Raw genomic sequence first — 57,671 nt, 5'->3', positions numbered from 1 at the left:
ACATTTTGCTTGAAGGTTTGTTATCAAGCAAAATGATTTTATTATTTATAACTACGAGTTTTAAGCTCGATATATTTGTAATTTAATTCCTCTTTGTGTAAAACCTCAGTGTTGATATCATCACCTTTATATTCCCAAGCGGCAACATAAGTATAATTTTCATCATCACGCATTGCTTCACCTTCTTCTGTTTGGTACTCCTCACGGAAGTGACCACCACAAGACTCATTACGGTTAAGAGCGTCAATTGCCATTAACTGTCCTAATTCTAAGAAGTCAGCTACACGTCCAGCTTTCTCTAACTCAGTGTTCATTTCGTTAGCATCACCAGGAACTTTTACATCACGGTAGAATTCTTCACGTAAAGCAGCAATTTCAGCAATCGCTTCTTTTAAACCTTGAGCATTACGAGCCATACCTACTTTGTTCCACATAATATTTCCTAAACGTTTGTGGAAACTATCTACAGTTTTAGTTCCTTTATTGCTTAAGAAATGTTGAATTTGGTCTTTAACAGCCTTTTCAGCTTCATCAAATTCTGGCGTATTTGTAGGAATTTTACCTGTACGAATATCTGCTGATAAATAATCTGCAATTGTATAAGGTAATACGAAATAACCATCTGCTAAACCTTGCATTAATGCAGAAGCTCCTAAACGGTTAGCTCCGTGATCAGAGAAGTTAGCTTCTCCTACTACGAAACATCCAGGAATTGTTGATTGTAAGTTGTAGTCAACCCAAACACCACCCATTGTGTAGTGAATTGCTGGATAGATACGCATTGGATTTTCGTATGGATTCTCATCTGTAATTTTCCAATACATTTGGAATAAGTTTCCATATTTCTCTTCAATCCATTTTTTACCTAATTTCTCGATTTCAGCATCTGATGGATTTTGATCTCCGTTTGCGAAAGCAACCTCACGACCTTTTTTCTTGATCTCATCTGTAAAATCTAAATAAACTCCTTCTCCAGTTTCATTTGCTTCAATACCATAACCAGCATCACAACGCTCTTTTGCAGCACGAGATGCAACGTCACGAGGAACTAAGTTACCAAATGCAGGATAACGTCTTTCTAAGTAGTAATCTCTGTCTTCTTCTTTGATATCAACTGCTTTTTTCTTACCAGCACGGATTGCTTCAGCATCTTCTTTCTTTTTAGGAACCCAGATACGACCAGAGTTACGTAAAGATTCAGACATTAAAGTCAATTTAGATTGATTTGTTCCGTGGATTGGAATACAAGTTGGGTGAATTTGTACATAACAAGGGTTAGCAAAATAAGCACCTTTTTTGTGAATTTTCCATGCTGAAGTTACGTTAGAACCCATTGCATTAGAAGATAAGAAATATACGTTTCCGTAACCACCAGTAGCAATAACTACTGCGTGAGCAGAATGTCTTTCGATTTCACCTGTAATTAAATTACGAGCGATAATACCACGAGCTTTACCATCTACAAGAACAATATCTAACATTTCGTGACGGTTGTACATTTGGATGTGCCCTAAGTGGATTTGCTGATTCATTGCTGAATAAGCTCCTAATAATAATTGTTGCCCTGTTTGACCTTTCGCATAGAAAGTACGAGATACTTGTACCCCACCAAAAGAACGATTATCTAATAACCCACCGTAATCACGTGCAAAAGGAACCCCTTGCATTACACATTGGTCGATAATATTACCAGAAACCTCCGCTAAACGATAAACGTTAGACTCACGAGCGCGGTAATCACCACCTTTGATTGTATCGTAAAATAAACGATAGATAGAGTCGTTATCTCCTTTATAATTTTTAGCAGCATTAATACCCCCTTGTGCAGCAATAGAGTGAGCACGACGAGGTGAATCTTGGTAACAGAAAGCTTTTACTTTATATCCTAACTCTGCTAAAGTAGCAGCTGCAGAACCACCAGCTAAACCAGTACCTACAACAATAACATCAATTTTATCACGGTTATTTGGAGCCACTAAGTTTAGGTGTGCTTTGTGTTCGCTCCATTGTTGTGCGATATCTCCTTCTGGAGATTTTGAATCTAATATACTCATTTCTTGATATTATTTAATTATTTAACAAAAAAATGGTAAACAGCGATGAAAATGAAACCTGCTGGAATTAAAATTGAATACCATTTCCCGAAAGCAACAATTACTGGAGTGTATTTGTTGTGTCTTGCACCAATAGATTGGAATGCTGATGCAAATCCATGTTGTAAGTGTAATGATAAAAATACAAATGCAACAATGTAAATTACTAATCTTACAAAACTTAAAGCACCTTCTAATGTGAAAACGTGGTTTAAGTGATCCATAAAGTAATTTCCTTGAGCAAACTCAGGATTTGGAACAATGTAGTGATCAGTAATTGTAGGAACCCAAAAGTCATACAAGTGTAATAATAAGAAAATTAAAATTACAGATCCAGAAACTAACATGTTTCTTGACATCCAAGAAGCATTTGCAGCACCATTATACTTTTGGTAAGCAACTGGTCCACGCGCTTTCTTGTTTTGCGCTTCTAATACAAACCCCATTACAAAGTGGTATACAACACCAATTAATAAAATAGGCTGCATTAAATATTGGATAAAAGGGTTATCACTCATGAAAGCCGAAACTTCATTGAACCCATTCGGATTAATAACAGATAATGCATTAATCACGAAATGTTGTAACAAGAACACGATCAAAAATAACGCTGAAAGCGCCATCGCGAACTTCTTACCAATCGACGATTTTAGTAATGATTCATTTGCCATAAAGCAATTCGTTTAATTTTTTAGATATTTCCACAAATTTAATCATCCCATTGCTCTAATCACAATGAATTATATCATTTCGTTAACAGATTTCAATAGTTTAGAATCATTCTTAGTTAATTAAGACATTTTTAACAATTTTTCTAAATTTTTATTGCTTAATAAATAATTAATTTCTATACTTGCAGTAGAAAAGTAGAACAACTTTTCATAGGTTTAAGTTAGTTAGGTTAATCCTCTTATATTTCTATAAGAGGATTTTTTATTTTTTTAGTTGTAACATTATTCTTTTTTTTACTACAAATAAAGAGCAACAGAATAATAGTTTGAATAATAAAGCAAAAATATTTACCGAATTAGTCGAGAAAAATCAGGGAATTATCCATAAGGTTTGTCGTATTTACACAGACGACAAGGATTCTCATGACGATTTATTTCAGGAAATTGTATTGCAATTATGGCGTTCTTACGATTCCTTCAAGGGAGATTCAAAATTTAGTACGTGGATGTATCGTGTTAGCTTAAACACAGCAATTACATTAATCAGAAAAAAAACAAAATCCAGTGAAACTGATTTTAATGAAGCTCAATTTTTAAACTTAAAATCAGACGACAAAGACGAATTTTTAGAAGAGCGTATCACACTTTTATACGCGGCAATTAGATTATTAAACGACGTAGAACGTGCATTGGTACTGCTATTTTTGGAAGACTTACCTTACAAAGACATTGCCGAAACTTTAGGAATTTCGGAAGTAAATGCACGAGTAAAGATGAACAGAGTGAAGATAAAATTAAAAGAAATAATGTCTAAAATGGAACAATAATGGAGTTAGATGACTTAAAATCAATTTGGGGTTCCATAAAGGAAGAAGAAAAGTTTGATCAAAATCAAATTTTTCAAATGTTGAAGAAAAAATCATCAACAACAATAAAATGGTTATTTATATTCACTTTTTTCGAATTTATCCTTTTTCTTGTCTACAATTTATATGTTTTAATTTCAGGAAAAAATTTTTTTAATAACGAAGTCAAAACATTAGTCGAAGAAAAAACAATTAACAATTACGAGATCGCTTCGGTTTTTAGTATTGTGATTACGTTTGGATTTTTGGTGATGGCTTATCGTTATTTAAAAAAAATAGATCTTAATCAATCTGTGGTCGATTTGATGAAAAACATTATTTCATTTCGTCGATTGGTGAACTTGTTTATTCTTTTCACCGTTTTAAGTTTAATTGTTTCTTCTGCCCCATTCTATTACGAATTAGGCCAATCTATTTATTTGGCAAAACACGCTCATGATATACAGCCAATTGTGAATAATGCTGCTGTTTATGGTTGGATTGCAATAATAACTGCTGTTGCTTTTATTGTGATTATAGGAACGGTTTATTATGGGATTATTTATTTTTTATTTTTAAGAAAACTTCAACAAAACATGAAAGAGTTGAAAGAAATGAAATAAAATCTTATTTTTGTAAACTGAATGAAAAAATTTATCCAATATCTTATGCTAACGATTTCACTGTTTATGACAGTGTATCAGTCTGCGCATATATTGGATCATGCTCTAAATAAAGAGCACAAAGAGCTGAAAGACAAATTCTCTAACGTACACGATCATAGCTGTACAATTTGCCATTTCAATCAACATTTTATAGAAAATGATTCAGAAATTGAGTTATTTGAATGGTCACAATCATTTATCCAAAAAGATAAAACACTTTACACAACTCGTGTAAAACAAGCTGTATTACTTACTCAAAAAAGTCTTCGAGCACCGCCCTACGCAATTTAATTTCAGAAAAAACCACCTTATTTTTTTAACGTTATTAAATTATTGTATTTATGTCAATCAACATAAAATGTAGTATTGCGGCTACATTATTGTGCGGAACTGTGTTTGCACAAAACATTTTCGAAGGTCAAATTATAGATAAAAATCAAAAACCAATTCCTTTCGCAACTGTATACTTCAACAACGAAGAATATCACACAAATGCCGAAGGAAAATTTAGAATTGAGAATTTAAACAAAGGAAATTATCAAGTTCAAATTGATGAGCAAGGTTACGAACCTTTTTCTCAAAATATTACGTTTGATTCTCAACAAAAATTTGTTTTTACACTTACTTTTCACAAAGCATATAATTTAGATGAAGTTACTGTTTTAGGGCATCATCACGATTTTTCAACAGCTAATGTAGAGCGTGTCGATCAATCTTATATTCAAGAAAACTATGCAGGATCATTAGCCAAATCACTTGAAAATATTGCAGGTGTTAATGCTTCTGGAATTGGATCATCAGCTTCAAAACCAATTATTCGTGGACTTGGTTTCAATCGATTAATTGTTGCTGAAAATGGTGTAAAACAAGAAGGACAACAATGGGGAGCCGATCATGGTTTGGAGATTGATGCGCTAAATGTTGAAGATGTCGAAGTGATAAAAGGGCCTGCGGCTTTGGAGTACGGAAATGAAGCTATTGCTGGAGTTATCAAGATTAACAATAACAATTTACCAGCGAAACATTCACTTTCTGGAGAAGCAAAAACTTTATATCAATCAATAAATGATAATTACGGAATTGGATTTAATTTGAAATCTCGTAACGATCATTTTTTCTATAAAATAAAAGGTTCTTATTCTGATTATGCAGACTACAGAACGACTACCGATCGCATTTATTACCTGAATCGCTATTTACCAATTTACAATAAACGTGTAAAAAATACGGCTGGACAAGATTTGAATGCTGAAATACAAACAGGTTATATTGGTGAGAAATTTCGTTCAATTTTAACGGTTTCTAACGTTAATCAGAAAATCGGTTTCTTTCCTGGTTCACACGGAATTCCTTCTGTAGATAGACTTCAAGATGATGGAAATTATAGAAATATCGAATTTCCTTATCAAAAAGTGAATCATTTTAAAGTAATTTCCGAAAATGAATTTCGTTTAAATTCAAAAGACGTTTTAAAATTTTTAGCAAGTTATCAAAACAATCGTCGACAAGAAGTTAGTTCATTTCACACACATTATGCAAATCAACCAGTTCCAACAAAAAATCCTGATTTAGAATTAGATTTTAATTTATCAACGTATGATTCTCAATTAAAATTTGAACATAATCATAGCAAAAATTTCAAAACAATAATTGGCGCACAAGCGCAATTACAAGCCAATAATATTGCCGGTTACAATTATTTATTACCAAAATATGACCGAAATATTTTTAGCGGATTTTTGATTGAAGAATTCAAAAAAGGAAATCGTTGGAAAGTAACTGCTGGTTTACGTTACGATTATTCGACGTTCAAATCGGAAGGTTATTTTGATGAATTTCTTTACAATTATTTGATTGAAAAAGGTAATTCTGAAGGCATTGCAGATTATTATGCAAATCGTAGCAAATCAATCGATCGTAGTTTCAGTAATTTAAACGGAATGATTGGTGCAACTTTTCAACCAAATGATTTATGGGATTTCAACTTGAATGTTGGAACAAATTTCCGTTTACCAACCGCTATAGAATTGGGTTCTAACGGAATTCATCACGGTAGTTTTAGACATGAACGAGGTGACGAAAATCTTGATATAGAAAAAGGAATTGCTGTAGATTTCAAATCTGTTTTTCACAAAAATGATTGGAATATTTCGCTAAGTCCGTATTTATATTATTTCAGCAATTATATTTTCTTAAAACCTTCGGGACAATTTTCGATTCTTCCTCATGGTGGACAAATTTATCAATATACACAAAGCAAAGCTTTGTTGACTGGTTTTGAATTTGAAGTTCGTAAGAAAATCAACGAAAATTTTGATGCAAATCTTGTGTACGAATATTTATACAATCGACAAATTACGGAAAATAAAAAATTCGGAAATTATCTTCCTTTCACTCCTGCAAATAATTTATTTGGACAAATTAATTATAAAATCAATCAAAATATTGCATTTTTAGAAGGTTTGAGCTTTTTTGCAAATGGAAAATATACATTTGAGCAAGATAAAATTGCACAAAATGAAGATATCACTCCAAGTTATTTCTTGGTTGGAATTGGAGGAAAAACGAAACTTAAATTCAATAATTTTAGTGCAAATTTAAGTGTTCAGGTTTCTAATTTATTCAATAAAAACTATTACAATCACACCAGTTTTTATCGTGCATTGCAATTACCAGAACAAGCTCGAAACATACAAATTATGTTAGGAATTCCGTTCGGAAAATAGTTGATACATGAAAAAGAAACATCCTATTTTTGGACTTTTCTTTAGTATTATTCTTTTTTCGATTCCAACTTTTAATCAATTACATTTTTCTTTAATCGATCATTCACAAGATTTTTCGAATCAAAAGAAAGAAATTATTCATCATCAATGTAATCATTTCACCTATTACTCTGTCTTTATTGACACGCATGATGAACCAAAAATAGAATCAAAACCGAACGAAGAATTTTACAGTAAAGAAAGTTTTGAACAAGTAGAAAAAATTAAACATTCTACAATTGAATATCATTTTACACGAGGTCCGCCTCAGGATTTTGTTTATTAATAAATCAACCAAAATCTTAAAAAAATAATATTCAATTCAAAAAAAATAAAACAATGAAAAATTCAATTTTAAACTATTCATTTATAACATTATCAGCATTATTCATTACATCTTGTTCATCAGATGATTCTTCATTAGATACAACAAAACCTGAAATTAATTTGATTGCACCTAAAGACCACGATGAATTTCATTTAGGCGAAACCATCTCAATTGATGCTATTTTGAAAGACAATGTAGAATTGGGAACGGTAAAAATTGAAATTCATTCCGCAGAAGATGGTCATCAACACAGAACAGCAAATGTTAATTGGACGTATGATGCAGAAGAAGCTATTCCAGCAGGAAAAACTGAGCACACATTAAGTCATAAAGTAAATATTCCTACAGAAGGAATTACGGAAGGACATTATCACTTAGGATTATTCTTAATTGATCGCGCTGGAAATCAAACGCAATCTTTTATCGAAATCGTTGTAGGTGAAGATTACGACCATGATCACTAAAAAAAAAATTTGAAAACGTCCGAAATTTCGGGCGTTTTTTTATGTGCATTGTTAAAAGAATACTATTTTAGCACTCTTCAATTATATCAAAACAAAAAAATGATTGCAATAGCAGATAGTGGTTCTACTAAAACGGATTGGGTAATTTTAGATAGCGACCTTAATGAAGTTTTTAGAACAAGTACAATTGGATTTAATCCGTATTTTGTAACAGCAGAAGATATTACGACTGAATTACAAAAAAATGAAGATTTTGCACCTGTTGCAAATGATTTCGCAAAAATCTTTTTTTATGGTGCTGGAACTTCCAGCGAAACAATGCATGCTGTTGTTAAAGAAGGTTTACAAAACTTCTTTACAAATGCTGAATTTGTAATAGACCATGATTTATTAGCCGCTTGTTATGCCACTTACATGGGAAAACCTGCAATGGTCTGTATCTTAGGAACAGGTTCTAACTCTTGTTATTTCGATGGAACAACAATGCGTGAAGAAACAAAATCTTTAGCTTATATCTTAGGAGACGAAGGTTCTGGAAATGACTTAGGAAAACGTGTATTACGCGCTTTTTATACAAAAAAAATGCCTCCACATTTAGCAAAAGCTTTTGATGATTATTATAAATTATCTGTAGATGAGTTAAATAAAAATGTGTACCAAAATAAATTTGCAAATACATATTTAGCTTCTTTCAATAAATTTGTTGTTGAACATAAAAATGATCCATTTATTCAGAAAATTATTTATGATGCGATGTCTTCTTTTATCGAATATCAAATTATGCCTTACGAAGAAGCTCGTCATTCTGAATTAAATTTTATTGGTTCAATTGCTCATATTTACGAAGATGTTATTCGTTCAGTTGCGGCAGAATATCACTTAACAGTTGGTCATATTATTAGAAAACCAATTGATAATGTTGTTGATTATCACAAAAAATATTTGATTAAATAAGCATGGCAGCTCAACCAAAAATAGCGGTAATTTCTTACAATACTCCTCATCGCAAAACACAAGATGTTTTGCACGGATTAAAAGCTAAAGGTTATCAAAATGTAAAAATATTTGCTTTGCCTTTTGTACAAAGAGAAAATCCGTTCAAACCAATTTATCAACATCGTCCAAGTAAAGCGATTCAAGTAAATTTAGATGATTACTGTAATAATTTTGGTTATAATTTCGATTTGACAACTGCTGAAACGTTGAATAATCAATTAAACGATTATAAAGCTGAATATGTAATTATTGCAGGTGCGGGATTATTACCAGATGAGTTGGTTGACAATCATAAAATTATCAATACACACCCAGGTTTTTTACCTTTGACAAGAGGTTTAGATTCATTAAAATGGGCAATCACAAAAGGAGTCGAAATTGGTGTTACAACTCATTTTGTAGACACAGAAGCCGATGCTGGCTTTTTGATTGAACAACAATATGTTCCTGTTTACGGGAATGATACGTTTCATTCTTTGGCTAATCGTCAATATGAAACAGAAATTGAAATGTTAGTTAATTCGATTGAATTAATACCAACACTTTCAGAATTCAAATCACTTTCATCAAATGAATTTGAAGCGACGCGCAGAATGCCAAAAGCTATTGAAGAAAATTTGATGCAAGCATTTGACACTTACAAAGAAAAATATAAAAGGGATTAAAAATTTTTTAGAAAAAAATTAAAAAGCTAACCGAATTGGTTAGCTTTTTTGTTGAATCTATTTTTTAATTTGATTTTACTATCTTTAATAAAATAATTAAGATGAACAAAGAAAAACCTTTGAGCGAATTAACATTAGAAGAATTAAATGAAAAAAGAAAAAAAGTTAATAAACTTAATCTTAGCATTCAAATTCCTTTATTACTCATTGCAATCGTTTTATTAATTCTGAAGATGACAAACAAATATGATATCAATGTAACATTCGTTATTTTATTATCATGTTCTGTAACTTTTATTCCTCTTATAACAGGTTTAGCGAAAATAAATGCAGAAATCAATACCAGAAAAAAAGCGAATCAATGAGTTTCTTTTCTCTTTTTCCTAAGATGTAAAATTCCTTTGATTGGATTATAAATCATAATAAAAACCATCATTACAATTCCGAAATAAAATAAGGTTCTAAAAATTTGAATATCTGCGATCAACAAAGCTTGATTATACAATTGAGATTTTAGATTGCTTGCTGTCAAACTGATAGACTCATTTACTAAATGAGTTGTATCGTGTTTATTGAATAGATTATTCCATTGTTCTTGAAAAATTGTATTGGTAATATCTAAATTTTTCGTCATCAAAAATTGATGTTTAGTCGTCAAGAAAAGAATTGCATTTTGCATAATCGAAAAACTAATTGTTGACGACCAATAACGCATTGCAACTGCTGCTTGCATGGTATTCATAGAAAAATTAGCATGTACAGAACATACCATATATTGCAAAATTGGCGCAAACAACATTCCTTGTCCCATTCCTTCCATCAACAATGGCGGAATAACTGCATTCGGACGAGTATCTGGAACCAAAATGTAACTAAACCACAACATAGCAAACGTTAAACAAAAAAAACCTCCAAAAAACACATACTTATATTGCGTTTGAAATTGTGTTATGATGTAATAAGCAAACAATGCTCCAATATAAATTCCGGCACAATTATAATATTGTATTTGCAAAACAAACTCCCAATTCCATTTCCAAACAACATTCATCACTTGATAAATGTTACTCATACTCGATTTGAAAATATAAAATGTAAAAAACAACAACATACCTACAATAACTCTTTCGGAACGAAGAATCTCGAAATGGAAAATTGGTTTTTTAGACGTTAATTGTTGCAAAATAAATAAGCCTGAGAAAATAAACATTGCAGCAAACGCAATAACGATATAAAGCGATTCGAACCAATAATATCTTTTACCATAAATCAATAAAAAAGCTCCTGCTATTAATGACATCATCATCAAAAAATAACCCGCCAAATTTAACTGATACAATGGTTTTTTGGGATACAATCTACCATGACTAAAGAGAAAAACATAAATCAATAACGATAAAACATGAAAAAAGATGACAGTATAAATCACCATATTGAAATTATAATTTTCGATGGCAAATTTTACAATAGAGGTTGTATATTTATCAGCCGTCATCATAAATCCATACAAAAACGTATTTCCTAATAATCGTCCATATTCGCCTTTTATACGCGACATAATTAGCGGAACAATAATACATCCTTCGAGATAAGATGTTGTTCCTTGTATCACACGAAGTAAATAAATCAATTGCGTATTTGTTGTCAACGAAATTATTAACATTAATATAATATTGATAATAGTCATAAACAATAAATAAGAGCGAATATTAAAGAACTGAAAAAGCCGTTCGTTAATAAAAAGTCCACAAACAATTGTGGCGTAAGCCAAAGAAAAAATGAATTGTAAATCGTCTACATCAACATCTAGAAATGAAGCTGTAAATGTACTATTCATATTGAAAAGTGAGAGAATCATCACATGCGGAATCAACGCGGCAATGAGAATTGGAAGCACCAATTTTTCTGGTATCCATTTCTTGAAAATGGGATGTTGATTGTGCATTGAGTTATTTATTCAATTTTACAATCAAGTTCAAAACATTCATTCGAAAGTTTGTCTAATTAAAAATATTTTATTGATTTCGTGATTATCTTACCTAAAAAGTAAAAAAAGGAAGCTGCCTGAGAAAAGTCAAAAGGCTAAAATGTGATTCTGAATAATAAATCGTTAAAATACGATGATTCATTTTATAAAAATATAACAAATTTAAAATCAATAAAATACAACTAACATTTATTAAAACAATTAATCATTTTTCGTTTGATTTATTTTGATGGCAAAAGTAAGTGCTAGCGCATAAAAACAAGTTGATTATTTGAGAATAAAATTTGTTCATTTAAGCCATTTATAAATTTAAAAAACTTTAAAATATGACCTTTCTACAGGATAATTTTGATAAAATATTCATTTTAAAAAATTTGTCATAAAAAAAAACGTACTTGATTCTATTAAATCAAATACGCCAATTAAATAAAAAAGTAATATATAAAAATTATTTTAACGATGTAAAAGTCTATTTTTTATCGGTTGATAAAGAATTACAAAAATCGCAGCGATAATTCCCACAACAAACAATGTTCGGAAAATCTCTATATTACTAACCAACAAAGCTTGGTTATACAATTTTGCTTTTAAAGCTGCGGCAGTAATACTTTCTGCTTCGTTTGGAAGATGACTCGCAATATTTTTATTGAACAAACTATTCCATTGTTGTTGGAAAATCGGACTCGTTTTGTCTAAATTTTTGGTCATCAAAAATTGATGTTTAGTCGTCAAGTATAAAATTGCATTTTGCATCAGCGAAAAACCAATTGTTGTCGTCCAAAAACGAATCGCCGTACCTGCTTGCGCCGCACTACCAGTAATAGAAGGATGTACAGAACCTGTAATATACAACACTAATGGCGTAAAAATAACACCTTGCGCAATTCCTTCTAATATCAGCGTTGGCGCTACTGCCTCGACTTTTGTATCTGGATAAAACAAGTAACTAAACCACAACATGCTCATGGCTAAAAGTACAAATCCAAGAAAAAATATTTTTCTAAAATCAACTTTATTTTTAACCATGAAAAATGAAAATACAATACCAATGATGGAACCTGCTACATTAAAATATTGAATCTGCAACACATATTCCCATTGCCATTTCCAAACTGTTGACATGACTTGGTAAATATTGCTCATCCCAGCACGCAAAGTATAGAAAACAAAAAACATTAATATTCCTAAAATGACACGTTCTGATCTGAAAATCTCAAAATGAAACAAAGGTCGTTTGGCTGTTTTTTGATGCAATAAAAATAAGCCACTAAAAACGAGTGTTGATGCAAATGCTGTGATAATAATTGGCGATTCGAACCAATAATATTTTTTCCCATAAATCAAGAAAAACGCGCCAGAAATTAGGGAAATAATCATCAAGAAAATTCCTCCTAAATTTAATTGATACAATGGTTTTTTAGGAAACATTCTGTTGTGATTAAAGAAAAATACATAAATAATTAATGCTACAACATGAAAACTCATAATCGTATACACCATCATATTGTGGTTATAATTCTCAATCGCAAACTTCACGATAGAAGTCGTAAATTTATCACCTGTTAACATTACGCCATACAAAAACGAATAAGCAATCAATTTTGAATGTTCACTTTTAATATTCGACATAATGATTGGCAACAAAATACAACCTTCGAAAAGCGATAAAGGTCCTTGAATAAAACGCAGAATCAAAATCAATTCTGTATTTGTCGTTAATGTCATTCCAAACAATACCAAAATGTTAAGCATGGTCATTGTTAGCAAATAACTTCTGATATTGAAAAAGTGAAAAAATCGAACGTGAATAAATAAGCCACAAACAATAGTGGCATACGCCATCGAAAAAAGGAACTGCAAATCGTCGACCTCCAAATCCAAAAATGATGCTGTAAACGTACTATTCATGTTGAATATAGTCAAAATCATCAAGTGTGGAAATAGCGCAAGGATAAAAATTGGCACAACCAATTTTTGCGGAACCCATTTATTAAATATTGAATTTTGTTGTGACATTTATTTAATTTACTTTTTCTGCGGAAACATTTACATTCATTCCGGTACGTAATTTTTCGTTGTTTTTAGACTCTTTCAGAATTATTTTTACAGGAAAACGTTGTTCAATTTTCACGAAGTTTCCTGTAGCATTATCAGGTTTAATCAAAGCAAACTCAGACCCAGAAGCTGGCGAAAGTGATTCAATTTTTCCTTCAAACTCAATGTATTTGTAGGCATCAGCTTTTATAATAACTGGTTGATCCAAATCGATTTCTCCAATTTGCGTTTCTTTAAAATTTGCAACAATCCATTTCTCTTTCGAAACTACTTGCACCAAGGCCTGCCCTTCTTTTATTAACTGACCTTCTTGTATATTTTTTGTTCCAACCCAACCATCGTAAGGTGCTACAACATAGGTATATGAGAGAATAAGTTTAGCATCGTTCAATTGGGCTTTTCGTTGTAAAATTTGAGTTTTTGCAGGCGCAACTTTTGTTTGTTCTGCAGACGCACTAACATTCACGGCATTACGTTGTTGTTCCAAAGCACTCAAACTTGCTTTTGCTTGTTTATATTTCGCTTCAACTTCTTCAAACTGTTGCACGGTTGCAGCATCTTCTTGCACTAAATTTTTGAAACGATTATAATCTTTTTCAGTTCTCCAAACCTCTATTTTAGCAGCTTCTATATTTGCATTAACAATATTAACATCACTTGATTTTGTATCTACCGCTTTTTCATATGTTAAAACAGATTGCGAAGTCGATTCTAAATTTGCTTCTGCAATATCAATCTGGTTCTGAAATTCTCTATTGTCAATCACAACAAGCGTATCACCTTTGTGTACAAATTGATTTTCTTCGAAATTTACTTTTTTGATAAAACCAGAAACTTTACTCGAAACTGGCGTAATATATTGTCGCACTTGCGCGTCATTTGTATTGACATGTGAACTCGAAAAGAAATAAAACCAAGCTACTGCAGTGATTCCTATGATAATAAAAATCCAAGCAATCGCAGAAAGCGTTCTATTCATTCGTTTTTCTCCTTTTGTCTGTTGTTTTCCCATTTTTATAAGTTTCCTAAAATGTATTGTAATTGATAGTATTTTAATTGTTTGTTAATTTGCAATGAAATCAAATTCGATTGAGCTTCTAAATAAGCGTTATCCGCATCGATAAGTTCTGTAATCAAACTCAATTTGTTGACATATTTTGTTCTAACAATTCGATAATTTTCTTTGGCTTGACCAATTGCATCTTCCGCAATTTTTATTTTATCGATCGATTCTTCTAATCGTTTATTCGCTGCAAAAACATCATGTCGAATTTGTTCTTCTTTCTCTTCTATTTCTAATTTTGCAATTGAAATGTTACGATCTGCGATTTGCATTTTTTGTTTATTCTTGAAAAAATTACTCAACGGAATCGAAACATTTACACCAACAGAACCAAATCTGTACAAATATTCTTCTGGTGGAAAAAACATAAAGTTTGGATAATTATATCCATATTCCGCTCCAGCAGTTATTTTTGGTAATGTATTAGCTTTGGTAATTTTCTTATCAATTTCTTTCAAATTCAAATCATCTTTCGCAATTTTCAAGCTTTCACTTTGATCTATTGCTTCCAAAATCATTTCATCAACCAAACCCAAATGCTCTTCATTTGTAAACAAATCATTGGTGTCAATATGCATTTCTTGATTTTCTGGTAAGGCTAAAATTGTTTTGATTTGATGTTCAATAATCGAAATTTCATTCGCCAATTCTGTAAAAGACATTTTATGATTTGACAATTGCAATTCTGTTCTCAAGACTTCGTTGTAGGTTACCAAACCATTTTTTTTCAAGGATTCTGTTTGTTTAATCACAACCGAATCTTCTCTCATTTTATCTGAAATTAACTTTTGTTGTTCTTGCAAATGCAACGCTTGTAAATAAGCTGTGATGATTTGCATTCTCAATTCTCGTTCATCTTTTCGAACTTGCAGTTTCGAAATATTAGTTTCTATTTCAGATTTTTTCTCATCATTTTTTAATTTACCACCTAAATAAATTGGAATTTCTGCCGAAAGTGTAAAATCGTATTTCACTCGAGGAACAGCATATTTTGTAGAAGGTTTTAGAAAACCGTCTTCATATTGGCGTAAATTACTCAAAACATGAAAACCAGTATGAAAGTCTACATCTGGCAATTTCTCATTTTTAAGATCTTTCTCTTTTAATTCAGCAATATTAGTTTTTAAAGCGCTAATTTGTAATTTTTTATTATTTTGAAGTCCAATTTCAATTGCTTTGCTTAATTTCAGTTGGTTATAGTCTATTTCATTTTGAGCATAACTCAACCCACTCAGCATTAACAACAATGTAAGCAACTGATATTTAACGAATTTAAATATCATTTTGTATTATTTATAAGTCTGTTATTGATTTTTAGTGATGCAAAGTTACATTCAAAACACCTTTACCCTCTTGATAAAAAAAGAAAATAATTTGCTCATTTACGCCAAAATAAAGTAATTTGCAAAAGCAAAAATATTTCACTTTATAAAAGTATAAAACAATGTTGTTTGATCAGTTTTTTTTTAACGAAGTTGACAAATCTAAAGTCCATTTTTACATACAACATGCACATTTAGATACGATAGGAACGCGCGTACATGAACACAAAAAAGCACAATTATTATATGCAGAAGGCGGAATTGTACATGTTTTTGTAAACGACAAACATTGGTATTTGCCTGCGCGTTGTTTTATGTGGATTCCTGCAAATACGCCACATTCTATCTTAACGAATAGTAAAACAGGCGATTTGTATAACTTTTATTTCAAGACCGAAAAAGAAGAAAACGATTTTTATTCGATTACAAATATTTATTACACGAATGAGTTGTTAAGGGAAATGATTTTGTACACCAAAAATTGGAGTGGATCAATTTCGGAAAAAGATCCTGCAAAATATGATTTTGTAAAAGCCATACGATCTATTCTACCCGAAATGGAATCGAACAAATTACCTGCTTTTATTCAGCATCCATTTCCAAAAGATCAGAAACTGATTGATATTGCTCGATTTCTGATGAAAAATATCGAGAAAAACTATACAATAGATGAAGTTGCGCAACAATTTGGTTTGAGCACGCGAACATTATCTCGAAAATTCAAAGATAATATGGGAATTAATTATGTTCGATTTTTACGCGCATTACGTATCACAAAATCATTGGAATTGATTGCTGAAAATAAATACAATATGTACGAAATCGCAATGTTAGTTGGTTATAATTCGTTGTCATCTTTCAGTAATATTTTTCAGAAAGTTTCAGGAATTCGACCAACAGAATATGCGCAATTATTACACACAAAAAAACAATAACTTAAGATAAAAACTATGATTATTAAAGCTTTTGCCGGAAGTAACAGCTCTACTTCTATCAATAAACAACTCGTAACTTATGCTTCTTCTTTATTAAACAAAGATCAAATTGAGATTTTAGATTTAGATGACTTTGATATTCCTACTTTTGATATTGATATAGAAAAAGAACAAGGTTTTTCTGATGAAGTAAAACGATTTTATCAAAAACTTGTTGATTCTGATATTTTACTTATTTCATTAGCAGAACATAATGCTTGCATTACAGCAGTTTTTAAAAGCTATATGGATTGGTGCTCAAGAATTAATTATAAATTTCTTGAAGGAAAAAAGGTCTTCGTTATGAGTACATCTCCTGGTGGTTATGGAGCTAAAAACTCTTTAGAAATAGGTTCTAAATTAATTACAAAATTGGGAGGTGACATTTTAGTCGATTTCTCTTTGCCTAAATTCAACGAAAATTTTGCAGAAGATAAAATCACTAATGAAGAATTAAACAGAGAATTGATTCTTAAAATTGATGAATTTAGAAAAAAAATATAAGTTTTTATCTTTTCCTAACATAGGTCAATAAAATTTATGGTTGCTTGCAATAACTTTGCTTCATCAAAAATGAAAATACTCAATAAGAATATGAAAATTTTAGCTTTCGCTGGTAGTAACAGCAAAAAATCAATCAATAAAGAATTATTAAATTATACTTTAAATCAAATCGAAAATGCAGAAATCGATTTAGTTGACATCAATGATTTCGAGATGCCTATCTATTCTATTGACCGTCAATTAGAAAATGGATTTCCACAAGAAGCGCAGGATTTTTACAATAAAATCAAAGATGCAGAAGGTGTTGTAATTTCTTTGGCAGAACATAATGGAAACTTTTCTGTTGCATTAAAAAATATTTTGGATTGGGTTTCTCGTATCGAAATGCCATATTTGAAAGATAAAAAATTGTTGTTATTAAGTACATCTCCAGGTGCTTATGGTGGAGGAAATGTAATGGAAGTTGCAACAAAATATTTTGGAATGTTTGCAAGCGGAGAAATTGTAGCAAGCACAACTTTCCCATCTTTCAACGATAATTTCCAAAATAACGAAATTGTAAATGAAGAATTAAAAAATAAAGTATTAGCGCAAGTTAGTATCTTTCAAGAAGCTTTAACTATTGTTGAAGCTTAATTGAAAATGTATGTATTAAAAAAAGGTCTTTCGTTCGAAAGACCTTTTTTTTGTTATCAATTTAATTTACATTTATCTCGTAAGTGATATCAATTCCTCCATTTGCAAGCATATCATGTACACTACAATACTTCTTAACCGCTAATTCAGCAGCCTTATTTGCTTTATCTAAATCAATATTTCCTTTTAAGAAAAATTTGATATGAATATTTGTAAAAATATTTGGAATTTCATCTCGACGCTGACCTTCAACCTCAACTTTAATATCTTCAATTTCTTGGCGTTGTTTCTTCAAAATTTCATTCAAATCAAAAACACTACAACTTCCCAAAGCAATCAAAACCAACTCCATTGGGCGAACTCCTTTTCCTTCTCCTCCAATCGATTCAGGTCCATCAATATTTACTTTTACCGAAGAACTTGACGCAGTCGCTTCATAGTGAGAAGCCTGATTTACTCTATTTAATTCAATTTTCATCTTATTTCTTTTAAAGTATAAAAATAATCATTCTCTAAAGATTTATTCTAATATTTGATTGAATAATGATTTTCTGAATAAATTTAGCTAAATTTAAATTCAATTATAGAAATTTTTGAAGTAGATCGAAGCACAAAATAGCAACAAAGGCTGTCTCGCGACAGCCTTTATATTTTTTAATCACTTTATAATTTAAACAGTATGATATTTAAAACTTTGTTCGTTTTTAATTGTTTTCACTGATTCGTAAATCAACTCGATGACATTTTTTACATCAGCTTGATGAACCATTTCTACAGTTGTGTGCATATAACGCAAAGGCAACGAAATTAAAGCTGAAGGTACACCACCATTACTATATGCAAAAGCGTCTGTATCCGTTCCTGTTACACGAGAACTTGCAGCACGCTGAAAAGGAATATTGTTTTTCTCAGCTGCATCAATAATTAATTCGCGTACATTATTTTGCACAGCAGGCGCATAATAAACAACTGGGCCATCACCACATTTTTGCTCACCTTCTTTCGATTTTGTAATCATTGGTGTCGTTGTATCATGTGTAACATCAGTAATAATCGCAACATTTGGTTTGATTGTTTGCGTAATCATTTCCGCGCCACGCAACCCTACTTCTTCCTGAACCGCATTTACAACGTATAAACCAAAATCTAATTGATCTTTATTTTCTGCCAATTTACGCGCAACCTCAGCAATCATAAACCCTCCCATTCTATTGTCTATTGCACGACAAACAAAATAACGATCGTTCAATGTAAAAAATTCATCAGGATAAGTAATCACACAACCAACGTGAATTCCAAGTTCAAGAACTTCTTCTTTCGATGTACAACCTGTATCAATCCAAATTTTATCTGGAGTTGGCGCTTCATCTTTTCCTGCTTGACGCAAATGAATTGCTGGCCAACCAAAAACTCCTTTTACAATTCCTTTTTTGGTATGAATATTAACCACTTTAGAAGGTGCTATCATATGATCTGATCCTCCATTACGAATCACATAAATCAATCCATCATCAGAAATATAATTCACAAACCAAGAAATCTCATCAGCATGGGCTTCAATCACAACTTTATACTTCGCTTCAGGATTTATTATACCATAAGCAGAACCGTAATTATCTGTTTTTACTTCATCTACATATGGTTTGATATAATCCATCCAAACTTTTTGTCCTTCACTTTCAAAACCTGTAGGTGAAGCTGTATTTAAATATTTTGTCAAAAAATCCAAAGATTGTTGATCAAACAAATTATTTGTACTCATTTTAGTTTATTTATCTAACAAATGTACTAATTTTAGGAACAATTTTTGAACTAATTCTGATATGAAATTTTATATCTATCATATAACTTTACTACTTACTTTTGTTGGATTATCTAATGTTAATGCTCAAATTTTTGGGTTAGATTTAGGTGGAAAAAATCCTGCACAAGAAATTAAAAATGATTCAATTAATTTAGATGAATTTGCGTTTAATCCTTTAGACACAATACATCTTAATGAAATGAATAGTTATTCGGTTCATTTAAAAACTGATTTAGAAAAAAAATATTATTTATGGCTAAGAAAGCGTGTTCGCGATGTTTGGCCGTATGTAAGAACTGCTGTTAGAGAATATAATTATGTATCAGACACCATTCAAACAATGGATAAAAGACGAGACAAAAAACGTTTTATTAAATCTCGCCAAAAGGATTTGGCTGATCAATTTGAGAATCAATTAAAAAATATGTCAAGTTCTCGTGGACAAATTCTTACTAAATTAATCTATAAAGAAACAAATAAAACAACATACGATATTATAAAAGAATTACGTGGCGGATTGAATGCTTTTCTTTATCAAGCAGCAAGTGGCGCGTTTAATATTGATCTAAAACAAACTTATGATCCGAAGCGAACACGAGAAGATTTGTATATTGCGGTTATTCTTCAACGAGATTTTGCAGACGGAACGTTAAAACCTGTCGACGAAGATTAATTTATCTTTCATACTACCAATTATAATAATATTCTGATTTTTTATTATATTTGATTTAATAAAGGGAAAAACGTGGGAAACAATATAAAAAGAATTGGTGTATTAACCTCTGGAGGTGATGCGCCTGGAATGAATGCGGCCTTACGTGCCGTTGTAAGAGCATGTAAGTACTACGATATCAAATCAGTAGGGATTCGTCAAGGTTACGAAGGTTTGATTAACAATGATATGATTGAACTTGGACCTCGTTCAGTGAAAAATATTATCAATCAAGGTGGTACAATTCTTAAAACTGCTCGTTCTTTAGAATTCAAAACTACAGAAGGTCGTCAAAAAGCATACAATCATCTAAAACAAAATAACATTGATGCTTTAGTTGTAATTGGTGGAGATGGTTCTTTTACTGGAGCAAATATCTTTCATCAAGAGTTTGGTGTTCCATTTATTGGAATTCCAGGAACAATTGACAATGATATTTTCGGAACAGATTTTACAATTGGGTACGATACAGCTTTGAATACTGTAATTGATGCAATTGATAAATTAAGAGATACTGCTACATCACATGATCGTGTATTTTTTGTGGAAGTAATGGGACGCGATGCAGGTTTTATTGCTTTAAATAGTGGAATTGCTTCAGGTGCACAAGATATTTTGATTCCAGAACAACGTGATAGTGTCGAAGAATTATGTTCTTCTTTAGAACGTTCAGAAAAATCTGGAAAAAAATCAAGCATCGTTGTAGTTGCAGAGGGTGAAAAATTAGGTGGAGTTTTTGAATTAGCAAAACAAGTACAAAATCGTCATCCAGAATATGATATTCGTGTAACAGTTTTAGGACACATACAGCGTGGTGGTTCTCCATCTTGTCACGATCGTGTTTTAGCAAGTCGTTTAGGAATTGCTGCTGTCGAAGGTTTACTAGAAGGTAAAACAAATCTTATGGCTGGTATTCGCTCTAATAAAGTTGTATTTACAGCGATAGATGAAGCCATCAAAAAACACAATGAGATTGACGAAGAGTTAATCAAAGTAGCTAATATTTTAGCGATTTAAACATTTAATATAAAGGGAAATTATATATACTATGTCAAAAATTAAAATTGGAATCAACGGATTCGGAAGAATTGGTAGCCTTGTTTTCGGGGTTGCTATTGAGAGAAACGATATTGAAATCGTAGGTATTAACGATTTAGTAGACGTTGATTATTTAGCTTATATGCTAAAGTATGATTCAGTTCACGGAAAATTTAACGGAGAAGTTAAAGTAGAAAACGGAAACTTAATTGTTAATGGACAAACAATTCGCGTTACAGCTGAAAGAGACCCAGCGAACTTGAAATGGGACGAAGTTGGAGCTGATATCGTAATCGAAGCAACAGGTTTATTCTTAACAAAAGAAACTGCAGGAAAACACATTGAAGCTGGAGCAAAAAAAGTTGTTTTAACAGGTCCTTCTAAAGATGATACCCCTATGTTTGTAATGGGTGTTAACCACGAATCTGTAACAGCAGAAGACACAATCGTTTCTAATGCTTCTTGTACAACAAACTGTTTAGCACCATTAGCAAAAGTAATTCACGAAAATTTCGGAATTGTGGAAGCTTTAATGACAACAGTTCACGCAACTACTGCAACTCAGAAAACAGTTGACGGACCATCAATGAAAGATTGGAGAGGTGGACGTAGTGCAATGGTAAACATCATTCCTTCATCTACTGGAGCTGCGAAAGCAGTTGGAAAAGTAATTCCAGAATTGAACGGAAAATTAACAGGAATGTCTTTCCGTGTACCAACTGTTGATGTCTCTGTAGTTGATTTAACAGTTAAATTAGCAAAAGAAACAAACTACGACGAAATCAAAAAAGTAATGTGCGAAGCTGCTGAAGGAGATTTGAAAGGAATTGTAGGATACACAGAAGATGCTGTTGTTTCTCAAGATTTCGTAGGTGATACAAGAACATCTATTTTCGATGCAGAAGCTGGTATCATGCTAAACCCTACTTTCGTTAAGTTAGTTGCTTGGTATGACAACGAAATTGGTTACTCTAACAAAGTAGTTGATTTAGTTCAGCACATCGCAAAGATTTAATTCTTAATTAATAATTAACAAAAAGGCTGTTCTCAATAAATGAATGGCCTTTTTTGGTTTAGACTTCTAAAATTTTAAGAAAATTTTATTCTTTTTTAAGACTTTTTATGACACTGTACCAAAAACTGTGTAAGTATAAAATTCTGCTTGGGTTAAAATCGAGCAGAATTTTTTTTATACATTTAATATTTACATATTTATGGAAACAAAAGACCTATTTCCGGATGATTTTTTCAAACAGTTTAAAACTGGCGATGAACTCCAAAACTTTCTCAAAGACTTACAAAAGCGAGGAATTGAAAAAATGTTAGAAGGTGAGTTAGATGCTCACCTGGATTACGATAAGCATGATTTACGCAAGCAAGAAAATGCGCGTAATGGTTATTCTAGTAAAAAGATAAAAACGAGTTATGGCGAAGAAGAAATAAAGGTTCCTAGAGATCGTGATGCTAGTTTTAATCCGATGCTGATACCTAAACGAAAAAGCATGGTTGAAGGCTTAGAAAACGTCATTGTGTCGCTTTACGCCAAGGGAATGTCCGTTTCTGATATTGAAGAACAGATCAGAGAAGTCTACAATTTTGACGTTTCTCAATCGACCATTTCACGTATAACTGATGCTATAACTTCTGATATCGTAGCTTGGCAAAATCGCCCATTAGAACCTGTTTATCTAATCGTTTGGATGGACGGAATTGTTTTTAAGGTTAGAGAAGGTTCCAAAGTAATTAATAAAACCATTTATATCGCAGTAGGCTTAAAACGCGATGGACGCAAAGAAGTTTTAGGATTATGGTTAGGTAAAAATGAGTCATCATCCTTTTGGATGAGTGTTTTAACCGATATGAAGGCTAGAGGAACTGAAGATATCTTGATTACAGCAACCGATAACTTAAATGGTTTTACCGATACCATACGTACCGTTTTTCCTGAATCTAAAACACAAATATGTGTAGTACATCAGATTCGAAATGCTTGTAAATACGTTGTTTGGAAAGATAAGAAACAGTTTACTGCTGATATGAAAGAAATCTACAACGCGCCAACTAAACAGGCTGCTGAAGCTGCTTTAAATGATTTTGCTTCTAAGTGGGAACATAAATATTCTTATGCCATCCAAAGCTGGAAAAACAACTGGGAAGACCTTACGGTTTTCTTTGAATTCCCCATAGATATTAGGAAAATCATATACACCACCAATCTAATTGAGAATCTAAACGGTAAAATAAGGAAGTACACTAAAAATAAATTATCCTTCCCTACAGATGAAGCTGTTATGAAATCCGTATATTTGGCTGTGAGAGAAGCAACTAAAAAATGGTCAATACCAGTAAGAAACTGGGGAGTTATTATTGATCAATTTTTAATCCTATATCAAGAAAGGGTTAGACTCTAAAAAGTAGAACCTAACCCAAGCTTAATTTTTGAACTTACACACTTTAAGAGACAGTCCTCTTTTTATGTTAATTCACTTGTTTTGATTCAAACTTTGACTATATTTGAATCACTTATAAAAAAACAAGAAGCCTATAGATAAAAAAATCTACTTACTAAACCAAATTATCTACCTTATGAATTACGAAGAAGACTCATTGCTAATCAAAGACTATGTTGATGGTAATGAATATGCTTTAGAAATTTTAATTGAGAAGTATAAAAGTAGAATCTATAGTTTCATTTTCTCAAAAGTTTTAGACAAAGATATCACTGAAGATATTTTCCAAGATACTTTCATAAAAGTTATTCTTACACTAAAAAGTGGCGGATATAATGAAGAAGGAAAATTTTTACCTTGGCTAATGCGTATTGCGCATAATTTAACTATTGATTATTTTCGAAATATTAAGAAAATGCCTGCTGTTAGAGAAACTATAGGTAAATATGATGACGAATATAATATTTTCGATTTTATTGGAAATTCTGACGAATGTTCCGAAACCAAAATCATTAAAAAGCAAATTGAAAATGATTTAAGATACCTTGTTACTTTATTACCAAGTGATCAAAGAGAAGTCTTAGAACTGAGAATCTTCAAAGAATTAAGTTTCAAAGAAATTGCGGAAGAAACAAATGTTAGTATTAATACAGCATTAGGAAGAATGCGCTATGCAATTATCAACTTAAGAAAAGTTATCGAAAATAATAACATTATTTTAACAATCGATTAAAAAATAAACTTATCTATTTAACGTTTTTAAAGTAAATAAGTTTTTATGATTGAATTTTACTCAGAAAAATTTGAACCAAAACAATCAACGATTGAAAAATTATTAATGTTTTCAAAATCAATTTCAGCATTGAAATTAAATAACGTGAAGGAAATAATAATCCTAAATTTAAATTAATCGAACACTGCTTTTATCAAATAAAAAATCCTGAAAATATTAAACATTTCAGGATTTTTTTATGCAAATAAATTAATCTTTTCTGAAAATCATAACTCAATTTATAACTATATTGCATCCTATACCACATCAAAAAAATTTTAGTATGACCCTACAAGAATTTAAAAATAGTTTAGATTTACCTTTAATCACTTCACCTATGTTTCTTGTTTCTCGAACTGAATTAGTTGTAGAAGCATGTAAAAATGGTGTATGTGGAACTTTCCCTTCTTTGAATGGAAGAACAGCCGAAGATTTCGAACAAATGTTAATTGATATCACTTCTCAATTAAAACAATTTGAAGATGAAACAGGTAAAAAAGCAGCTCCATTTGGAGTGAATTTAATCGTTAACAAAACAAACCCTCGTCTCGAAGGTGATTTAGCTTTATGTGCAAAATATAGAGTACCGCTTATTATTACGTCGCTTGGTGCTGTAAAACAAGTTGTAGATGCAGTTCATAGTTATGGAGGTTTGGTTTTTCATGATGTGATCAAAAAACGTCATGCGGAAAAAGCTGCTGAAGCTGGTGTAGATGGAATTATTGCTGTAGCTTCTGGTGCTGGTGGACATGCTGGTACGGCTAATCCTTTTGCTTTGATTGATGATATTCGCACTTTTTACGATGGTTGTTTAATTTTAGCAGGTGCGATGAACAACGGAAACGATATCTTAGCAGCTGAAAATATGGGTGCTGATTTTGCATACATCGGAACTCGTTTTATCGCGACAAAAGAAGCCTCTGCGAATCAAGATTATAAAACAATGTTAGTCGATTCTACTTTCGAAGATGTGATTTATACAGATGGAATTTCTGGTGTAAATGCAAATTTCTTGAAACCAAGTATTATACATTCTGGAATTGATTTAGACGAAAAGAAAGAAGAAGATTTTTCGAAATTAATTGGAGGCGATGGACATAAAGCATGGAAAGACATTTGGTCTGCTGGACACGGAGTTTCTGGAATTCATGATATTATTTCAACCGAAGAATTAGTCTATCGAATGAAAAATGAATATAAATGTGCATTAGAACAAAATGTGCAGAAATTAAATAATTTGAAATTTTAAATTTAATAATGAAAACTACTCAAGAACTCATCGAATTAATTTCTCTCAAAAAATTAGAAGAAAATTTATTCGAAGGGAAAAGTTCTTTTATGGGAAGTCCAAATGTTTTTGGAGGACAAGTTGTAAGCCAAGCTTTGCATGCTGCGTATCAAACTGTTCCTTCAGATCGATTTTGCCATTCCCTTCACTCCTACTTTATTTTACCTGGACATTTAGAAAAACCTATCTATTTTGAAGTAGCAAATCTTCGTGATGGAGGAAGTTTTAGTACACGTGTTGTCACAGCAAAGCAAGACAGTGTGCCTATTTTTGTAATGGCTTGTTCCTTTCAGTTGAAGCAAGAAGGTTACGAGCATCAAGAAAAAATGCCTGTTGTAACGCCTCCTGAAGAATTAATGAGTTGGAATGATGTAGCAGAACAATTTGGTTCAGTTTTACCAAAATCAATTATGCGATTTGTCTTAGCAGAGCGTCCGTTAGATTTTAAACCTGTTGAATTTGTGAATCCTTTTGAGAAAAAAGATTATCCTAATTTTAGTAATGTTTGGTTAACTTTTAATGATGTTCCAGAGGATTTACCTTTACCAATTATTCAGCAATTAATTGCGTATAGCTCTGATTACAATTTATTATCAACAGCAATAAAACCTCATGCTTCTAAAGCTCACTTTGGAAACACACAAATGGCCAGCTTAGATCATTCAATTTGGTTTCACCGAGAACCAAATTTGCATGATTGGATATTAGTTAATGTTGAATCTCCAAGTGCAAATGATACAAGAGGTTTTACACGAGGAAATTTATTCAATCGTTCTGGTGAACTAATTTGTAGCGTTGCGCAAGAAGGTCTAATAAGACCAATAGTGAAAGAGAAGGAATAATTTATATTTCAAAAAGTCTTGTAAAAAAATTACAAGACTTTTTCTATTTTATAAACTTAACTTCTAGTTAATCTTATTCTAAATATTTTTGAATTAATATTTACTTAAAAAGAAAAACTTGAAATACTAATATATAACAAAAAAAAAGAGCTAATAATTTAGCTCTTTTATATATTCAATTCTTCACTCTTTCACAATTCTTCCGCCAATAACTGATCACCTTTTTTTCTAACACTTTTATATGCTCTATAACACACATATAAAATAATCAGTACAAAAATAAACGCCAAAGGAGCCAATACAATTGCCGTAATACTTAATACAATAGAACTAAACGTTTCACCTGTATTAACCAAAAAATTTCCAGCTCCCGCAGTTGTGGTGGTCGAAACAGCTCTTGCAGCAGCAGTTGTACCGCTAATCGCAGCCGCAGTTCCTCCTCCTGCTATAATCGCCAAAGCCCAAGTTGCAACTTCGTTCATTTCTGGCATCGTAATTCCAACCGCTATTGTTCCTGCAATTCCAGCTAAGGGAACCGCAATCGTATCCAACAAATTATCAATAATTGGAATATAATAAGCTCCAATTTCCACTAACATCGCTACACCAAGTGTTATAAGAGCTGGTGTACTCCCAACCCACATCCAATTTTCGTCGAGATTAATAAAACTTCCTGCAAATTTGACAGCTAAACTCAATATAAATAAGGGAAGAAAAATCCGAAAACCAGCAGCGGCGGCTAATCCTATTCCGAGAAATAACGAAAAAATAGTAGACATTGAGATTAAATCGTTCATAGTTTAGTATTTTATAATAGTTCTGATCTTATAAATATAATGATAAAAAAGATAAAGTTTTTATATTTTTTTCTTTCCTTTGCATCCGATTAAGAGAAACCAAGTACTGCAAAGTACTTTTTTTGTATAAATAAACCTAAATGTTTGAGTTACATCTAAATAATCGAATAATAAATCAATCATTTTTTAAATGCATCGATAATTATTTCTTTTCTCAAAATCAATCAACCAAAACTTCTTCACGACAACATTTAAAATTTTGCAAGAATCGATTTCTTTTTATTTTAATTTCTGATAGGAAAATTTTATCTTTAAGGAAATTTTACGAGAACTCTTGCAATGGAAACATCAAACGAAATTAAAAAAAATAATAAAACAAAAATGCTAGTAATAGGAATTGCAGGAGGAACAGGTTCGGGAAAAACAACTGTTGTAAATAATATTTTAAGAGATCTTAACGCGGAAAGCGTTATCGTTATTTCTCAAGATAATTATTATAAAGATCATCCTGAATTATCTTTTGATGAACGTTCTAAGATCAATTTTGATCACCCAAGATCAATTGATTTCGAATTACTAAAAGAACATGTCGCTTTATTGAAAAATGGCGTATCAATAGAACAACCTGTCTATTCGTTTATTACGCATAGTCGCAAGGAAGAAACGATTTTAACACATCCACAATCGGTTATTATTGTAGAAGGAATTTTGGTATTGACTGACCCAGATTTACGCGATTTATTTGATGTAAAAATCTTTGTTCATGCAGATTCTGACGAACGTTTAATTCGTCGCGTACGCCGTGATATACAAGAACGTGGGCGCGATTTAAACGAAGTTTTAACACGTTATCAAAAAACGTTAAAACCTATGCATCAGCAATTTATAGAACCATCTAAAAACTATGCAGACATTATTATTCCGAATATGAAAAAGAAAAATTCTGTCGCAATCAAAGTTTTATCAACTGTAATTAAAGAAAAACTCAACTCGAAAACTACTGTATAATGAAAGAAAAATCGGAAGAAATCTTTGACAAAGAACTTACACCAGAAGTACCGAAAAGAAAAATTAAGGATACACGTGTATTCAAATTTGTTTGGAATCGTTACTTTGTTCTAACGGTTGCGTTTGCTGTTTGGATGATTTTTTTCGACCAAAATTCTTTTTTCGTACATCGCGAGTTGGATAAACAAATCAAATTATTAGAAGTTGATCAACAATATTACCAAGAACACTTGGATACTGAGTCTGAAAAATTAAATCAACTAAATAGTAATCCTGCTGAAATTGAAAGGATTGCAAGAGAAAAGCATTTCTTGAAAAAAGATGATGAAGATATTTTTATCATTCAGCAAGAAAAAGTTACGAAGCCGCAAAATAAAGAAAATGAGTAAGTTATTTGAAAATTTTGATTCTATTTCTGAAAAAGAATGGAAAAATAAAGTTCAAGTCGAGCTAAAAGGTTTAGAATATAATGAAACTTTGGTTTGGGGAACGAACGATCAAATAAATGTAAAACCATTATATACAAAGGATGATGTCGATTATTCGGCTGTACAACCATTACCAAAATCCTCAAAAGATTGGAAAATTATTTCGAAATATACTGGAAATAAAAACCAAGATTACAGCTTTTTGTATGGATATTTGATTAATCAAAATCAAATTGATTCATCGTTAGAACTTCCTAATTATCTAGATTTATTTATTAAATATAATGGAACTTCTGATTTAAAATCGCTTGAAAATCTTCCAAATCTGAAATATTTAGATTTAGATATTTATGGATATTTGGCACAGAATGGACTTTGGCAAAATGATTCAGAAAAAGCATCAAAAGAATTGGTGAAAGAAGCTTTGGCATTGAAAAATTTCGAAAAAGTAATTTCAATTCAAGGAGATGTTTATCAAAATGCTGGAGCAAATCATGTTCAACAAATTGCGATTACACTTGCACATGCAGTAGAATATTTAGAAAATTTTGGAGCTGATATTGCGGACAAAATTTATTTTAAATTTGCTGTTGGAAGTAATTATTTCTTCGAAGTTGCGAAATTAAGAGCATTTCGCTTTTTATGGAAAATGATTTTGGAGCAATATAATAAAGAAAGTGAAGCATTTATTTTCACTTCAACATCCGATCGCAATAAATCTAAATTAGATATTTACAACAACGTTATTCGCTCTACAATAGAAGCTTCTTCGGCTATCTTCGGATCAAGTGACGCTATTTTTGTTGGATCATATGATGAAGTTAATAAAGAGTCTGATTTTGGATTAGAATTAGCCGCAAAACAACAATTATTGTTACAAAAAGAATCTTATTTGAATCAATTTACTGATCCTGCTGCTGGTTCTTTCTACATTGAAAGTTTGACAAATCAAATGGCTGAAAATGCGTTAGAATTGTTTAAAACAATACAAAATGTAGGAGGTTTTGTAAATGCTTTACAAAATGAAACTATTCAAGATTTTATTTACACAAGCGCGAAAAAAGAGCAAAAAGATTTCGATGAGCAAACCATTAAATTAATTGGTGTAAACAAATTTAGAAACCCTGCAGATGTGATTGAGAAATCGCCAAAAGAAAAAGTGGTAAAACAAGCACTTTTTGTTCCGATTGTTCCAACTCGTTTGGCAGAAAAAGAGGAAAAAAAATAGTTTTTACATGAATTGGATGCCAATTTCATTAAAAGAACTTAATAATATAATCGAAACTTCAGTAGCTGTGATGGATACTGAAGTTTTGTGTTTAATAAAATAATATTTTACGTCAAAAAATAACATTTTGAATCCAACTATTTTAACAAAAGAATTTCAAGATTATCTGAAAATAATCGAACATGAAGACATCAAATCTATAGGTTTGAAAAAATCGTTGTTTGAAGAAATTTCTTCTGCTGAAATTGCACAACAATTGAAAGGAATTCAAGTTTCAAAACATAAATTTCCAACACTTTATTCGACAGAAAATATTTATTTTCCGCCTTCAATTAATTTGGAACAAGCAAGTTCAGAAGCCACAGCAAATTATAAATCAACTTTAGTTAAAGGAAAAAATTTGATTGATTTAACCGCAGGTTTTGGAATTGATACCATGGCTTTTGCAAAGAATTTTGACAAAGTATATCACATCGAACAAAATCCTGAATTGAGTGAGATTGTACAACATAATGCTAAAATTTTAGCGCCAAATTTAGAAACCTATACAGGAACTTTTCAGTCTTTTTTTGAAGAAAATCCTACATTAAAATTTGATGTTATTTATCTCGATCCAGCAAGAAGAAATTCGAGCGGAAGAAAATTTATTTTGGAAGATTTAGAGCCAAATATTTTAGAATGGATTCCAACTTTTTCCGAAAAAACAGAGAAAATTATCATCAAGCTTTCGCCTTTATTAGACATCACTTCTACCCTACAACAAATTGATTCAATTTTTGAAATACACATTGTTGCATTAAAAAATGAAGTGAAAGATTTTCTAATCATTTTAGATAAAAATTCTTCAACAAAAAACCCTTTGATAAAAGCTGTTAATTTAGAAAATAATCAATCCGAATTTTCTTTTCATTTTGAAGAAGAATATAGTGCGAATGCAAGTTTTGGAGGAATTCAACGTTATATTTACGAACCAAATGTTGCGATTCTAAAAACTGGTGCTTTCAAATTATTGAGCGAAAAATTCAATCTTCATAAACTTCATCAGAATACTCATTTGTATACTTCGAATGAACTTTTAGAGAATTTTCCTGGAAAAATTTACTTGATTGAAGAAGAAATTAAAAATCAAAAAAAAGAAATTCTAAAAACAAAAGCGAATTTATTAGTCAAAAATTACAATCAGCCAATAGACGTTATCAAGAAAAAATTCAAAATTATTGATGGTGGTACAACAACTTTAATTTTTACTCAAAGCATTGATGGTTTTCATATTCTAAAAACTTCACGAGTTTAGTTGGGTTTCGAAAAAAGTTGTGTTAATTTTATACAACAATTTTCAACCTTAAAAAATTACACTTGAAAATCATCAATAAAATTGAAAACTTTATCTACGGAGAAGCGCTTTCAGATGGCTTAAAAACTTCTTTAGCGATTATCATTCCGCCTATCGTAGCCAGCTTGTTTGGCGATTTATATGCCGGTGTAACGATAAGTCTTGGTGCAGTTTTAGCACACATGACGGATACACCTGGTCCATTTAAAGAACGCCGAAACCTGATGTGGCTTTCCGTGCTCTTGATTTTCCTTGTTTCATATTTCACCAAAACGATTAACAGTTACCCAATATTTCTAGGTATTTGTTTAACACTTATCGTATTCTTTTCTAACATGTTAACCGTTTGGGGACAACGTACAAGTGCGCTTGGAATGGTCATTATGATGTCAATGGTAATGAATATGAATGATTTACGACATGAGTTAAGTCCTCTTCATATTGCACTTTTTGTGACTGCTGGAGCAGCTTGGTACACTATTTTTAGCCTAGCTATTAGTACCTTTCGTCCTTATCGTATGGCGCAGCAAAACTTAGCTGATACAATGATTCATATTTCTGAATACATTCGAATCAAGGCTTCTATGTTTGATAAAGACTCTAATTACGATGATATTATCAAAAAATTAATCGATGAACATGTTGTAATTAACGAAAAACAAAGTTTAGTTCGTGAATTAGTTTTTTCGAACAAAAAATTGGTAAAAGACCTGACACCAATTGGGCGTTCGATTGTGTTTATTTTTTCTGATTTGGTGGATATATTTGAAAATGTAACAGCAAATCAATACGATTATGTGAAAATTCGAGAAGTTTACGGTGATACAAAAGCAATGCGCAAAATCTATAATTTAATGAATAAATTAGCGCATGAGCTTAAAATGATTGCTTATCATATTAACTCGAACAAACGTCCTAAACAACCTACTTTTGACTTTGAAGTTGAGTTGAAAAAGATTGATGATGCTATCAAAGAATTATATGCAGAAGGACAAAAACCAATCGTTTTATCTAAAATTTACATCAATTTAAAGCAAATTGTTTATAAAATAGAGTTTATCCATAAATTTTTCTATGATGATTCATTCACAGAAAAAAAGAAAAATCCACTGGATCATGCCGAACATTTTGAACCTACAGTTGATTATTCTTTACGAAAATTAAAAGATCATCTGAATCTAAAATCTTCAATTTTTAGACATGCAATTCGTGCATCAATTGTAATGTTATTAGCTTATGGTGTCACGTTTATTATTCCGATGACTTACCATAGTTACTGGATTTTGATGACAGTTTTAGTGATTTTAAAACCTGGTTTTAGCGTAACAAAAAAGCGAAACTTTCAGCGTTTGAAAGGAACAATTGGCGGTGGATTAGTTGGGGTTTTAATATTATTGATTATTCCTCAACACAGTATCCGATTTGCTTTAATGCTTATTTTCATGTTGATGGCTTACACTTTTATTCGTCATAAATATGCAATTGGTACATTTTATTTAACCGCATATATTCTTATTTCGTTTAGTTTTTATTCGCAAAAAGATTCATTGTATATTATTCAAGAACGTTTTATTGACACACTTGTTGGAGGATTTATGGCGTTTATTTCGAGTTATTTGATTTTACCAACTTGGGAAAAAAATAATATGAACGAATATATTCAAAAAGCATTGATTGCAAATTATGAGTTTATTTATTTGGTTTTTAAAAAATTAGCAGACAACGAAGTTTCTACAACTGATTATAAGTTAGCTAGAAAAGATGTTTTTATTGCAATGGCAAATATTAATTCAGTTTTTCAACGTGTAATTTCTGAACCGAAAGGAAAACAAGAAAATGCTAACGTACTGAATAAATTCACCATTTTCAACCAGTCATTTGTCTCATATTCAGTTGGTTTAGTTAAAATTTTAAAGAAAAACAATTCTGTTATTTTAACTTCAGAACACATTCGATTGATGAAGAAAATTTTGCAATTATTGTTACAAAACATTCGGCTTTATGGCGAATATGAAACAGAAAATTTACCTAAAACAATAGAATTTGGAGAAAAAACTGTTGCATATACTGAAATTGAAACAGAGGCTTTGCAAAATGATTCTGAACTGATTGAAGATCTATTAGAGTATTTATACGAGATTGCTTACGATTTCACAAAAGTTGGTCACGTTTTTGTGAAAGAACAACCGTTAAAAGAATAATAAATGACAATCATTCAACTGTTTAAAAATCTACGTCCATTTGTAAAACCTTATCGTTCTTTGGTTGTCGCAACTTTGCTCCTAACCTTAGTTGGATCTTTTACGTCACAGGTAAACGCCCTTATTTTACAGTATACCGTAGATTCTATAAATGGTTTGGTTGAAGCTGGAAAAGGATTAAAAGAAGGTCTGAAAATCATTTCGTTTATTTCAATTGTTTTGATGACAAAAGAAATCTTGAATGCTTTTATCACATTTGGTCAAAAATATTATGGTGAAAAGCTTAGAATCTTAGTTTCACAAGATTTAGCACAAACCATTATCGAAAAGATTTTGACGTATAGAATGGCATTTTATACAAATCAAGATAATCAAGCAGGAAAACTTCAAACCCGTATTGACAGAGGAATTGAAAGTTTGACACGTTTAGTTCAAAACTTTTTTATCGATATTCTTCCACTTTTTGCCAATTCAATTGTTGCTTTAATTTTAATGTTCAATGCTAATTTTTATGTTGGATTGGTTGGACTTTGTATCGTTCCGATTTATTTCATTATCACGCAACAGCAAGCGAAAAAGCTGAGTGGTTGGCGACGAAACTTAAGAGGTTATCGTGAACAAAAATCACAAGGAATTATCAGCATAATTGATTCAATTACAGTAATTAAATCATTTAACCGAGAAGATATAGAAGGTAAAAAACAACTTGATTTGCAAAAAGAATTGACGAATAATCAAATGCAAACACGCAAAACAAGCTTCTTTTTTGATGGTTTAAAATCTTTTATCGAGCAGTTTGGCGTAGTGATTATCATTATTTTAACTTCGTATTTGGTTCTTGACGGACAAATGACAATTGGTGCAATTATGTTTCATATTTTGTTGTTTAACAACGTTTCTGCGCCTATTCGTCAACTGCATCGTATTTACGATGAAATGAATGATGCTATGATTTATTCCGAAAGTTTCTTTGGAATTTTGAAAGCAGACAATGAAAAAGAATCATCTGGGAATTATCTTCCAACAAATCTAAAAGGAAAATTCGAAATCCAAAATGTTGACTTTTCTTATCCAAATGGTTACAAAGCCTTGAAAAATATCAACATGACAATTCAACCCAATAAAATTACTGCTTTAGTTGGTTTGTCTGGTGCTGGAAAAAGTACAGTGATTAATTTGTTAGATAAATTTTATCAACCTGATTCTGGAAAAATTCTACTTGATGGAATTGATTTAGAAGAATATGACACGCAATTTTTACGTGATAATATTGGGTTGGTTTTACAAAAAAATCACATTTTTAATGGAACAATTGAAGAAAATATTCGTTATGGAAATGTAAACGCAACTTTCGGAGAAATAGAAGATGCTGCAAAACGCGCTTATATTCATGAACAAATTATGGACTTGCCAGAAGGTTATCAATCCAAAGCCTTATTGTTATCTGGCGGTCAACAACAACGCATCGCCATAGCACGTATGTTTCTCAAAAATCCACCAATTATTTTTCTAGACGAACCTACTGCAAGTTTGGATGCAATTGCGACAGAACAGATTAAAAATAGTTTGGATGCCATCAAAAAAGATCGAACAGTTATCATTATTTCGCATAGTATTTCTCAAATTATCGATGCCGATTATACATACGTGATGAAACAAGGCGAAGTTGTAGAACACGGGATTCATGAAGATGTCTACAAAATGAACGGCACTTATAAAGAGATTTTTGATGCGATGGCAAAAAGCTTAAACATTGAAAAAATTGCCAAAACTTTTGACGATGAAGAAGAAGAAAATTATTAGCAATAATTTTATTATAAAACATTATAAATCACTACCTTTAAAGAGGTAATAGGATAGTGTATGAAAAAATTAGTTTATTTTATTGTTGGGGTATTGTTTTTTACCCAATCTTGCGAGCAAAAAAAAGAAGCTCCAAAAGAATTAGCACTTAATACGGTAACTTACGAAAATGCTTTAGACGTTCCTGTAAACAAAGTTGGTGTTCTCATTAACATAGATTCTCTTGGTTTTTTTGATCATAATTCTCAAAATTTAGATCAAAACATTGATTCAAAATCAATTGAAAATCAGCTTAAACAAATAAATTCTAAATTTGATATTGTAAAAATAATTCGTGATAAATCTGAGAAAATATTAAACGATAACAAGTATACTTATCAAATGATTGATAAATTTGATAAAAACTTAGTTCCAAATGAATTAATCACAAAGGAAAATGTAAATCAAGTTAAATTTAATGATTTAAAAAAAGCGATTAATCAAGATGATTTAGTTTTGATTAATGTAAAATCGGGTCTTGATTATGATCCTGCCAACAAACAGAAATACATCGCAAAAACATATGTCTATATTAATATTTTAGACCTTAAAAATAATGCTTTAAAATATAGCGAAACAATTGGTGGAACTAAATATATAGACGAAACAATCAATAAAAGTACGACGGATTATTTAGAGAAAATGATGAAAGAATCATTAAACGAAACGTTGGATATTATTGATAATAAATATTAAATACATTGAACTATGCGCCATTTTTTTGGCAACTTTTGGAAGTCCTGAACCCTTAAAAAGTTTCAGGATTTTTATTTTTAATGACATTCTAATATTGACTTTTATTCATGGTATATTTTTTGTTAATTTTATGCTAAAATTATAGGATGCCTATTATACGATATTTATCTTTTATTCCATTATTGACTTCTATTTCGGGATTTGCACAACAATTGATTGATCCGCAACTTCGATTGCCTGTTGAAAAAGCGATTGAGTCGAGTTACGAATTAAAAAATAAACAATTGGAAGTCGAGAAAAACAATTACCAATATAACGAAGTAAAAGGTAAACAACAACCAAGTTTATCTGCAATTGCGCTGGGTGGTTATCTAAACTCGAACGGAATTATCGATATTCCAACCAAATCAATCGATATTTTGTCCACAGAATTGTTTTCGGGTAATCAAAAATTCAATACCTCTGCAGGATTATTTACTGTTGGAGTTAACGCCACTCAAATTATATTTTCGGGATTACAAATTCCAAATGCGTTGAATGCTATTCAGGAAAAAAGTACTGCTTTAGATTATTTGAAAGAAGCCGAAAAAGAAACTATAACCAAAGATATTTTACAAACTTATGATCAATTGATGTTATTGGTCAAAGTAGAAGAATTAATTTCAAATTCTGCAAAACGATTGGATAAAGAACATCTTAAAGTGCAGAAAGCAATTCAAAATGGTTTAGCTATTCCATACGATCGGGAAAAAATAAAATTAGCAATTCTAGAGTTAGAAGCCCGACAAGTAGAATTGAACGGTAATCGACAATTGCTATACAAAAAATTAGAAATGTTGACGCATCTATCTGAACAAGATCTTCAACAAATTCAATACGAACTTACACCTATTGATATTCTTGCTTCAAGCTATACTTTAGAAAATAAAAAAGAATTGAAAGCACTTGAACACTCTGTAAAAGCTTACGAATTTCTGTATCAAAAGGAAAAAGGTTCACATTTACCGCAAGTTTTTGCATTCGCGAATACCAATTACACCTCAATTTTTGGAAGTCATTTCAAATTAAAAGATGGTGATGTATTAGGTGATGTTAATTTAAAAATGAACCAATTTTCGATGTTCCCTAATATTTTGATTGGTATTGGCGCAAAGTGGGAATTGTTGGATGGCGGACAACACAAAAATAAATTAGCACAAGCAAAAACTGACATTTTAATAAATGAAAACAAGTTGAGAAATTCGCAAGAAAAACTGAATTTATTATTAAGTAAAAACAAAATTGATTATGAAACTTCTACTGAAAAATTAAAAGTAAATAATCAACAAAATACCATTGCAACAAATAATTTAGAAATCGCTTCAAGACGATTTCAAGAAGGATTAATAGATGTAACTGAACGTTTGGCTGCCGAAAATGATTATTACAAAGCCAATCTAGGTTATTATGCTCAAATCTTAGATCAACGCTCTAAAACCTACGAATTACTTCAAACTTCTGGAGAATTATTTAATCAAATCTCAAATTAAAATCATGAAAAATACATTATCCTATATTTTTGCTTTAAGCGGATTAATTTTTATTACAAACTGTAAATCATCTGACAAGGAAAATAAAAAAGAACAGCAAACTATTTTTCAAGGTAAAATTGAGCGCGATCAAATTAGCGTTGTAACAAAAATCCCAGGAAAAATAGATCAAATATTAGTTCACGAAGGCGATGAAGTAAAAAAAGGACAAACGCTTTTTGTCTTACAATTACCAGAAGTTGACGCGAAAAAAAGTCAAGCAGAAGGCGCTGTAAATTCTGCCGAAGCTCAATACGAAATGGCTAAAAAAGGTGCAACAGATAATCAATTAAAACAATTGCGTGCAAAAGTTGCTGGTTTGAAGGAACAATTAGATTATGCTGAAAAATCAAATCATCGACTAAAAAATATGCTTCGAGATAGTCTTGTTCCGCAACAAAGTTATGATGAAGTTTATGCGAAATATCAAGGCGCTAAAAACCAATATTTAGCTGCAAAAGCTGAATTAGCTGATGCCGAAAATGGAACGCGTGTAGAGCAACAACAAATGGCTTTAGGACAAAAAGAACGTGCTTTGGGAGCTTTGCAAGAAGTAGATGTTGCAGAAGCGGAAAGACACATCAAAGCACCACAAGATATGACGGTTGAAACAATTAATCTAAAAGTTGGAGAATTGGCTTTGGCTGGATATTCTATTGCAAACGGAATTTTGGGAGAAACTACATTTTTTAGATTCACAATTCCTGAGAATAAAATCGGACAATTGCAAAAAAATCAAATCGTCAATTTAAAAGTTCCTTATAAAAATAATATGGTTTTGAAAGGTAAAATTGTTTCGATAAAAGTACTTAATTCGTACGCTAATATTTCGACTGCTTATCCTGATATTGATCAACAACAATCGCAATATGAAGTGAAAGTTGTTCCTGTTGACTATAAACAAGCTGCTCAACTATTGACAAAAGCAAATGTAATTTTGGATCTTAACGCTAAATAAATTCTGATGAAAACGATTTTTCATTTAATTATACGAGAATTCAAACTTTTCTTCAAGAATCCTGTTTTACCAATTTTATTCTTGGGAGCACCTATTATGTATGGTGTTCTGATCGGAAATGTTTATAAAAAAGGAAATGTAACCAATTTACCAATTATTGTTGTAGACGAAGATCATACGATGACAAGTCAGAAAATTATTCAGATGTTAGATGAAAATGAATCGGTGAAAGTTGCTGAAGTTTTACCTTCAACATTTGATTCTAAGAATAAAGCTTTAGCAATCGGAGCTGAAGTTGTGGTTGTTATTCCTCGAAACTTTCAGTCTGATGTACAACAAAAAAAATTACCTGAAATCGCTTATTTTGTAGATGCTTCAAATACGTTAACTTCTAATACAGCGGCAATCGCAATTACTACAGTTTTAACAACAATGAAAGCTGGTATTTCAATAGAAACAGCTCGAAAACAAGGTGTTCCAGAATATATTGCAACACAAAGCTACGAACCATTCAAATCAACGATGATTCGTCAAAATATCAGAAGTGGAAACTACTTATATTTTATGCTTCCAGGTGTTTTATTAACCGTATTACAACAAGTTTTATTATTAGGTTTAGCACTTTCATTTGCTTCAGAATTTGAGAATAGAATATTTAATGAATTAATCTCAAAATCATCCAATCCATTTACCATTTTATTCGTCAAAACTTTTCCTTATTTATTTATGTCAGTATTTATATATATGCTGTATTATTGGTTCGGAATGTTTTATGACATGAAATTAGAAACCGAGTTTTGGCCATTCTTCACTTCTTCTCTTGCATTTATTTTAGCCGTTTGCTTTTTAGGATTTTTAGTCAGTATTCTCCTTCCAAGCCAACTAAAAGCAACCGAAGTTTTGATGGTTGTTGCAACACCAAGTTTCATTTTAAGTGGATTTACATGGCCTTTAAGTCAAATGCCAAAATGGATTCAAGCAATTGCAGATTGCATTCCATTAACACATTATTTGAAAATATTCCGAATACTTTTCATCGAAAAAGGCGATCCTACCCTAATTCAACCGCATTTAAATAATCTAATTGTAATAGGAAGTATTTGCTTTGTCTTATCTTTGGCTATTCTAATCGTTAAAATAAGAAAAGCTAAACAATCGATGAAACAAATCGAAACAGAAAAGATTTAGCATCTTTTTTTAATTTACAAAACAGATAATAAACCATGAATTTTCTTACAGTTGAAAATCTAACCAAATCATACGGAATCAGAACTTTATTTGAAGATGTAAATTTTCATGTAAATGAAGGAGACCAAATCGCATTCGTAGCAAAAAATGGAAGTGGAAAATCTACTTTACTTAAAATTTTAGCTGGATTAGAAACTGCCGATTCTGGCGAAGTTCGTCCAAATAAAGGTGTTAAAATCTTGATGTTGGATCAAAGTGATGACTTTGACGAAAACTTGAAAAGTGAAGAATATATTTTCAATCATTCGAATGAAGTTTTAGATGTTGTTCGTCAATATGAAAACATGATCGAAAATGACCCAACAAATCCTGATTTAATTGATTTAATGGGAAAAATGGATGTTTTAGATGCATGGAAAGTTGAGCCAACAATCAAAGAAATTTTATCAAAATTGAAGATTGATTTCTTGGATCAAAAAATTGGAAAACTTTCTGGTGGTCAGCGTAAACGTATTTCTTTAGCGAAGTTTTTGATTGATTTAAGTTTCGAAACTGGATATGTTCTTTTAATTTTAGATGAGCCTACCAACCATCTGGATATAGAAATGGTGGAATGGCTTGAATATTTCTTGAACAAAGAAAACAAAACATTGATTTTGGTTACGCACGATCGTTATTTCTTAGATGCAATTTGTACCAAAATTCTCGAAATGGAGGACAAAACATTGTATGTACATTCGGGAAATTACGAAACTTATATTACGAACAAAGCATTGCGTATCGAAAATCAAAATGCAACAATTGACAAAGCGAAAAACCTTTATCGTAAAGAGATTGAGTGGATGCGTCGTCAACCACAAGCGCGTACAACAAAGTCTAAATCTCGTATTGATGCGTTTTATGATACTGAAAAAGTAGCTAAACATAAAATTGTCGATCAACAAGTAAAATTAGAGATGGTAATGACGCGTTTGGGTCAAAAAATCATCGAAATGGAACATGTTTCGAAAGCATTTGGTCAAAAGAAAATTTTAGATGATTTCTCATATATTTTCGCTCGTGGTGGAAAAATTGGTTTAGTTGGAAAAAATGGAGTTGGTAAAACGACTTTCCTAAAAATGTTAGAAGGAATCGAAACTATGGATTCTGGAACAATTGAACGTGGAGAAACCTTAAATATTGGACATTTCAAACAAGATGGAATTGATTTCAAAGAAGATGAGCGCGTCATAGAATTTGTGAAAGATATTGCCGATTTTTTCCCGCTTGCAAATGGAAAAGAAATGCGTGCAGAGCAATTCTTAGAAATGTTTTTGTTTACGCCAGAACAACAACATACTTTTATCTCAAAGTTGAGTGGTGGAGAGAAAAAACGTCTGCAATTATTAGCAATTTTGTATAAAAATCCTAACTTTTTGATTCTCGATGAGCCAACAAACGATTTAGATTTACCAACTTTGACGGTTCTTGAAAGTTTCTTAGAAGAATATCAAGGTTGTTTATTAGTTGTTTCCCACGATAGATATTTTATGGATAAAGTGGTTGATGAATTAATGATTTTCGAAGGCGAAGGAAAAGTTTCTCGTTATATGGGAACGTATACCGAATATCATATCGAAAATAAAAATAAACCTGAGTCAGAAGATAAAAAAGCTGAAAAAGAAATTTCAATTCAAGAAAAAGTAGAATCAAAAGAAAAAATAAAAGAAGCCAAACCAAGAAAATTATCGTTTAAAGAGCAAAGAGAATTAGAAGAAATTAATAAATCTTTACCAATTCTTGAAGCCAAGAAAGAAGAATTAACGAATTTACTTTCTGATCCAAATTTAGGCTACGACAAAATCACAACTATTGGAGATGAACTACAAAAAATTGTAGACGAATTAGAAGAAAAAGAATTCCGTTGGTTAGAATTAAGCGAATAAAAATATTGAAAAGGAACTTTTTTGAGTTCCTTTTTTTGTTTTTAAAATTTATGCCTATATTTACTCTATCAATCATCAGGAGTTTCTGAAAAATCAGAACACCAACCGAGCCAAAACCGCGCTACGGTGGTATAGAATGAGGGCAAACGCCAAAATAAAAGGTTATTCTCCACTCTATCCTGTTGTTTTTATCATTAAAAAATTAAAACAATGGAAAATCTAAAAAATGAATTTGTCGTATTATTTCGTGAATTAACTGACAACGAATTAATCGAACGCTTTAATCAAAATGTAGGAAACAGTTCTTGGAATTCTGCAAGAAGATGTTATGTCAAAACATTATTCAACGAATTACAATACCGTAATTTTGATTGCACAACCATAGAAAGAGGAAACACATTTTCGCTTCAACATCATGTAATATTAGTTGAAAATAGATTAGAATATTTAGATTAAACATAAAAAAAGGAAAACTTGATTTAAGTTTTCCTTTATATTTTACGGTAGATAATATTACTTACTCTGCTCTTTTATAAAATCATTAATCGTAACATTTAATCGTTTATTTCGGATATCTTTTTCAAAACGAATTGGTTCAGCAACACGTTCTGCACAGTCTTTCATACCACAATTTTCACACGTAACCGCAACTTCTTTTACAGGAATTGATGGGTCATTCATAAATTTAACTTTACGTTGAGCTGATTTGTACAACACACCTATCGTTACGCTTCGTAAATAATTTGGATTAAATGGATCTTTCGTTGCAGAAGAAATTACATAATATTTTTGATTATTATTGAACGGATACAACGAAATTTGTGCAGAAATCTCATGATGATCATCTTGATGTTTTTCCAATTCTTTCAAAACATTTAACGAAACCCAACGACGACAATAATGCTCATCCGTTTCATTTGCTTGTGGCGATTGTTGTTGATTAAGATGAAGTTCTTTCGTTAATTTATATGAATTTGAACCAACTTTTGCTGACAAACGCAAGAAAAACAAATCACGAATATTAAAATGTTTGGGTAACAAATTTGTCATTCGTTGATAAACCGTTTCAGGTGATTCGGTATATTTTCCAAGAATTTCTTGAAAATTAGACAAATCATGATGTTCTAAAGCAAACAAATTCTGCATATCCTTCAACAGTTTTTCTTCTGGTAGCAACAAAGCTCCAGCAAAATAAGACGCATAAAAATTGTTTAACAATTGATCAAAATTATCAAAACTTGCCCACGAAAATGTATACAAACGTTCCTTCAAATCAAGATAATTATAGCCTAATTCTTTCGCTAAAATAAATCGTTTTTGATCATTGTCAGAATTAATATTGATATACAACAGCTTTTTCTCTTTGATAAAAATAGAACGTAATTTCGCTAAATCCTTCCCTCCTAACGAAGTGAAATCTTCATAAAGAATGGTATAATTATATTCTTCTTTCAGAATTTCTTCCATCGTTTCATTTTTTACAAAATCTTCTGATTCAATCAAATATTCTTGTAAAAAACTCTTTGCAGATTTTTCAATTTCAGGGAAATAATTATCATTTGCTTCCTGAAAAGACCTCAACGAAGCCAAGAAAAAACTTTCGCGTGTAAGATTGTAATTATTACCTATTTCAATCAACGTAGAAATGAACGCATTTACCTTCATTGGTGCGTTAGAAATGATCTCAATTAAATCTCTTTCTTCAATTCCGAAGAGTTCCAAAGGAATTTCTTGCAATAAATTTGATTGTAGAATCTCAGCGACTGGCGCTAAATTCTTATCCAATTTTAAAGAAACTATCTCATCATAAGGAATTTCCAACGCTTCGGCAAGAGCAACAATTTTATCAGTTTTTGGATATTTTTTACCTTTTTCGATCTCATTCAAATACGATTTCGAAAGTCCAGTTAACTTAGATAACTTAAACAATGACAAATCTTTAGCCATTCTTACTTGTTTTAGTTTTAACCCAAAAATTAATTTAATGTATTCTTCTTGCATAATTTTTTCAAAAATATTTGGTAAATGTAAACGAATTTTTATAATTTAGCGAACGTTCGCTGGAAGTAAAATTCCGCTCGAATAACCAAAACCAAAATTACAACAAAAACACAAAAAATGGATACTATTACAAGTGAATTAAAATTATCGCAGAATAAGCTGGATAGTTATCCAGATGTTTTGACAACCGAAGTGGTTAATTTTTTAACAGCTTTACACAAAAATTTCAACGAAAGACGTTTAGAACTTTTGGCGAATCGACAAGAAAGACAAATCTTTTTTGATTTGGGTAATTTTCCAACTTTTTTGTCAGAAACAAAAGAAATCAGAAATGGCGATTGGACAGCAGCTCCTATTCCAGCTGATTTACAAGACAGACGCGTTGAGATAACTGGTCCTGTTGACCGTAAAATGGTAATTAACGCGTTAAATTCAGGCGCTAATACATTTATGGCCGATTTTGAAGATAGTAATTCTCCCACATGGGATAACAATCTTCAAGGACAACAAAATTTAAGAGATGCAGTAGATGGTACTATTTCATTCGAAAATAATGGAAAAAAGTATCAATTAAACGAAAAGACTGCTGTCTTGCTTGTAAGACCGAGAGGTTTACATTTGAATGAAAAGAATATCATAATAGATAAACAAGAAATATCAGGCTCACTATTTGACTTTGGTTTATATTTTTTCCATAATGCACACACGTTACTTTCCAAGCAAAGTGGGCCTTATTTCTATCTTCCTAAATTAGAACATCACCTAGAAGCACGCTGGTGGAACGATGTTTTTGTTTTCGCGCAAAATTATTTAAACATTCCACAAGCTACGATTAAAGCTACAGTTTTGATCGAAACTATAACAGCTTCTTTTCAGTTAGATGAAATTATTTACGAATTAAAAGACCACATCGCAGGCCTTAACTGCGGTCGTTGGGATTATATATTTTCTTATATCAAAAAATTTAAGAAACACCCAAATTTTATTGTTCCAGATCGTTCACAAGTTACGATGACTTCGCCTTTTATGGCTGCATATTCGCAAGCAGTTATTCAACGTTGTCATAAACGAAACATACATGCAATTGGTGGAATGGCTGCTCAAATTCCGATTAAGAATGATGAAAAAGCCAATGAAATCGCTTTCGAAAAAGTGAAGAATGATAAACTTCGCGAAGTAAAAAATGGACACGATGGAACGTGGGTTGCGCATCCTGCTTTGGTAAAAGTCGCAAAAGATATTTTTGACGAATATATGCCACAAGCTAATCAAATTTCCAATAAGCGAGAAGATGTTGTAACAACTGCCGAGGCTTTGTTAGAATTGCCAAAAGGAACAGTTACAGAACAAGGAATTAGAGACAATATTAATGTCGGAATTTTATACATCGAAAGTTGGTTATCTGGAAAAGGAGCCGCAGCTTTATATAACTTAATGGAAGACGCAGCAACAGCAGAAATCTCTCGTACGCAGGTTTGGCAATGGTTAAGCCAGTCGATTACGTTAGAAAACGGATGCGAATTTAACAGTGACAAATACAAAAAATTAAGAGCCGAAGAGGTTCAAAAAATAAAAAAATTAGTTGGTGAGGAAAACTATTTGAACGGAAGATTTGAAGAAGCTATTTCAATCTTTGACGAATTAGTTTTATCGCACAAGTTTACCGAATTTTTAACATTAGAAGCCTATAAGTATATTGATTAAGCCCTTATAACCAAACACACACGAAAAGAAATACACACACAACACACATTCATAAACAAAACACAAAAAACACAATTATGAGCAATCAAGAAAGAATTCAGAAGATTCGGCAGGATTGGGAAACTAATCCACGCTGGACAGACGTTGTTCGTCCTTATTCAGCAGAAGATGTAATTCGATTAAGAGGTTCTTTGGACATCGATTACACCTTAGCAAGATTAGGGGCTAAGAAACTTTGGGAAGGTTTGAATTCAAAACCATTTATGGCGGGTTTAGGTGCTTTAAATGGTAATCAAGCCATACAAGAAGTACAAGCTGGTTTAGATGCAATCTATCTTTCGGGATGGCAAGTTGCTGCAGATGCAAATCTTTCGGCAGAAATGTATCCAGATCAATCATTGTATCCAGCCAATTCGGTTCCAATGGTGATAAAGCGTATTAATAATGCGTTGCGTCGTCGCGATGAAATACAATCTGTTACCCAACAAGGAAACATTGATTATATGGTACCGATTATTGCCGATGCTGAAGCTGGATTTGGAGGAAACTTGAATGCTTATGAATTGATGAAACAAATGATAGAAGCTGGTGCTGCTGGCGTTCATTTCGAAGATCAATTGTCATCAGCCAAAAAGTGTGGTCATCTTGGTGGAAAAGTTTTAGTTCCAACACAAGAAGCAATTAACAAATTGGTTGCAGCGCGTTTAGCAGCAGATGTCTGTGGCGTTCCTACTCTATTGGTTGCCAGAACTGATGCAGAAGCTGCGAATTTGATTACTTCGGATATTGACGAAAGAGATCAACCTTTTATCATCCAAGGAAGTAGAACTTCTGAAGGTTTTTACAATGTGAGAAATGGTTTGGAACAAGGAATTAATCGAGGCTTAAGCTATGCGCCTTATGCTGATTTAATTTGGATGGAAACATCTAATCCAGATCTTGGAATGGCAAGGGAGTTTGCACAAGCTATCAGAGAAAAATACCCTAATCAGATGTTAGCTTATAATTGTTCCCCATCATTTAATTGGGCAAAACATTTAACAGAAGTTCAAATGGAAACATTCCGCGAAGATTTAGCTGAAATGGGATACAAATTCCAATTCATCACTTTAGCAGGTTTCCATGCGATGAATACCTCTATGTTCGAGTTATCACGTGCTTACAAAGCCAAAGGAATGGCGGGATACTCGGCATTACAAGAAAGAGAGTTTGCGTTACAAGAAGAAGGTTTTGCAGCTGTAAAACACCAATCTTTTGTAGGAACACAATATTTCGATTACGTACAAAACACAGTGCAACAAGGCATTTCGTCTACTACGGCTATGGCCGAAAGTACGGAAGCCGCACAATTCTAATACATACTTTTCAATTAAAAAGGACGTACCGCAACTACGTCCTTTTTTTATTTTTGATTTTGACTTCTTTACGACATCCTTAAAAGATATATTTTTATTTATGGTCAGGCTAAATTCCGTTAAATTTAGCATTCAAAAAAACACCTCTATAATCTCCTCAAGGGGATATTGTTCACATATTTTCATTCAAAATTATCAATCAACTTTCATAATCTGAAACGACTTTCCATTCATTTCGAAAGTATCTTGTTCCGATTTTCCAACCAAGATTCTAGCCAAAGGAGTTTGAGTTGATAGGACAAAAATCTTTTTATTCTCGAAAATAATTTCCCCAAAACTACACGCCATACAGAAATTTCCCATCGTAGTTTCAACATAACTACCTAAACCAATGGTTTTGTTCTCCACAATTTTTATTTTAGAAAACACGTCTTGCTGAATTAAAACTTCATTCAATTGATTTTGAATTCGAGTAATTTCCTGTTGCATCATTTCGCGCGACGTTTCATACTTATCACCCATACTACTTTTAGTATCGTTGTTTGAAGCACGTAAATCGTCAATCAAACCATTCAAATACGTTATTTTATCTTCGATTTGTTGTGCTATAAATTGATATAATTCTGCTTTCATTTCTTTCAATTAAATTGTTTGAGGCTTATTCTTAAATTTCAGCATGTAAATGGTTCCCAAAAGACAAATAAATGCCGAAACATAAATCACCATCGGAATACGATCCAAATAATCCTGAAAATACCAACCCGCGCACAATGCTCCAAATCCTATCCCCGCTTCCAACGCAATATACATCGTTGCCATTGCCTTTCCACGTTCATCAGGTTTGCTAAAATCTATTGTCCATGCATTTAGTGCAGGAGAAAGAATTCCGGTTGAAATGCCATACATCAAACCCCCTAAAATCAACCCTATTTTTGCATCAATAGAAGCCAAAAGTACCAATGCAATAATCAATAAAACTAAGCCTAATTTTATCACCAACACACGCCCTTTTTGGTCAGATATCTTACCTGCAAAGAAACGAACCATCATAGATGATATTGTAAATACGATAAAGAAAACGCCTTTATTTTGAAAACCTAAATGTTCGGTCCAATCTGGAATTAATGTCAATATAGAACCATAAGCAACATACGAAAGAAACGTAATCAATGCCGCTGGCAAAGCTTCTTTTGCAAAAACATCTTGCTTCGAAATCTTTAGTAATCCGAACGAAAATTTCTGTTTATTTTGCAAGGTCTCTTTCATATTGAATAAAATCAATATCGATAATAATGCGAAAAACGAAGACGTAAAAAACATCACATTAATCGATGTATATAATGTAATTGTACTTCCCAATGCAGGTCCAATTGCCATTCCGATACTGAAACAAATTCCGTGCAAGCCCAATGCTTCGCCCCAACGTTCGCGCGGAATAATATCTGCAATATAAGCTGCTGTTGCAGTGGGTTTGAAACCTGTCGAAAAGCCGTGTACCAATCTCAAAAATAAAAAACCTGAAACGGTTGTTAAAACAGGATATAAAATTCCGCACACAAAACAGACAATAGAACCGACTGCCATAATAGGTACCCGCCCCACTTTATCGGTTAATTTTCCACTAAAAGGTCTCGAAATTCCCGCTGTCAAGGTAAATAATGCAATAATAAATCCTTTGTATTCTGCTCCTCCCATGCTGCTTAAATAAGCAGGTAGCTCGGGAATCATCATATTAAAACTCGCTGAAAACAACAACGAACTCAAACACATTAAAATAAAATGGAGATTATAAACGGGATCTGAATTTAATTTTTTATTAATGGCAGAAAACATAACGGATTTTTTGCAAAGGTAATTTATCTTAACCGAAACAAACTACACAATCCAAAAGTATTACTTGTTACAAAAAATTACTACATCATTCAACATTGTTAGCCGATATTTCATTGATTATATTCATGAAATTTCTTATTTAAGAACTACTTAGTTGATATGAAAATAACTTTTACATTAGAATACAGTTAAAATACCTTATTGTATTTAATTACTTACTAAATAATTCTTATTTTTGCTATATCAATTCTACTACCCTAAAAAACGATCTGACCAACTATTATTTTCAAGCATGAAAAACTATGAAAACCTAAAAGAGACCTTGTCTTTTTATGGCGTAAATTGTAATAAACTATATTATATCTCATCAGGAAATCCAATTTTTGCTTTTCCTGAAAGATCATTTCGAATCGACTTTTATGCATTTTGTATTTGTTTATCTGGCTCAATAGAAGTTGAGATAGATTCTCAGAAATATTTTATTACTCAAAACGAATTCTTGATTTCTGCTCCTTCTACTGTTTTGAAAATTCTAGATACTAACTCTAATTTTAGAATGAAATTGTTGTTTTTTGAGAAAAATTTTCTCCTTAAAAACATTTCTAATCCTTTCTTTATTGATAAACTTAATTTGTTTACACATCAAAACTTTACAGTTTGTAAGGCAAATAAAAAAGATGCGAATCATCTTTTAATGTTAATCAATTATCTTCAAGAACAACGAGAAAGAAATGTTTTGTTCTTAGAAGATATTATTCGATCGATTATTTTTACTTTACTTCTTGAATCTGCCTCTATAATTGCTGAACAATATTCAAAAGTAAATAAAAATTATTCCCGCGAAATCAACACTCTATTTTGTAAGTTTACACAACTTGTTCAAGAAAATGTTATCGCTCACAAAGACGTACAGTTTTATGCAGATCAATTGTTTATTACAAATAAATATTTGATTCACCTTGTAAAAAAAGCAACTAAGAAAACTCCACATGTTATTATTGACGAGTATTTATTAAAAGAAGCGTATGTTTTGCTTGGCTACTCAGAGAAAACAATTGTCCAAATAGCATTAGATCTAGGTTTCAACTCTTCTTCATCTTTTGGTCGGTTTTTTAAAAAATACACTTCAATTTCTCCTCAACAATATAGAAAACAACAACATATATAAAAAAAGAAATTTGGGATACAAATGACGAATTTCGGGATACTTTAGAAAAATAATAAAGCGTAATTTTATTCTAGAATCTTAAAATAAATAATTATGGATAAAGTTACTTCAAAATTTGACAACGTTTTAAATCATTCTACTATCTACGGAAATATTGATCATCAACCAGATGCAAGTAAAGAAACACCAAGAAACACTCCAGAAAAATCTTATCCTTTCTCTGATCAGATAGGAAATTACCAACGCAATAAAGGAATTCCTACAAAATCTTATAAGGACAGTAAGGTATATATTGTGGGAAGTGGTATTGCAGGTTTAGCTACTGCCTATTATTTTATTAGAGACGGACATTTCACTCCAGAGAATATCACATTTATAGAACAACTTCAGGTTGAAGGAGGTTCGTTAGATGGAGCTGGAAATGCAAAAGATGGTTACATAATTCGAGGAGGTCGAGAAATGGATTGTACCTACGAGAATTTATGGGATATTTTCCAAGACATTCCTGCATTAGAGTTACCAGAACCTTATAGTGTTTTAGACGAATATAGATTAGTAAATGATAATGATTCTAATTATTCTATTGCACGTTTAATTCATGAAAAAGGGAAAGTAAAAGACTTTAGTAAATTTGGTTTAAATAAGAAAGATCAATTAGCTATTATCAAACTTTTGTTGAAGAAAAAAGAAGAATTGGACGACATAACGATTGAAGATTATTTTAATCAATCATTCTTAGAAAGTAATTTCTGGACATTTTGGCGCACAATGTTTGCCTTTGAGAATTGGCATAGTTTACTAGAGTTCAAATTATATATGCATCGCTTTTTACATGCGATTGATGGTTTAAATGATCTTTCTTCATTGGTATTTCCTAAATACAATCAATACGACACTTTTGTTACGCCATTAGGTAAATGGTTAAAAGAAAAAGGAGTAAAAATTCAGTTAAATACACTGGTTAAAGATTTAGATTTATTAATTAATACAGAAGGAAAAGTAGTCAAAGGAATTATAACAGAACAAGATGGACAAGATGTAATTATTCCTGTTACACCAAATGATTATGTTATTGTAACTACTGGTTCTATGACTGAAGATACTGCGTATGGAGATAATACAACGGCACCAGTTTTAGCGATAGATAATAATACTAGTGGTCAAAGTGCAGGATGGAAACTATGGAAAAACCTTTCTGCTAAATCTCCTGTTTTTGGTCGTCCAGAAAAATTTTGTGGGAATATTGAAAAATCTTCATGGGAATCTGTTACTTTAACTTGTAAACCTTCTGCATTAGTAGAAAAACTAAAAGAATATTCTGTTAATGATCCATATTCAGGTCAAACTGTTACAGGTGGAATTATTACCATTACAGATTCTAATTGGTTAATGAGTTTTACTTGTAATCGTCAACCACATTTTCCTACACAACCAGATGATATTTTAGTTCTTTGGGTTTATGCATTATTTATGGATAAAGAAGGAAACTACATCAAGAAAACAATGCCTACTTGTACAGGAAACGAAATCCTAACAGAATTATGTTATCATTTAGGAATTGAAGACCAAATAGATGACGTTATTGAGAATACAATCACTCGTTCTGCTTATATGCCTTACATCACATCTATGTTTATGCCTAGAGCAAAAGGAGATCGCCCACAAGTAGTTCCAGCTGAGTGTAAGAATCTAGGTTTAGTTGGTCAATTTGTAGAAACCAATAACGATGTAGTTTTCACAATGGAAAGTTCTGTTCGTACCGCACGTATTGCAGTTTATGAATTACTTAATTTAAATAAGCAAGTTCCAGACATTAATCCATTACAATACGACATTCGTCATTTATTAAAAGCAACTAAAACGTTGAACGATGATAAACCATTTATGGGTGAAGGTTTATTGAATAAAGTTTTAAAAGGAACTTATTTTGAACATATTCTACCTATTGGATCAGATTCTCCTCAAGAGGAAGAAGAAAAAGAATCTTTTCTATTAGAACAATTTGGTAAATTCAAAGAATGGGTAGGACATTTTAGAGGTTAAAATCACCCACAATTCAATCCTGAATACCAATGCTATAAAACTAATAAAAGCTTCTAAATCTTTAGTGATTTAGAAGCTTTTTGAGTATTACTATATTTTTTTCTATTTAAAAACTATACCAGCTTTTATTAATAAATATTAGCTATAGTTATATTATTATTGAATTATTAAAGGTTTTATTTCAAATTCTGATTCAATATTTTCCTTTAATTTTAGAAATTCTATTGTATGCATACTATGCAAATCAACATCAGTTAATCCAAATGGTCCATTTTCTCAGTAATATATAGTCTATTTTCAAGCTCAATTATTGCTTTCTCCATTTCATCAAGTTCATTTTCGAAATATTTAAAAAGATAATTAATGATTTTTAAATTTAAAATTAATTCTATTGGTTTAGATTCAACTTTCCTTGCTAATTCAAACTTTTTTAAAGTTTCACTTTCATTCCATTCTTCTGTTGGAAAGTAAGGAATTTGAATTAGTTTATCATTATCAATTTTTATAAAAGAATCAAACTCCTGTAATCCATATTTATTTTCTGGATTATAACAATATTTTATTTCGGTTATAATTTTTCCAATACTATCAGTCAGGGTCATTTTACAAAATTAAACTTAACAATATTTCTTTACAAGAATAAACAAAACCTGTTTTACAAAAAAGTTGTCATTTCTATATTTCATTCAACAACATTCCAATATACAAAATTTCAACCACTCACAATACCTCATAAAAAAAGCTCTTATCAAAGAGCCATTTGGTTAAAGAACTGTTTTGGATAATAAAATTTATTTCCAAATTTTATATAAGGAATCTTATTCGTTTTCCTCATCCTATACAACGTTTTGTCACTCACGTTAAGCAAACTTTTTAGGTCTGCGTTATCATAGAATTTCTGATTTTCTTCTAATAGTAGAAAAGTTTTTTGGAATTCTATCAGCAGGAGCTTCATATCCTTTAATGCCTCTCCATCGTTTTGTAAAAATAAATCATTTTTCATATATTTAGTTGATGTTAAGATGTACTAATTTATAAAATAAATACTTAATAACCAAATATTTACCAAACAAACAATATTCCTTTACACGAAATCTAGCTATCACCCTACTTTTTGTAGAGTACTCAAATCGATTATGTTCGACAATAAACCAATGTATCGTTGAACAGTTTTAGGATTAAAACCATAAATACAAGCAAGGTTCTCCCAGAATTTTACACCAAACATAAAGTTGAAAAAAAAACACATATTCACTTTGCAAAAAAAATACCACATAGAAACATAGAACCAAATGATTTTGCTTTCCAATTAGTAGTCTACCTATTCGTATTTTCAACTAATCTTTATAAGCCATCACAACTAAAACTATGTTTCTATGTGGTCAAAATAAATTTGAACAACATCTATAAAATTCTATTTTCGATACGATTCTTCTTCACTCTTCTACGCCGTTAAACAAAGTATTGTACCGAAAAATCACTCCAATCAACGAACTTCATTTTACTACTACCTCACTACTACCTTTACACAACCATATACTCGCCAAGATAAATACTGGTACTCGCCATAGCCTTTGTTTCACTATTCAGAAACGCCCAAAAATTCACTTTTTTGCCATTGTAATACGTTGGTAAAGTAACATCTATAATCATAGAATCACGAGTTACAACATTCTGAAACACTTCGAACGAATTTAGTTCCTCGCAATAACAAACAAGATTCACAAAATCCGAAGGTTGCGCATTGCCTTGCCCAGAATTATCTTCCCAATTCATTTGGAAACTATCCCCACCTGCCGTCTCTATCGTAGGTTGTAAAAAGCCAACCAAATCGCCTTTCGACACCAATACACGCTCTAATACAATAACAGGTAAACCATTCTCCATTTCCAATGCATTGTTCAGCATATAAGAAGTCGCGATGTTGTAGCGCGATTTTAGCCCGACTCTATTCCCAAAATATAAATTAAGAATAAGACGAATTGGTTGCAAAAAACCAATAATTTTCTTAAATTTGATTTGTTGCATCAATTGCAAATCAGTAGGTTGGCTTTTAGATTTTTTTGGCAAACTACGGATAATGTCTTTGCCGCGCCAATTAACGCCTACTACAGTTCCTACTTTTCCTGAGAATCCACCAAGAATTCCTTTTTTAATTTCTGCCATAATTGCAAGTTTTTATTGTTAATATTCATAAAGTTAGCAACAGAAACAACACCATTTACAAAAACACAATTTTGTGCCCGCATTTGCCCTGCTCTGCCCGCATTTGTCCACTTCTGTCCAGTTGCTTTTTACACAATAATAGTAATATAACAAAATAAAAATCTCGCTAACCTCCTATTTATAAGTGCTAGAGAGAAGTTGAATTTTTGGTCAATTTTGGTCTTGTTCGACCATTGTTCGACCATTGTTCGACGAAACTTCGGAAAAACGGCATTCTCGTCGAAGAACGGTCGAAGAAAACACGAACAAAAGTGGGAGGAAATTGAAATTGTAAAAATAAAATGATGCAAGAATACTTTGTTTCGCTATCCATACATTCATTATTACATTCTACATTAAATTATTTCGTGATACATGAATATTGTTTTTATAAGTATCTTATTTACAAAAAAATAATTATATTTGCTTCTAATTTTACGAAATGCAGATATAGGTGATTTTTTACGAAACAAAAGCTAGATCAGTTTCGTGAAAAAACAATGTTATATGCCATTTTACAAAAACTCAATGAAAAATATATTCACTTTTTTTATTTTAATAATATCATTAAATGTTTTTTCACAGAATAAAAAAGATTACTTAAAACAAAACCGTTTTGACCTTGAAAAACCTGATTTTAATTTTCCTCAAACAGAATTTAATATTATTGGTTTTGGAGCTTACCACGGAAGTGCAAAAACATATGAAGCTGAACTTAATTTAATTAAAAGTCTCAAAAAACAAAATGCTCTTGATTATTATATTCCCGAAACAAATTTTAGTCAAGCTTATTTCTTTCAACAATATTTAGAAACTGGAAACGAAGAACTTTTGAAAGAATTGGTTTTATCTTTCCAAACTATTGTAAGTCAAGAAGGAACAATCGAAACATTTGAGCATTGGAAAAATCTGAGATTGTTAAACCAATCCTACAAAAGTAATCCAATAAAAGTAATTGGTTTTGATATTATCAATGAATATAAGTTTCCTATAAAGCACATTTTACTGTTAACAGAAAACATTCAGAATTGGAAAGCGAAAGATGAATTAAAGAAAATATCAAAAGAAGAAGATTTTGACTTCAGTATTCGAAACAAAGAAACAACTAAACTTCTAAAAAATTTTATCAATGAGTATGAAACAAATAAAAATATTTACGTTCATCAAATTAACGATACAATAAGTTTTCATCATATTCTTCAAAATATTGCTAAAAATTTTGAAGAAGAAAGGGATAGAGAAAAAATTATTTTTGAAAACTACGTTTATCTAAAAAATATCTATCATCTTGAAACAAAAAAGCAATTTGCCAAGTATGGATTTTTTCATCTTGAAAAAGAACGTGAAAAAAATTATCCATCATTCTTTACAAGATTGATAGAGCAAAACGTTTATGAGCGAAACAAAGTAATTACTGTTATTGGATATTTAACTAAAAGCGAGGTTCTTTGGGACAAAATATATGATAAACAAGGAAATTACCAAAGCTACACAACCGAAAAAGGTTACGGGATTGGCGATTATTGGAAAGAATATTTTAGAGGTATTAGCAAATTGAAAAGTACAAAACTATCAGATATAACTCTTTTCAGGCTTAATAATATAAATACACCTTATAATAAAGAAACTGATTTGATAGAAGTTAATTTATTTCTTAAAAAAAGTAATGGAAAATACCTTAATGGTAAATCAACTACCGATTTTATTGATTACGCTATTTTAATTAGTAACTCAAAAAATCAAATTCCAATTGAAGAAATGAAGTAAAAACGGCATATAACATGGTATTGCCAAAAGCGGGGCTAAAGTGCTAAATTTAATGTTTGTACTTCTATCTCCGCCAAAAACGAATTTTATTCGTTTTTTATTTTTAAATTTAACTCATAATAATTCGTTTTGGCTCACGTCGGTGCAGAATTTAAGCTTTCAGCCATAAATTCCCCACCTTCGGCAATACCCGAAACGTTAGCAGAAATTATTAAAAACAATATCGGTAGAGAATGAAGAGTAAATTAATTATTAGAATGAGTAAAAATATCTTTTTAAAAGATAAAGACTACAAAATAACTATAAACGAAAACCAACAAAAATATAGTTTGAATACTAAGTCTAATAAAATTGAAATAGAATTAGATAATTGTCAGAATAATATCGAAATTTCAAGCAAAAATTTTAGAAAGACTCATAAAATAAGTCATTCAGAAAACGATGTAATATTTTTAAATATTTATCCAAAATTAAGTTATGATTTAGCATTAGGAATATTAATAGGTTTTTCTATTATTACTGCAATTATCATAGGTATTTTATCGTTTAAAAATGGAGTTAATTTAAGTCTAATTTTCATTAGTTTTCTTCCTTTGTTCTTCTTAAAAAGAAATAATTTCAAAGATGGTTTTGAAATAAAAGAAATTAAACAATAACTTCTGCTAATAACTAAGCTTTCGTCTTGCCCGTAGGGCATGAGATGGAAGCCTGTTGAACGGAACCGAAGTTAGCTTTTAATTCTTATGGAGTTATCGAAGTTTAGTTTTAAGCTATACAAGCAGTATTTTATATGATTACTGCTTTTTTTGTGCTTCCTTAGAATGCGAAGTAGTGAAAACCTTAGTTTTTAGGCATAAAATCCCTTACCCATTAAGTTAATTAACAGGGGAATTTACTTCTGATTTAAAAAGATAAGTTTTTGGTGGACCTCGATCTCCAAAGAGTGCTAATGTTACCAAATTGCCTTCTTTACAGCAATAACAAAGGCGATGTTTTGTTTTTATTTTTGATTCTTTTCGTTTGACTTTTAATTGTTTTTGTAAGTCTTGTAATTTTCCTCTTTTCCAACTGCTGCTTAAAATTCCATAATGTCTTATTCGAACAAAACGTTTGGGTAAAATGTGTAAACTAAAACGACGAATAAATTCGTGATTTGGTAAGACCATTTGTTTATTTTGACCATTGTTGCGATAATCTTTGTACTGAAACGTGACTTGTGTTGCTGTTAAAGTTCGTTTGAAAGGCAGAAAAGCTTTATTTCCTCCTTCTTGAATACATTCGTAACGGTTTTCTTTTTTATTGAAAATAAAGCCTTCTCGCTCGGGTTTATATTGTCCAAAGTTGGGAATCCAAGCATCTAAGTTATGATCTTCACAATATTGCAAACTTGTACCGCTACTATAGCCCGCATCAGCTAAAACTTCTCCTATTTGAATCTCGTTTCGTTTAAAATTTTCAATCGTTTGATCCATAATTTCTGCAAA

General features: G+C 31.2%; 53 protein-coding genes and 1 riboswitch. Of the genes, 37 read left to right on the top strand and 16 right to left on the bottom strand.

Annotation, left to right across the window (positions count from 1 at the left end):
* Positions 1–41 precede the first annotated feature (41 nt).
* Both B2X73_RS12815 and B2X73_RS12810 read right to left on the bottom strand, forming a co-directional pair.
* The gene (locus tag B2X73_RS12815) at positions 42–2,054 is read right to left on the bottom strand and encodes a fumarate reductase/succinate dehydrogenase flavoprotein subunit (RefSeq protein ID WP_286495219.1); all 2,013 of its coding nucleotides are present in this window, start codon (positions 2,052–2,054) and stop codon (positions 42–44) included.
* Positions 2,055–2,071: 17 nt separating this feature from the next.
* A complete protein-coding gene (locus tag B2X73_RS12810; RefSeq protein WP_291096579.1) occupies positions 2,072–2,764 on the bottom strand; it encodes a succinate dehydrogenase cytochrome b subunit in 693 nt (230 codons plus the stop codon).
* Between the two features lie 326 nt (positions 2,765–3,090).
* Between B2X73_RS12810 and B2X73_RS12805 the strand changes: the two genes are divergently transcribed.
* From B2X73_RS12805 to B2X73_RS12765, 9 genes are all read left to right on the top strand, one after another.
* Entirely contained in the window at positions 3,091–3,591 is a 501-nt protein-coding gene (locus B2X73_RS12805; RefSeq protein ID WP_038337221.1) for an RNA polymerase sigma factor, read from the top strand.
* Positions 3,591–4,232, top strand: coding sequence for a hypothetical protein (locus tag B2X73_RS12800; RefSeq protein WP_286495221.1), 642 nt, complete (start codon positions 3,591–3,593; stop codon positions 4,230–4,232). The genes B2X73_RS12805 and B2X73_RS12800 overlap by 1 nt, the downstream gene beginning before the upstream one ends.
* Positions 4,233–4,298: 66 nt before the next feature.
* Positions 4,299–4,565 (top strand): hypothetical protein, encoded by a 267-nt coding sequence (locus B2X73_RS12795; protein ID WP_148098210.1) that lies wholly within the window; start codon positions 4,299–4,301, stop codon positions 4,563–4,565.
* Between the two features lie 50 nt (positions 4,566–4,615).
* Positions 4,616–7,000: a TonB-dependent receptor gene (locus tag B2X73_RS12790; protein WP_221855587.1), complete on the top strand. Its 2,385-nt coding sequence runs from the start codon at positions 4,616–4,618 to the stop codon at positions 6,998–7,000.
* Positions 7,001–7,007: 7 nt separating this feature from the next.
* Positions 7,008–7,325, top strand: coding sequence for a hypothetical protein (locus B2X73_RS12785; RefSeq protein ID WP_038337229.1), 318 nt, complete (start codon positions 7,008–7,010; stop codon positions 7,323–7,325).
* A gap of 53 nt (positions 7,326–7,378) precedes the next feature.
* Positions 7,379–7,831 (top strand): DUF4625 domain-containing protein, encoded by a 453-nt coding sequence (locus tag B2X73_RS12780; protein WP_115001091.1) that lies wholly within the window; start codon positions 7,379–7,381, stop codon positions 7,829–7,831.
* 99 nt (positions 7,832–7,930) lie between these two features.
* Complete coding sequence (locus B2X73_RS12775) at positions 7,931–8,785, top strand: BadF/BadG/BcrA/BcrD ATPase family protein (protein ID WP_221855585.1); 855 nt, start codon at positions 7,931–7,933, stop codon at positions 8,783–8,785.
* A gap of 2 nt (positions 8,786–8,787) precedes the next feature.
* Positions 8,788–9,492, top strand: a complete 705-nt coding sequence (locus B2X73_RS12770) for a formyltransferase family protein (RefSeq protein ID WP_286495224.1) — start codon at positions 8,788–8,790, stop codon at positions 9,490–9,492.
* A 101-nt stretch (positions 9,493–9,593) separates the two neighbouring features.
* Positions 9,594–9,857 (top strand): hypothetical protein, encoded by a 264-nt coding sequence (locus B2X73_RS12765; RefSeq protein WP_286495225.1) that lies wholly within the window; start codon positions 9,594–9,596, stop codon positions 9,855–9,857.
* Here B2X73_RS12765 and B2X73_RS12760 read toward each other — a convergent pair.
* The 4 genes from B2X73_RS12760 to B2X73_RS12745 form a co-directional block, all read right to left on the bottom strand.
* Complete coding sequence (locus B2X73_RS12760; protein ID WP_286495226.1) at positions 9,851–11,437, bottom strand: hypothetical protein; 1,587 nt, start codon at positions 11,435–11,437, stop codon at positions 9,851–9,853. The genes B2X73_RS12765 and B2X73_RS12760 overlap by 7 nt on opposite strands.
* Before the next feature lie 495 nt (positions 11,438–11,932).
* Positions 11,933–13,495: a hypothetical protein gene (locus B2X73_RS12755; RefSeq protein WP_115001100.1), complete on the bottom strand. Its 1,563-nt coding sequence runs from the start codon at positions 13,493–13,495 to the stop codon at positions 11,933–11,935.
* A gap of 4 nt (positions 13,496–13,499) precedes the next feature.
* Entirely contained in the window at positions 13,500–14,546 is a 1,047-nt protein-coding gene (locus B2X73_RS12750) for an HlyD family secretion protein (RefSeq protein WP_280037837.1), read from the bottom strand.
* A 2-nt stretch (positions 14,547–14,548) separates the two neighbouring features.
* Positions 14,549–15,880 carry a TolC family protein gene (locus tag B2X73_RS12745; RefSeq protein WP_291049100.1) on the bottom strand — a complete coding sequence of 444 codons (1,332 nt, stop codon included), beginning with the start codon at positions 15,878–15,880 and terminating at the stop codon, positions 14,549–14,551.
* A gap of 161 nt (positions 15,881–16,041) precedes the next feature.
* On the opposite strand from B2X73_RS12745, the gene B2X73_RS12740 reads away from it, so the two are divergent.
* The 3 genes from B2X73_RS12740 to B2X73_RS12730 all read left to right on the top strand — a co-directional run bounded on the left by B2X73_RS12740 (position 16,042) and on the right by B2X73_RS12730 (position 18,033).
* A complete protein-coding gene (locus B2X73_RS12740; RefSeq protein WP_038336064.1) occupies positions 16,042–16,854 on the top strand; it encodes an AraC family transcriptional regulator in 813 nt (270 codons plus the stop codon).
* Positions 16,855–16,869: 15 nt separating this feature from the next.
* On the top strand, positions 16,870–17,397 hold the full coding sequence (locus B2X73_RS12735) for an NADPH-dependent FMN reductase (protein ID WP_221855853.1): 528 nt from the start codon (positions 16,870–16,872) through the stop codon (positions 17,395–17,397).
* A 69-nt stretch (positions 17,398–17,466) separates the two neighbouring features.
* Positions 17,467–18,033, top strand: a complete 567-nt coding sequence (locus B2X73_RS12730; RefSeq protein WP_260391945.1) for an NADPH-dependent FMN reductase — start codon at positions 17,467–17,469, stop codon at positions 18,031–18,033.
* Between the two features lie 61 nt (positions 18,034–18,094).
* Here the strand turns inward: B2X73_RS12730 and B2X73_RS12725 are convergent, their stop codons facing one another.
* Entirely contained in the window at positions 18,095–18,511 is a 417-nt protein-coding gene (locus tag B2X73_RS12725; RefSeq protein ID WP_286495230.1) for an OsmC family protein, read from the bottom strand.
* 192 nt (positions 18,512–18,703) lie between these two features.
* A complete protein-coding gene (locus tag B2X73_RS12720) occupies positions 18,704–19,795 on the bottom strand; it encodes a M42 family metallopeptidase (protein ID WP_286495231.1) in 1,092 nt (363 codons plus the stop codon).
* Between the two features lie 61 nt (positions 19,796–19,856).
* Here B2X73_RS12720 and B2X73_RS12715 point away from each other — a divergent pair, with 61 nt between their 5' ends.
* The 7 genes from B2X73_RS12715 (at position 19,857) to B2X73_RS12685 (ending at position 26,939) form a co-directional block, all read left to right on the top strand.
* Entirely contained in the window at positions 19,857–20,510 is a 654-nt protein-coding gene (locus B2X73_RS12715) for a DUF4294 domain-containing protein (RefSeq protein ID WP_286495232.1), read from the top strand.
* A 72-nt stretch (positions 20,511–20,582) separates the two neighbouring features.
* Entirely contained in the window at positions 20,583–21,566 is a 984-nt protein-coding gene (gene pfkA / locus B2X73_RS12710) for a 6-phosphofructokinase (protein WP_260391944.1), read from the top strand.
* A gap of 31 nt (positions 21,567–21,597) precedes the next feature.
* Positions 21,598–22,602 carry a type I glyceraldehyde-3-phosphate dehydrogenase gene (gene gap / locus B2X73_RS12705; RefSeq protein WP_286495233.1) on the top strand — a complete coding sequence of 335 codons (1,005 nt, stop codon included), beginning with the start codon at positions 21,598–21,600 and terminating at the stop codon, positions 22,600–22,602.
* A gap of 199 nt (positions 22,603–22,801) precedes the next feature.
* Complete coding sequence (locus B2X73_RS12700) at positions 22,802–23,998, top strand: IS256 family transposase (protein ID WP_291096576.1); 1,197 nt, start codon at positions 22,802–22,804, stop codon at positions 23,996–23,998.
* A gap of 175 nt (positions 23,999–24,173) precedes the next feature.
* Entirely contained in the window at positions 24,174–24,770 is a 597-nt protein-coding gene (locus tag B2X73_RS12695; protein ID WP_115001114.1) for an RNA polymerase sigma factor, read from the top strand.
* A 322-nt stretch (positions 24,771–25,092) separates the two neighbouring features.
* Entirely contained in the window at positions 25,093–26,058 is a 966-nt protein-coding gene (locus tag B2X73_RS12690) for an NAD(P)H-dependent flavin oxidoreductase (protein WP_280049291.1), read from the top strand.
* A gap of 8 nt (positions 26,059–26,066) precedes the next feature.
* Positions 26,067–26,939: an acyl-CoA thioesterase gene (locus B2X73_RS12685; protein ID WP_286496182.1), complete on the top strand. Its 873-nt coding sequence runs from the start codon at positions 26,067–26,069 to the stop codon at positions 26,937–26,939.
* A gap of 191 nt (positions 26,940–27,130) precedes the next feature.
* Here the strand turns inward: B2X73_RS12685 and B2X73_RS12680 are convergent, their stop codons facing one another.
* Positions 27,131–27,736, bottom strand: a complete 606-nt coding sequence (locus tag B2X73_RS12680) for a DUF4126 domain-containing protein (RefSeq protein WP_221855583.1) — start codon at positions 27,734–27,736, stop codon at positions 27,131–27,133.
* Between the two features lie 339 nt (positions 27,737–28,075).
* On the opposite strand from B2X73_RS12680, the gene udk reads away from it, so the two are divergent.
* The 12 genes from udk to B2X73_RS12620 all read left to right on the top strand — a co-directional run bounded on the left by udk (position 28,076) and on the right by B2X73_RS12620 (position 42,567).
* Positions 28,076–28,744, top strand: a complete 669-nt coding sequence (gene udk, locus B2X73_RS12675) for a uridine kinase (RefSeq protein ID WP_291096574.1) — start codon at positions 28,076–28,078, stop codon at positions 28,742–28,744.
* On the top strand, positions 28,744–29,133 hold the full coding sequence (locus tag B2X73_RS12670; RefSeq protein ID WP_221855581.1) for an FtsB family cell division protein: 390 nt from the start codon (positions 28,744–28,746) through the stop codon (positions 29,131–29,133). Before udk ends, B2X73_RS12670 begins: the two co-directional genes overlap by 1 nt.
* Entirely contained in the window at positions 29,126–30,400 is a 1,275-nt protein-coding gene (locus B2X73_RS12665; protein WP_219034475.1) for a methylmalonyl-CoA mutase family protein, read from the top strand. Before B2X73_RS12670 ends, B2X73_RS12665 begins: the two co-directional genes overlap by 8 nt.
* 127 nt (positions 30,401–30,527) lie before the next feature.
* Entirely contained in the window at positions 30,528–31,694 is a 1,167-nt protein-coding gene (locus B2X73_RS12660; RefSeq protein ID WP_115001137.1) for a THUMP-like domain-containing protein, read from the top strand.
* Positions 31,695–31,756: 62 nt separating this feature from the next.
* Entirely contained in the window at positions 31,757–33,934 is a 2,178-nt protein-coding gene (locus B2X73_RS12655; protein WP_286475347.1) for an FUSC family membrane protein, read from the top strand.
* Between the two features lie 3 nt (positions 33,935–33,937).
* A complete protein-coding gene (locus B2X73_RS12650) occupies positions 33,938–35,737 on the top strand; it encodes an ABC transporter ATP-binding protein (protein WP_115001141.1) in 1,800 nt (599 codons plus the stop codon).
* Positions 35,738–35,797: 60 nt separating this feature from the next.
* The gene (locus B2X73_RS12645) at positions 35,798–36,472 is read left to right on the top strand and encodes a hypothetical protein (RefSeq protein ID WP_125349240.1); all 675 of its coding nucleotides are present in this window, start codon (positions 35,798–35,800) and stop codon (positions 36,470–36,472) included.
* Positions 36,473–36,618: 146 nt separating this feature from the next.
* Positions 36,619–38,001 carry a TolC family protein gene (locus B2X73_RS12640; RefSeq protein WP_221855572.1) on the top strand — a complete coding sequence of 461 codons (1,383 nt, stop codon included), beginning with the start codon at positions 36,619–36,621 and terminating at the stop codon, positions 37,999–38,001.
* 4 nt (positions 38,002–38,005) lie between these two features.
* On the top strand, positions 38,006–38,998 hold the full coding sequence (locus B2X73_RS12635; protein ID WP_291051971.1) for an HlyD family secretion protein: 993 nt from the start codon (positions 38,006–38,008) through the stop codon (positions 38,996–38,998).
* 6 nt (positions 38,999–39,004) lie between these two features.
* The gene (locus B2X73_RS12630; protein ID WP_291051974.1) at positions 39,005–40,186 is read left to right on the top strand and encodes an ABC transporter permease; all 1,182 of its coding nucleotides are present in this window, start codon (positions 39,005–39,007) and stop codon (positions 40,184–40,186) included.
* A 35-nt stretch (positions 40,187–40,221) separates the two neighbouring features.
* On the top strand, positions 40,222–42,111 hold the full coding sequence (locus B2X73_RS12625; protein WP_221855566.1) for an ABC-F family ATP-binding cassette domain-containing protein: 1,890 nt from the start codon (positions 40,222–40,224) through the stop codon (positions 42,109–42,111).
* Between the two features lie 67 nt (positions 42,112–42,178).
* A riboswitch (SAM-I-IV-variant riboswitch) is annotated at positions 42,179–42,278 on the top strand.
* A 43-nt stretch (positions 42,279–42,321) separates the two neighbouring features.
* Positions 42,322–42,567, top strand: coding sequence for a hypothetical protein (locus tag B2X73_RS12620; RefSeq protein ID WP_219034467.1), 246 nt, complete (start codon positions 42,322–42,324; stop codon positions 42,565–42,567).
* A gap of 57 nt (positions 42,568–42,624) precedes the next feature.
* On the opposite strand, the gene B2X73_RS12615 is transcribed toward B2X73_RS12620, so the two are convergent.
* Positions 42,625–44,112 (bottom strand): helix-turn-helix domain-containing protein, encoded by a 1,488-nt coding sequence (locus B2X73_RS12615; protein ID WP_291096572.1) that lies wholly within the window; start codon positions 44,110–44,112, stop codon positions 42,625–42,627.
* 117 nt (positions 44,113–44,229) lie between these two features.
* On the opposite strand from B2X73_RS12615, the gene aceB reads away from it, so the two are divergent.
* A complete protein-coding gene (aceB, locus tag B2X73_RS12610) occupies positions 44,230–45,816 on the top strand; it encodes a malate synthase A (protein WP_291096570.1) in 1,587 nt (528 codons plus the stop codon).
* A 77-nt stretch (positions 45,817–45,893) separates the two neighbouring features.
* The gene (gene aceA / locus B2X73_RS12605) at positions 45,894–47,171 is read left to right on the top strand and encodes an isocitrate lyase (RefSeq protein ID WP_349679905.1); all 1,278 of its coding nucleotides are present in this window, start codon (positions 45,894–45,896) and stop codon (positions 47,169–47,171) included.
* A gap of 195 nt (positions 47,172–47,366) precedes the next feature.
* Here the strand turns inward: aceA and B2X73_RS12600 are convergent, their stop codons facing one another.
* Complete coding sequence (locus B2X73_RS12600) at positions 47,367–47,804, bottom strand: hypothetical protein (protein ID WP_125349234.1); 438 nt, start codon at positions 47,802–47,804, stop codon at positions 47,367–47,369.
* 9 nt (positions 47,805–47,813) lie between these two features.
* On the bottom strand, positions 47,814–49,004 hold the full coding sequence (locus tag B2X73_RS12595; RefSeq protein ID WP_286496195.1) for an MFS transporter: 1,191 nt from the start codon (positions 49,002–49,004) through the stop codon (positions 47,814–47,816).
* Between the two features lie 292 nt (positions 49,005–49,296).
* Between B2X73_RS12595 and B2X73_RS12590 the strand changes: the two genes are divergently transcribed.
* Together B2X73_RS12590 and B2X73_RS12585 are read left to right on the top strand one after the other, a co-directional pair.
* Positions 49,297–50,172: a helix-turn-helix domain-containing protein gene (locus B2X73_RS12590; RefSeq protein WP_286496848.1), complete on the top strand. Its 876-nt coding sequence runs from the start codon at positions 49,297–49,299 to the stop codon at positions 50,170–50,172.
* A 93-nt stretch (positions 50,173–50,265) separates the two neighbouring features.
* Positions 50,266–52,215: an oleate hydratase gene (locus B2X73_RS12585; protein ID WP_260542696.1), complete on the top strand. Its 1,950-nt coding sequence runs from the start codon at positions 50,266–50,268 to the stop codon at positions 52,213–52,215.
* Between the two features lie 254 nt (positions 52,216–52,469).
* Here B2X73_RS12585 and B2X73_RS12580 read toward each other — a convergent pair whose 3' ends face one another.
* The 3 genes from B2X73_RS12580 to B2X73_RS12570 all read right to left on the bottom strand — a co-directional run bounded on the left by B2X73_RS12580 (position 52,470) and on the right by B2X73_RS12570 (position 54,381).
* Positions 52,470–52,817, bottom strand: coding sequence for a hypothetical protein (locus B2X73_RS12580; RefSeq protein WP_291096568.1), 348 nt, complete (start codon positions 52,815–52,817; stop codon positions 52,470–52,472).
* Positions 52,818–52,963: 146 nt separating this feature from the next.
* Positions 52,964–53,170, bottom strand: coding sequence for a helix-turn-helix domain-containing protein (locus B2X73_RS12575; protein WP_125349309.1), 207 nt, complete (start codon positions 53,168–53,170; stop codon positions 52,964–52,966).
* Positions 53,171–53,739: 569 nt separating this feature from the next.
* Entirely contained in the window at positions 53,740–54,381 is a 642-nt protein-coding gene (locus tag B2X73_RS12570) for a DUF6266 family protein (protein ID WP_115001161.1), read from the bottom strand.
* Between the two features lie 567 nt (positions 54,382–54,948).
* Here B2X73_RS12570 and B2X73_RS12565 point away from each other — a divergent pair.
* Together B2X73_RS12565 and B2X73_RS12560 are read left to right on the top strand one after the other, a co-directional pair.
* Positions 54,949–56,187, top strand: coding sequence for a hypothetical protein (locus B2X73_RS12565; RefSeq protein ID WP_291096566.1), 1,239 nt, complete (start codon positions 54,949–54,951; stop codon positions 56,185–56,187).
* 257 nt (positions 56,188–56,444) lie between these two features.
* Positions 56,445–56,843, top strand: coding sequence for a hypothetical protein (locus B2X73_RS12560; protein ID WP_291096564.1), 399 nt, complete (start codon positions 56,445–56,447; stop codon positions 56,841–56,843).
* 219 nt (positions 56,844–57,062) lie between these two features.
* On the opposite strand, the gene B2X73_RS12555 is transcribed toward B2X73_RS12560, so the two are convergent.
* Positions 57,063–57,671 (bottom strand): transposase (locus B2X73_RS12555; RefSeq protein WP_291096562.1); only part of this gene is annotated, 609 nt, incomplete at its 5' end.

Origin of the sequence: Empedobacter sp. UBA7252 (genome assembly GCF_002472765.1) — a bacterium.
In the GTDB taxonomy this organism is placed as follows: domain Bacteria; phylum Bacteroidota; class Bacteroidia; order Flavobacteriales; family Weeksellaceae; genus Empedobacter; species Empedobacter falsenii_B.
The sequence above is the reverse complement of the archived record's forward strand: the minus strand, read 5'-3'. Positions and strand labels throughout refer to the sequence as shown.

What these genes read in the sequence shown, in the direction of transcription:
- B2X73_RS12590 (WP_286496848.1), top strand. Translation starts at nt 49,297, where the DNA reads ATGAAAAACTATGAAAACCTAAAAGAGACCTTGTCTTTTTATGGCGTA.
- udk (WP_291096574.1), top strand. Translation starts at nt 28,076, where the DNA reads ATGGAAACATCAAACGAAATTAAAAAAAATAATAAAACAAAAATGCTA.
- B2X73_RS12770 (WP_286495224.1), top strand. Translation starts at nt 8,788, where the DNA reads ATGGCAGCTCAACCAAAAATAGCGGTAATTTCTTACAATACTCCTCAT.
- B2X73_RS12720 (WP_286495231.1), bottom strand. Translation starts at nt 19,795, where the DNA reads ATGAGTACAAATAATTTGTTTGATCAACAATCTTTGGATTTTTTGACA.
- B2X73_RS12585 (WP_260542696.1), top strand. Translation starts at nt 50,266, where the DNA reads ATGGATAAAGTTACTTCAAAATTTGACAACGTTTTAAATCATTCTACT.
- B2X73_RS12715 (WP_286495232.1), top strand. Translation starts at nt 19,857, where the DNA reads ATGAAATTTTATATCTATCATATAACTTTACTACTTACTTTTGTTGGA.
- B2X73_RS12565 (WP_291096566.1), top strand. Translation starts at nt 54,949, where the DNA reads ATGAAAAATATATTCACTTTTTTTATTTTAATAATATCATTAAATGTT.
- B2X73_RS12695 (WP_115001114.1), top strand. Translation starts at nt 24,174, where the DNA reads ATGAATTACGAAGAAGACTCATTGCTAATCAAAGACTATGTTGATGGT.
- B2X73_RS12755 (WP_115001100.1), bottom strand. Translation starts at nt 13,495, where the DNA reads ATGTCACAACAAAATTCAATATTTAATAAATGGGTTCCGCAAAAATTG.
- B2X73_RS12800 (WP_286495221.1), top strand. Translation starts at nt 3,591, where the DNA reads ATGGAGTTAGATGACTTAAAATCAATTTGGGGTTCCATAAAGGAAGAA.
- B2X73_RS12810 (WP_291096579.1), bottom strand. Translation starts at nt 2,764, where the DNA reads ATGGCAAATGAATCATTACTAAAATCGTCGATTGGTAAGAAGTTCGCG.
- B2X73_RS12630 (WP_291051974.1), top strand. Translation starts at nt 39,005, where the DNA reads ATGAAAACGATTTTTCATTTAATTATACGAGAATTCAAACTTTTCTTC.
- B2X73_RS12665 (WP_219034475.1), top strand. Translation starts at nt 29,126, where the DNA reads ATGAGTAAGTTATTTGAAAATTTTGATTCTATTTCTGAAAAAGAATGG.
- B2X73_RS12745 (WP_291049100.1), bottom strand. Translation starts at nt 15,880, where the DNA reads ATGATATTTAAATTCGTTAAATATCAGTTGCTTACATTGTTGTTAATG.
- B2X73_RS12760 (WP_286495226.1), bottom strand. Translation starts at nt 11,437, where the DNA reads ATGCACAATCAACATCCCATTTTCAAGAAATGGATACCAGAAAAATTG.
- B2X73_RS12815 (WP_286495219.1), bottom strand. Translation starts at nt 2,054, where the DNA reads ATGAGTATATTAGATTCAAAATCTCCAGAAGGAGATATCGCACAACAA.
- B2X73_RS12570 (WP_115001161.1), bottom strand. Translation starts at nt 54,381, where the DNA reads ATGGCAGAAATTAAAAAAGGAATTCTTGGTGGATTCTCAGGAAAAGTA.
- B2X73_RS12575 (WP_125349309.1), bottom strand. Translation starts at nt 53,170, where the DNA reads ATGAAGCTCCTGCTGATAGAATTCCAAAAAACTTTTCTACTATTAGAA.
- B2X73_RS12640 (WP_221855572.1), top strand. Translation starts at nt 36,619, where the DNA reads ATGCCTATTATACGATATTTATCTTTTATTCCATTATTGACTTCTATT.
- B2X73_RS12775 (WP_221855585.1), top strand. Translation starts at nt 7,931, where the DNA reads ATGATTGCAATAGCAGATAGTGGTTCTACTAAAACGGATTGGGTAATT.
- B2X73_RS12685 (WP_286496182.1), top strand. Translation starts at nt 26,067, where the DNA reads ATGAAAACTACTCAAGAACTCATCGAATTAATTTCTCTCAAAAAATTA.
- B2X73_RS12750 (WP_280037837.1), bottom strand. Translation starts at nt 14,546, where the DNA reads ATGGGAAAACAACAGACAAAAGGAGAAAAACGAATGAATAGAACGCTT.
- B2X73_RS12765 (WP_286495225.1), top strand. Translation starts at nt 9,594, where the DNA reads ATGAACAAAGAAAAACCTTTGAGCGAATTAACATTAGAAGAATTAAAT.
- B2X73_RS12740 (WP_038336064.1), top strand. Translation starts at nt 16,042, where the DNA reads ATGTTGTTTGATCAGTTTTTTTTTAACGAAGTTGACAAATCTAAAGTC.
- B2X73_RS12700 (WP_291096576.1), top strand. Translation starts at nt 22,802, where the DNA reads ATGGAAACAAAAGACCTATTTCCGGATGATTTTTTCAAACAGTTTAAA.
- B2X73_RS12615 (WP_291096572.1), bottom strand. Translation starts at nt 44,112, where the DNA reads ATGCAAGAAGAATACATTAAATTAATTTTTGGGTTAAAACTAAAACAA.
- B2X73_RS12795 (WP_148098210.1), top strand. Translation starts at nt 4,299, where the DNA reads ATGACAGTGTATCAGTCTGCGCATATATTGGATCATGCTCTAAATAAA.
- B2X73_RS12595 (WP_286496195.1), bottom strand. Translation starts at nt 49,004, where the DNA reads ATGTTTTCTGCCATTAATAAAAAATTAAATTCAGATCCCGTTTATAAT.
- B2X73_RS12790 (WP_221855587.1), top strand. Translation starts at nt 4,616, where the DNA reads ATGTCAATCAACATAAAATGTAGTATTGCGGCTACATTATTGTGCGGA.
- aceA (WP_349679905.1), top strand. Translation starts at nt 45,894, where the DNA reads ATGAGCAATCAAGAAAGAATTCAGAAGATTCGGCAGGATTGGGAAACT.
- B2X73_RS12560 (WP_291096564.1), top strand. Translation starts at nt 56,445, where the DNA reads ATGAGTAAAAATATCTTTTTAAAAGATAAAGACTACAAAATAACTATA.
- B2X73_RS12785 (WP_038337229.1), top strand. Translation starts at nt 7,008, where the DNA reads ATGAAAAAGAAACATCCTATTTTTGGACTTTTCTTTAGTATTATTCTT.
- B2X73_RS12730 (WP_260391945.1), top strand. Translation starts at nt 17,467, where the DNA reads ATGAAAATACTCAATAAGAATATGAAAATTTTAGCTTTCGCTGGTAGT.
- B2X73_RS12670 (WP_221855581.1), top strand. Translation starts at nt 28,744, where the DNA reads ATGAAAGAAAAATCGGAAGAAATCTTTGACAAAGAACTTACACCAGAA.
- B2X73_RS12780 (WP_115001091.1), top strand. Translation starts at nt 7,379, where the DNA reads ATGAAAAATTCAATTTTAAACTATTCATTTATAACATTATCAGCATTA.
- B2X73_RS12735 (WP_221855853.1), top strand. Translation starts at nt 16,870, where the DNA reads ATGATTATTAAAGCTTTTGCCGGAAGTAACAGCTCTACTTCTATCAAT.
- B2X73_RS12725 (WP_286495230.1), bottom strand. Translation starts at nt 18,511, where the DNA reads ATGAAAATTGAATTAAATAGAGTAAATCAGGCTTCTCACTATGAAGCG.
- B2X73_RS12625 (WP_221855566.1), top strand. Translation starts at nt 40,222, where the DNA reads ATGAATTTTCTTACAGTTGAAAATCTAACCAAATCATACGGAATCAGA.
- B2X73_RS12600 (WP_125349234.1), bottom strand. Translation starts at nt 47,804, where the DNA reads ATGAAAGCAGAATTATATCAATTTATAGCACAACAAATCGAAGATAAA.
- aceB (WP_291096570.1), top strand. Translation starts at nt 44,230, where the DNA reads ATGGATACTATTACAAGTGAATTAAAATTATCGCAGAATAAGCTGGAT.
- gap (WP_286495233.1), top strand. Translation starts at nt 21,598, where the DNA reads ATGTCAAAAATTAAAATTGGAATCAACGGATTCGGAAGAATTGGTAGC.
- B2X73_RS12635 (WP_291051971.1), top strand. Translation starts at nt 38,006, where the DNA reads ATGAAAAATACATTATCCTATATTTTTGCTTTAAGCGGATTAATTTTT.
- B2X73_RS12680 (WP_221855583.1), bottom strand. Translation starts at nt 27,736, where the DNA reads ATGAACGATTTAATCTCAATGTCTACTATTTTTTCGTTATTTCTCGGA.
- B2X73_RS12645 (WP_125349240.1), top strand. Translation starts at nt 35,798, where the DNA reads ATGAAAAAATTAGTTTATTTTATTGTTGGGGTATTGTTTTTTACCCAA.
- B2X73_RS12620 (WP_219034467.1), top strand. Translation starts at nt 42,322, where the DNA reads ATGGAAAATCTAAAAAATGAATTTGTCGTATTATTTCGTGAATTAACT.
- B2X73_RS12580 (WP_291096568.1), bottom strand. Translation starts at nt 52,817, where the DNA reads ATGACCCTGACTGATAGTATTGGAAAAATTATAACCGAAATAAAATAT.
- B2X73_RS12650 (WP_115001141.1), top strand. Translation starts at nt 33,938, where the DNA reads ATGACAATCATTCAACTGTTTAAAAATCTACGTCCATTTGTAAAACCT.
- B2X73_RS12690 (WP_280049291.1), top strand. Translation starts at nt 25,093, where the DNA reads ATGACCCTACAAGAATTTAAAAATAGTTTAGATTTACCTTTAATCACT.